48 protein-coding genes, 1 tRNA gene and 1 pseudogene (1 of these 50 only partly in view) are annotated in these 57671 nt (G+C 67.7%); 23 read left to right on the top strand and 27 right to left on the bottom strand.

Annotated features, from left to right (window positions below):
* Window positions 1-80 precede the first annotated feature (80 nt).
* The 9 genes from D1369_RS20360 to dnaA form a co-directional block, all read right to left on the bottom strand.
* A tRNA-Ile gene (locus D1369_RS20360) sits at window positions 81-157 on the bottom strand.
* Between the two features lie 111 nt (window positions 158-268).
* Window positions 269-1099 carry a DUF3566 domain-containing protein gene (locus D1369_RS20365; RefSeq protein WP_082319424.1) on the bottom strand — a complete coding sequence of 277 codons (831 nt, stop codon included), beginning with the start codon at window positions 1097-1099 and terminating at the stop codon, window positions 269-271.
* An 18-nt stretch (window positions 1100-1117) separates the two neighbouring features.
* Window positions 1118-3715, bottom strand: coding sequence for a DNA gyrase subunit A (gene gyrA / locus D1369_RS20370; protein WP_007383291.1), 2598 nt, complete (start codon window positions 3713-3715; stop codon window positions 1118-1120).
* Window positions 3716-3757: 42 nt separating this feature from the next.
* Complete coding sequence (gyrB, locus tag D1369_RS20375) at window positions 3758-5806, bottom strand: DNA topoisomerase (ATP-hydrolyzing) subunit B (protein WP_205574482.1); 2049 nt, start codon at window positions 5804-5806, stop codon at window positions 3758-3760.
* A gap of 396 nt (window positions 5807-6202) precedes the next feature.
* A complete protein-coding gene (locus D1369_RS20380) occupies window positions 6203-6754 on the bottom strand; it encodes a DciA family protein (RefSeq protein WP_007383289.1) in 552 nt (183 codons plus the stop codon).
* Complete coding sequence (recF, locus tag D1369_RS20385; RefSeq protein WP_007383288.1) at window positions 6751-7872, bottom strand: DNA replication/repair protein RecF; 1122 nt, start codon at window positions 7870-7872, stop codon at window positions 6751-6753. The genes D1369_RS20380 and recF overlap by 4 nt, the downstream gene beginning before the upstream one ends.
* A gap of 53 nt (window positions 7873-7925) precedes the next feature.
* A complete protein-coding gene (gene gnd, locus D1369_RS20390; RefSeq protein ID WP_007383287.1) occupies window positions 7926-8801 on the bottom strand; it encodes a phosphogluconate dehydrogenase (NAD(+)-dependent, decarboxylating) in 876 nt (291 codons plus the stop codon).
* A gap of 135 nt (window positions 8802-8936) precedes the next feature.
* The gene (gene dnaN, locus D1369_RS20395) at window positions 8937-10067 is read right to left on the bottom strand and encodes a DNA polymerase III subunit beta (RefSeq protein ID WP_007383286.1); all 1131 of its coding nucleotides are present in this window, start codon (window positions 10065-10067) and stop codon (window positions 8937-8939) included.
* An 869-nt stretch (window positions 10068-10936) separates the two neighbouring features.
* The gene (dnaA, locus tag D1369_RS20405) at window positions 10937-12919 is read right to left on the bottom strand and encodes a chromosomal replication initiator protein DnaA (RefSeq protein WP_118082558.1); all 1983 of its coding nucleotides are present in this window, start codon (window positions 12917-12919) and stop codon (window positions 10937-10939) included.
* A gap of 383 nt (window positions 12920-13302) precedes the next feature.
* Here dnaA and rpmH point away from each other — a divergent pair, with 383 nt between their 5' ends.
* The 9 genes from rpmH (at window position 13303) to D1369_RS20450 (ending at window position 20209) form a co-directional block, all read left to right on the top strand.
* Window positions 13303-13440, top strand: a complete 138-nt coding sequence (gene rpmH, locus D1369_RS20410) for a 50S ribosomal protein L34 (protein ID WP_005482975.1) — start codon at window positions 13303-13305, stop codon at window positions 13438-13440.
* A gap of 21 nt (window positions 13441-13461) precedes the next feature.
* Entirely contained in the window at window positions 13462-13833 is a 372-nt protein-coding gene (rnpA, locus tag D1369_RS20415; protein WP_007383283.1) for a ribonuclease P protein component, read from the top strand.
* Window positions 13830-14180: a membrane protein insertion efficiency factor YidD gene (gene yidD, locus D1369_RS20420; RefSeq protein ID WP_007383282.1), complete on the top strand. Its 351-nt coding sequence runs from the start codon at window positions 13830-13832 to the stop codon at window positions 14178-14180. Before rnpA ends, yidD begins: the two co-directional genes overlap by 4 nt.
* Window positions 14181-14183: 3 nt before the next feature.
* Window positions 14184-15470 carry a membrane protein insertase YidC gene (gene yidC / locus D1369_RS20425; protein WP_007383281.1) on the top strand — a complete coding sequence of 429 codons (1287 nt, stop codon included), beginning with the start codon at window positions 14184-14186 and terminating at the stop codon, window positions 15468-15470.
* A 15-nt stretch (window positions 15471-15485) separates the two neighbouring features.
* Window positions 15486-15998 (top strand): R3H domain-containing nucleic acid-binding protein, encoded by a 513-nt coding sequence (locus tag D1369_RS20430; protein WP_007383280.1) that lies wholly within the window; start codon window positions 15486-15488, stop codon window positions 15996-15998.
* A gap of 118 nt (window positions 15999-16116) precedes the next feature.
* Entirely contained in the window at window positions 16117-16833 is a 717-nt protein-coding gene (gene rsmG, locus D1369_RS20435) for a 16S rRNA (guanine(527)-N(7))-methyltransferase RsmG (RefSeq protein ID WP_007383279.1), read from the top strand.
* Window positions 16834-17098: 265 nt separating this feature from the next.
* Complete coding sequence (locus tag D1369_RS20440; RefSeq protein ID WP_007383278.1) at window positions 17099-18172, top strand: ParA family protein; 1074 nt, start codon at window positions 17099-17101, stop codon at window positions 18170-18172.
* Window positions 18169-19269: a ParB/RepB/Spo0J family partition protein gene (locus D1369_RS20445; protein WP_007383277.1), complete on the top strand. Its 1101-nt coding sequence runs from the start codon at window positions 18169-18171 to the stop codon at window positions 19267-19269. The genes D1369_RS20440 and D1369_RS20445 overlap by 4 nt, the downstream gene beginning before the upstream one ends.
* Before the next feature lie 322 nt (window positions 19270-19591).
* Window positions 19592-20209, top strand: a complete 618-nt coding sequence (locus D1369_RS20450; protein ID WP_007383276.1) for a GNAT family N-acetyltransferase — start codon at window positions 19592-19594, stop codon at window positions 20207-20209.
* A 52-nt stretch (window positions 20210-20261) separates the two neighbouring features.
* Here D1369_RS20450 and trxA read toward each other — a convergent pair whose 3' ends face one another.
* The 7 genes from trxA to D1369_RS20485 form a co-directional block, all read right to left on the bottom strand.
* On the bottom strand, window positions 20262-20594 hold the full coding sequence (gene trxA / locus D1369_RS20455; RefSeq protein ID WP_007383275.1) for a thioredoxin: 333 nt from the start codon (window positions 20592-20594) through the stop codon (window positions 20262-20264).
* Between the two features lie 50 nt (window positions 20595-20644).
* Window positions 20645-21613, bottom strand: coding sequence for a thioredoxin-disulfide reductase (gene trxB / locus D1369_RS20460; RefSeq protein WP_007383274.1), 969 nt, complete (start codon window positions 21611-21613; stop codon window positions 20645-20647).
* 168 nt (window positions 21614-21781) lie between these two features.
* On the bottom strand, window positions 21782-22693 hold the full coding sequence (locus tag D1369_RS20465; RefSeq protein WP_007383273.1) for a hypothetical protein: 912 nt from the start codon (window positions 22691-22693) through the stop codon (window positions 21782-21784).
* Window positions 22690-23415 (bottom strand): RNA polymerase sigma factor SigM, encoded by a 726-nt coding sequence (gene sigM, locus D1369_RS20470; RefSeq protein ID WP_007383272.1) that lies wholly within the window; start codon window positions 23413-23415, stop codon window positions 22690-22692. The genes D1369_RS20465 and sigM overlap by 4 nt, the downstream gene beginning before the upstream one ends.
* A gap of 31 nt (window positions 23416-23446) precedes the next feature.
* A complete protein-coding gene (locus tag D1369_RS20475; protein ID WP_007383271.1) occupies window positions 23447-25162 on the bottom strand; it encodes a protein kinase family protein in 1716 nt (571 codons plus the stop codon).
* Window positions 25163-25281: 119 nt separating this feature from the next.
* Window positions 25282-27546, bottom strand: coding sequence for a murein biosynthesis integral membrane protein MurJ (gene murJ, locus D1369_RS20480; protein ID WP_007383270.1), 2265 nt, complete (start codon window positions 27544-27546; stop codon window positions 25282-25284).
* 44 nt (window positions 27547-27590) lie between these two features.
* On the bottom strand, window positions 27591-29960 hold the full coding sequence (locus D1369_RS20485) for a DUF6049 family protein (protein ID WP_007383269.1): 2370 nt from the start codon (window positions 29958-29960) through the stop codon (window positions 27591-27593).
* 257 nt (window positions 29961-30217) lie between these two features.
* On the opposite strand from D1369_RS20485, the gene D1369_RS20490 reads away from it, so the two are divergent.
* Complete coding sequence (locus D1369_RS20490; protein ID WP_007383268.1) at window positions 30218-31660, top strand: CCA tRNA nucleotidyltransferase; 1443 nt, start codon at window positions 30218-30220, stop codon at window positions 31658-31660.
* An 82-nt stretch (window positions 31661-31742) separates the two neighbouring features.
* Here D1369_RS20490 and D1369_RS20495 read toward each other — a convergent pair whose 3' ends face one another.
* The 3 genes from D1369_RS20495 to D1369_RS20505 form a co-directional block, all read right to left on the bottom strand.
* Window positions 31743-33017, bottom strand: coding sequence for an MFS transporter (locus D1369_RS20495; protein WP_007383267.1), 1275 nt, complete (start codon window positions 33015-33017; stop codon window positions 31743-31745).
* An 88-nt stretch (window positions 33018-33105) separates the two neighbouring features.
* Window positions 33106-34188 (bottom strand): inositol-3-phosphate synthase, encoded by a 1083-nt coding sequence (locus D1369_RS20500; protein WP_007383266.1) that lies wholly within the window; start codon window positions 34186-34188, stop codon window positions 33106-33108.
* Window positions 34189-34232: 44 nt separating this feature from the next.
* Window positions 34233-34913, bottom strand: a complete 681-nt coding sequence (locus D1369_RS20505) for a PadR family transcriptional regulator (RefSeq protein ID WP_007383265.1) — start codon at window positions 34911-34913, stop codon at window positions 34233-34235.
* Between the two features lie 351 nt (window positions 34914-35264).
* Here D1369_RS20505 and D1369_RS20510 point away from each other — a divergent pair, with 351 nt between their 5' ends.
* Window positions 35265-37952 (top strand): transglycosylase domain-containing protein, encoded by a 2688-nt coding sequence (locus tag D1369_RS20510; protein WP_082319422.1) that lies wholly within the window; start codon window positions 35265-35267, stop codon window positions 37950-37952.
* Between the two features lie 129 nt (window positions 37953-38081).
* Window positions 38082-39328: pseudogene (locus tag D1369_RS20515) on the top strand (transposase).
* A 294-nt stretch (window positions 39329-39622) separates the two neighbouring features.
* Here D1369_RS20515 and D1369_RS20520 read toward each other — a convergent pair.
* Window positions 39623-40030 carry a hypothetical protein gene (locus D1369_RS20520; RefSeq protein WP_007383263.1) on the bottom strand — a complete coding sequence of 136 codons (408 nt, stop codon included), beginning with the start codon at window positions 40028-40030 and terminating at the stop codon, window positions 39623-39625.
* Between the two features lie 443 nt (window positions 40031-40473).
* On the opposite strand from D1369_RS20520, the gene D1369_RS20525 reads away from it, so the two are divergent.
* Window positions 40474-41973: a glycosyltransferase 87 family protein gene (locus D1369_RS20525; RefSeq protein ID WP_037900755.1), complete on the top strand. Its 1500-nt coding sequence runs from the start codon at window positions 40474-40476 to the stop codon at window positions 41971-41973.
* A 114-nt stretch (window positions 41974-42087) separates the two neighbouring features.
* On the opposite strand, the gene D1369_RS20530 is transcribed toward D1369_RS20525, so the two are convergent.
* The 3 genes from D1369_RS20530 to D1369_RS20540 form a co-directional block, all read right to left on the bottom strand.
* Window positions 42088-43119, bottom strand: a complete 1032-nt coding sequence (locus D1369_RS20530) for an alanine racemase (protein WP_007383261.1) — start codon at window positions 43117-43119, stop codon at window positions 42088-42090.
* Between the two features lie 74 nt (window positions 43120-43193).
* Complete coding sequence (gene femX / locus D1369_RS20535) at window positions 43194-44312, bottom strand: peptidoglycan bridge formation glycyltransferase FemX (protein ID WP_007383260.1); 1119 nt, start codon at window positions 44310-44312, stop codon at window positions 43194-43196.
* A gap of 180 nt (window positions 44313-44492) precedes the next feature.
* The gene (locus D1369_RS20540) at window positions 44493-44807 is read right to left on the bottom strand and encodes a hypothetical protein (protein ID WP_007383259.1); all 315 of its coding nucleotides are present in this window, start codon (window positions 44805-44807) and stop codon (window positions 44493-44495) included.
* A gap of 263 nt (window positions 44808-45070) precedes the next feature.
* On the opposite strand from D1369_RS20540, the gene rpsF reads away from it, so the two are divergent.
* From rpsF to rplI, 4 genes are all read left to right on the top strand, one after another.
* Window positions 45071-45361 (top strand): 30S ribosomal protein S6, encoded by a 291-nt coding sequence (gene rpsF, locus D1369_RS20545; protein ID WP_007383258.1) that lies wholly within the window; start codon window positions 45071-45073, stop codon window positions 45359-45361.
* A gap of 78 nt (window positions 45362-45439) precedes the next feature.
* Window positions 45440-46042, top strand: coding sequence for a single-stranded DNA-binding protein (locus D1369_RS20550; protein ID WP_007383257.1), 603 nt, complete (start codon window positions 45440-45442; stop codon window positions 46040-46042).
* 57 nt (window positions 46043-46099) lie between these two features.
* Complete coding sequence (gene rpsR / locus D1369_RS20555; protein ID WP_003949403.1) at window positions 46100-46336, top strand: 30S ribosomal protein S18; 237 nt, start codon at window positions 46100-46102, stop codon at window positions 46334-46336.
* Window positions 46337-46354: 18 nt separating this feature from the next.
* Window positions 46355-46801 carry a 50S ribosomal protein L9 gene (gene rplI, locus D1369_RS20560; protein WP_007383256.1) on the top strand — a complete coding sequence of 149 codons (447 nt, stop codon included), beginning with the start codon at window positions 46355-46357 and terminating at the stop codon, window positions 46799-46801.
* Between the two features lie 135 nt (window positions 46802-46936).
* On the opposite strand, the gene D1369_RS20565 is transcribed toward rplI, so the two are convergent.
* Window positions 46937-48274 carry an MATE family efflux transporter gene (locus D1369_RS20565; protein WP_086023210.1) on the bottom strand — a complete coding sequence of 446 codons (1338 nt, stop codon included), beginning with the start codon at window positions 48272-48274 and terminating at the stop codon, window positions 46937-46939.
* A 459-nt stretch (window positions 48275-48733) separates the two neighbouring features.
* On the opposite strand from D1369_RS20565, the gene dnaB reads away from it, so the two are divergent.
* From dnaB to D1369_RS20590, 4 genes are all read left to right on the top strand, one after another.
* Window positions 48734-50212 carry a replicative DNA helicase gene (dnaB, locus tag D1369_RS20570; RefSeq protein ID WP_007383254.1) on the top strand — a complete coding sequence of 493 codons (1479 nt, stop codon included), beginning with the start codon at window positions 48734-48736 and terminating at the stop codon, window positions 50210-50212.
* Window positions 50213-50748: 536 nt separating this feature from the next.
* Entirely contained in the window at window positions 50749-51342 is a 594-nt protein-coding gene (locus tag D1369_RS20580; protein WP_037900752.1) for a TetR/AcrR family transcriptional regulator, read from the top strand.
* Window positions 51339-52181 (top strand): alpha/beta hydrolase, encoded by an 843-nt coding sequence (locus D1369_RS20585; RefSeq protein WP_007383252.1) that lies wholly within the window; start codon window positions 51339-51341, stop codon window positions 52179-52181. The genes D1369_RS20580 and D1369_RS20585 overlap by 4 nt, the downstream gene beginning before the upstream one ends.
* Window positions 52182-52467: 286 nt before the next feature.
* Window positions 52468-53853: a serine hydrolase domain-containing protein gene (locus D1369_RS20590; RefSeq protein ID WP_007383251.1), complete on the top strand. Its 1386-nt coding sequence runs from the start codon at window positions 52468-52470 to the stop codon at window positions 53851-53853.
* Window positions 53854-53941: 88 nt separating this feature from the next.
* Here the strand turns inward: D1369_RS20590 and D1369_RS20595 are convergent, their stop codons facing one another.
* The gene (locus D1369_RS20595) at window positions 53942-54394 is read right to left on the bottom strand and encodes a GNAT family N-acetyltransferase (RefSeq protein WP_007383250.1); all 453 of its coding nucleotides are present in this window, start codon (window positions 54392-54394) and stop codon (window positions 53942-53944) included.
* A 9-nt stretch (window positions 54395-54403) separates the two neighbouring features.
* Complete coding sequence (locus D1369_RS20600; protein WP_007383249.1) at window positions 54404-54835, bottom strand: hypothetical protein; 432 nt, start codon at window positions 54833-54835, stop codon at window positions 54404-54406.
* A 145-nt stretch (window positions 54836-54980) separates the two neighbouring features.
* On the opposite strand from D1369_RS20600, the gene D1369_RS20605 reads away from it, so the two are divergent.
* The gene (locus D1369_RS20605; RefSeq protein WP_007383248.1) at window positions 54981-56189 is read left to right on the top strand and encodes an MFS transporter; all 1209 of its coding nucleotides are present in this window, start codon (window positions 54981-54983) and stop codon (window positions 56187-56189) included.
* A 97-nt stretch (window positions 56190-56286) separates the two neighbouring features.
* Here the strand turns inward: D1369_RS20605 and D1369_RS20610 are convergent, their stop codons facing one another.
* On the bottom strand, window positions 56287-57153 hold the full coding sequence (locus D1369_RS20610; protein ID WP_007383247.1) for a GNAT family N-acetyltransferase: 867 nt from the start codon (window positions 57151-57153) through the stop codon (window positions 56287-56289).
* Between the two features lie 208 nt (window positions 57154-57361).
* On the opposite strand from D1369_RS20610, the gene D1369_RS20615 reads away from it, so the two are divergent.
* Window positions 57362-57671: the 5' end (the start) of an HAD-IB family phosphatase gene (locus tag D1369_RS20615; RefSeq protein ID WP_007383246.1), read on the top strand. 323 nt of this gene lie beyond the right edge of the window; the window shows 310 of its 633 coding nt (coding positions 1-310); its start codon is at window positions 57362-57364; its stop codon lies off the right edge, out of view.

Here is a 57671-nt window from a genome sequence, read left to right on the forward strand (position 1 = left end):
GCAACATCGCACAGCCATGTGTCGGCCGCAGATGACAGATGACAAAAACCCCCAACCATGCCGGTTGAGGGTCTTCGTGCTGGTGGGGCTAACAGGATTTGAACCTGTGGCCTCATCCTTATCAGGGATGCGCTCTAACCAACTGAGCTATAGCCCCGCCGCGCTCTGCGGAGTGTGTCCCGCGCGCTGACTCCTGAAGATTAGCGCACGACGTGGGCAGTCCCAAAATCGGTTCCCCGAGGACCGCCCCCGCACGTTTGAGGCAGGGTTACTCGTCCTCGGCCAGCGTCAGCTCGACGCCGCCGACGAAGCCCGCGGAGAGGTTGTAGATGAACGCGCCGAGGGTCGCGAGCGCCGTCGCGAGGACGACGTCGATGACCGCGATGATCGACGTGAACATCAGGACGTTCGGCAGGGAGAGGAACGCCTGGAGGTCGAAGCCGTTCGACTCGTTCGAGCCGGTCGCCTCGGAGATCGTCCCGCCGACCGTCGCGAAGACGCCCATCGCGTCCATGACCATCCACAGCACGGCGGCCGCGACGATCGTGCAGATGCCGAGCGCGATGGAGAGCAGGAAGCTGACCTTCATGACGGACCACGGGTCGGCCTTGGCCACCCGCAGACGTGCCTTGCGGGTACGGGGCATGGTGCGCGCGCCGGTGCGCGGGCGGCGTACGGCACCGGCCTGGGCGGCCTGTGTCGGGTAGGCCTGCGGCGGGTGGTATGGGCCGGCCTGCTGCTGCGGCTGCCGTTCCCCCGGCAGCGGGGAGGGCGCAGGCTGGGGCTGCACCGCAGCCTGCGGCGGTGCGGCGGGCGCCGTCGGCTGGGCCGGCGGCTGGGTGTCCGTCACAGGTCCCCCCTGGGGTCCACGAGTCTCGGGCGAGCGCGACTCCGTCGCGGGCGGCTTGATCGCCTTGAGTTGAGTCGTGTGCGTATCTGTCGGATGCGGTTCCGTGGCCCGCGCCTCCGGAGCACGCGCGTCTGCCGCCCGCGCGTCTGTCGCACGCGCGGCGGAGCCACGGCCGCCGCCGTCTGCCTCCGTGCCGGGGGTGGGTCCCCTAGAGGTTCCGGTCGATCCGGCGCCCGTGGCTCCGCTCACGATGACTCACTCCTCGTGCTACTCGGCCGAGGGTGCCTCACCCTCGTCCGTGCCGATGGTCTCGGCGGCACCCTCGACGGTCTCGTCGTCGGCCACATCGCCTTCGACCTCCTCCGCCTCACGTCCCGCCTCGGCGTTACGTGCGATGCCGACCACGGCATCGCGCTTGCCCAGGTTGATCAGTTGGACGCCCATGGTGTCACGGCCCGTCTCCCTGACTCCGTTGACTCGCGTACGAATCACACCGCCGGACAGCGTGATGGCGAGGATCTCGTCGGTCTCCTCGACCACCAGCGCACCGACGAGCGATCCGCGGTCCTCCACGATCTTGGCAGCCTTGATACCGAGGCCGCCGCGACCCTGGACGCGGTACTCGTCGACGGGGGTCCGCTTCGCGTACCCGCCGTCCGTAGCAGTGAACACGAACGTACCGGGTCGAACAACATTCATCGAGAGCAGCTCGTCTCCCTCACGGAAGCTCATGCCCTTGACACCCGAGGTGGCCCGGCCCATGGGACGCAGGGTGTCGTCCGAGGCGGTGAACCTGATCGACTGCGCCTTCTTGCTGATCAGAAGCAGATCACTGTCGGCCGAGACGAGTTCGGCGCCGATCAGTTCGTCGTCCGAACCGTCCTCGCGCTCCCGCAGATTGATGGCGATGACACCACCTGAACGCGGAGAGTCGTAATCCTTCAGTGACGTCTTCTTGACCAGACCCGCCTTTGTGGCGAGCACCAGGTACGGCGCCGCGTCGTAGTCGCGGATCGCGAGGATCTCGGCGATCGCCTCGTCCGGCTGGAAGGCCAGCAGGTTGGCGACGTGCTGTCCGCGCGCGTCCCGCCCGGCGTCCGGCAGTTCGTACGCCTTGGCCCGGTAGACGCGGCCCTTGTTGGTGAAGAACAGCAGCCAGTGGTGCGTGGTGGAGACGAAGAAGTGGTCGACGATGTCGTCTTCCTTGAGCTTCGTCCCGCGCACGCCCTTGCCGCCGCGCTTCTGGGCGCGGTAGTCGACGGCCTTGGTGCGCTTGACGTAACCGCCGCGCGACACCGTGACGACGATGTCCTCCTCGGCGATGAGGTCCTCGATGGACATGTCACCGTCGTAGGGCACCAGCATGGTCTTGCGGTCGTCGCCGTACTTCTCGACGATCGCGGCGAGTTCGGCACTGACGATGCCGCGCTGGCGGACCGGCGAGGCGAGGATCTCGTTGTACTCGGTGATCTTCGCCTGGAGTTCGTCGTGCTCCTGAACGATCTTCTGGCGCTCCAGGGCGGCGAGTCGGCGCAGCTGCATCTCGAGGATGGCGTTCGCCTGGATCTCGTCGATCTCCAGGAGCTCCATCAGGCCCGTGCGCGCGATGTCGACGGTGTCGCTGCGCCGGATCAGCGCGATGACCTCGTCGATGGCGTCCAGGGCCTTCAGCAGACCGCGCAGGATGTGCGCCCGCTCCTCGGCCTTGCGCAGCCGGAACTTCGTACGGCGGACGATGACCTCGATCTGGTGCGCCACCCAGTGCCGGATGAACGCGTCCAGGGACAGCGTGCGCGGAACCCCGTCGACGAGCGCCAGCATGTTGGCGCCGAAGTTCGACTGCAGGTCCGTGTGCTTGTAGAGGTTGTTCAGGACGACCTTGGCGACCGCGTCCCGCTTGAGGACGATCACGAGCCGCTGCCCCGTACGCGACGACGTCTCGTCCCGGACGTCCGCGATGCCGCCGACCTTGCCGTCCTTCACCAGGTCGGCGATCTTCTGCGCGAGGTTGTCGGGGTTGGTCTGGTACGGCAGTTCCGTGACCACCAGGCACTGGCGGTTCTGGATCTCCTCGACCTCGACGACCGCGCGCATGGTGATGGAGCCGCGACCGGTGCGGTACGCCTCCTCGATGCCCTTGCGGCCGACGACGAGGGCGCCGGTCGGGAAGTCGGGGCCCTTGATGCGCTCCATGAGCGCGTCCAGCAGTTCCTCGTGCGAGGCCTCGGGGTTCTCCAGGTACCACTGGGCGCCGGCCGCGACCTCGCGCAGGTTGTGCGGCGGGATGTTGGTGGCCATGCCGACCGCGATACCGGCCGAGCCGTTGATCAGCAGGTTCGGGAAGCGGGCCGGCAGGACGGTCGGCTCCTGAGAGCGGCCGTCGTAGTTGTCCGTGAAGTCGACGGTCTCCTCGTCGATGTCGCGGACCATCTCCATGGACAGCGGCGCCATCTTGCACTCGGTGTAGCGCATGGCCGCCGCCGGGTCGTTGCCCGGGGAGCCGAAGTTGCCGTTGGAGTCGACAAGCGGCATCCGCATCGACCACGGCTGGGCGAGGCGCACCAGGGCGTCGTAGATCGAGGAGTCGCCATGCGGGTGGTAGTTGCCCATGACGTCGCCGACCACGCGCGCGCACTTGTAGAAGCCGCGCTCGGGGCGGTAACCGCCGTCATACATGGCGTACAGGACGCGGCGGTGGACGGGCTTGAGGCCGTCCCGGACGTCCGGCAGCGCGCGGGACACGATGACGGACATCGCGTAGTCCAGGTACGAACGCTGCATCTCGGTCTCGAGCCCGACGGGCTCGACACGCTGGGCGATGATGCCGCCTGCTTCGGGGGTGGCAGGGGTGATGTCGTCGGCCATTGCGGGTGAAGATCCTTCCTGGTGCGGTCAGCTGAGACCGACTCAGATGTCGAGGAAGCGGACGTCCTTGGCGTTGCGCTGGATGAACTGGCGACGGGCCTCGACGTCCTCGCCCATCAGGACGGAGAACAGGTCGTCCGCCTGGGCGGCGTCGTCGAGGGTGACCTGGCCGAGGACGCGGTGCTCCTGGTCCATGGTGGTCACGCGCAGTTCCTCGGCGTTCATCTCGCCGAGACCCTTGAAGCGCTGGATGGAGTCCTCGCGGATGCGCTTGCCACGCTGGCGGCCCATCTCGATCAGCGCGTCGCGCTCGCGGTCGGAGTAGGCGTACTCGATGTCGTCCCGGCCCCACTTGATCTTGTACAGGGGAGGACGGGAGAGGTACACGTGCCCGGCCTCGACCAGCGGCCGCATGAAGCGGAACAGGAAGGTCAGCAGCAGGGTGGAGATGTGCTGGCCGTCGACGTCGGCGTCCGCCATCAGGATGATCTTGTGATAGCGCAGCTTCTCGATGTCGAAGTCCTCGTGGACTCCGGTGCCGAAGGCGGAGATCAGTGCCTGGATCTCCTGGTTCTGCAGGATCTTGTCGATCCGCGCCTTCTCGACGTTCAGGATCTTGCCGCGGATCGGGAGGATGGCCTGGTACTCCGGGTTCCGGCCGGACTTGGCGGAGCCGCCGGCGGAGTCACCCTCGACGATGAAGATCTCGCACTTGGTGGGGTCGTTCGACTGGCAGTCGGAGAGCTTGCCCGGCAGGGACGCGGTCTCCAGCAGGCCCTTGCGGCGGGTCAGGTCGCGGGCCTTGCGGGCCGCCACGCGCGCGGTGGCCGCCTGGATGGACTTGCGGATGATGTCCGCGGCCTCGACGGGGTTGCGGTCCAGCCAGTCGGTGAGGTGCTCGTAGACGACCTTCTGGACGAAGGTCTTCACCTCGGTGTTGCCCAGCTTGGTCTTGGTCTGGCCCTCGAACTGCGGCTCGCTCAGCTTCACCGAGATGATCGCGGTCAGGCCCTCGCGGATGTCGTCACCCGTGAGGTTGTCGTCCTTCTCGCGCAGCAGCTTCTTGTCGCGCGCGTACTTGTTGATCAGCGAGGTCAGCGCCGCCCGGAAGCCCTCCTCGTGCGTGCCGCCCTCGTGCGTGTGGATGATGTTGGCGAAGGAGTACACACCCTCGCTGTAACCGCCGTTCCACTGCATCGCGAGCTCGAGGGAGAGGCTCTTGTCCTTGTCCTCGGCCTCGAGGTCGATCACGGTGGGGTGGACGACCTCTCCCTTGCGGGAGTTGAGGTACTTCACGAAGTCGACGATGCCGCCCTCGTAGTGGTACGAGACGGTCTTGACCTCGTGCTTCTCGTCCTCGCCCGCCTCGTCCGCGCCGGCCGTGGCCTTCGCCGACTCGCGCTCGTCGGTGAGGTTGATGCGCAGGCCCTTGTTGAGGAACGCCATCTCCTGAAAGCGCCGGGAGAGCGTCTCGAAGGAGTACTCGGTGGTCTCGAAGATGTCCGGGTCGGCCCAGAAGGTGACCGTGGTGCCGTGCTCGTCCGTGGCCTCGTGCTGGGCCAGCGGGGCCGTCGGCACGCCCAGCTTGTAGTCCTGTGTCCAGCGGTAGCCGTCGGTCTTGATCTCGACGGACACCTTGGTCGACAGGGCGTTCACGACGGAGACACCCACGCCGTGCAGACCGCCGGAGACCGCGTAGCCGCCGCCACCGAACTTGCCGCCCGCGTGCAGCACGGTCAGCACGACCTCGACGGCCGGCTTGCCCTCGGAGGGGACGATGCCCACCGGGATACCGCGGCCGTTGTCGATGACGCGCACGCCGCCGTCGGCGAGGATCGTCACGTCGATGGTGTCCGCGTGGCCGGCCAGCGCCTCGTCCACGGAGTTGTCGACGACCTCCTGCACCAGGTGGTGCAGGCCGCGCTCGCCGGTCGAGCCGATGTACATACCGGGTCGCTTGCGGACCGCGTCCAGACCCTCGAGGACGGTGATGGCGCTGGCGTCGTACGAGGCGGTTACCTCGCCGTTCGACGAGGTCGCCTCGACGTCGGTGGACGGAATGTTCTCGTTGGGGTTGCCGGAATCGGCCACGAAGCGCCCTTTCTGGCACAGCACGAGCCGGGCTCGTCGGCGGGTTGCCGGAGCGGCTGCGGCATGTTGCGTTGGTAAGCCTTGATCAGCGTTGCTCAGCTTCTCCCGGGCGGTCCCCACGGTCGGGGCGGGATTGGCTTCCAGTCTACCGGTAGCGCCGACACTGATGGGGGTTTGCGGGTACCTGAGTCCGCATGTGCCGCCCTGAACCGGCGTCTTCCGGGTCCCCATATACGGAGCGGGGCTCCAAGAGGCTCACGGAGGCTTTCAGCGCTTCTGGCTGTCACGCCTTGGCTACTTGGGAGTCAGGTCCCAATTCGCGACCGCGTGCCGTGCCACGACGAAGGCGTCGGCGGCGCCCCGAAGGCACCGCCGACGCCCTTGATGTGATGTCTGTCACCCGTAGGTGTCGCCGGGTCCCGTGCTGCCGGGGGCGCGCAGCGGACCGTAGCGACGAGGGGGTCCGCCGGGGCCGTTCACCTTGATCAACTTCACGGCGCCGTGCCCGAGATCCTCGTTCAGACGGGCCACCAACTGCGGCGCGAGCAGCCGCAGGTTCGTCGCCCAGGCCGTCGAGTCGCAGCGCACCACCAGGACCCGCTCGTCCTCGTCGTACTTCTCCGGCTCGCAGTGCTTGGCCACGTCCTCGCCCACGATCTCCGGCCAGCGCCCCATCACCCCGCCCACCGCGGCCGGCGCCTCCCAGCCGCGCTCGGTGATCAGGCGGTTGATGGCGGCGCCGAACGCCATCGGGTCGCGTCCGTCGGCGCGCGCGCCGGAGCGCAGACCGCCACCGCGCCGCGCCTGCCGCTTCTGCTGCGCCGCGTCCCCACGCGCGCGTGCCTGTTCCTTCGCGGCCCTGAGCGCCACGCGCGCGAGATCGACACCGGAGGGCTCGGCGGGCTTGGGGTTCTCGGCGTTCTCGGCGGGGCCTGGTCCGTCGCTCATACGCGCTCCACCGCCCCCTCGGACACGGCGTACCGCGTCCCCGCCAGCACATGCGGCACGTCGTCGTCGACCGCCGCCGTCACCAGGACCTGCTCACCGGGCGCGACCAGCTCGGCCAGCCGCTCACGGCGACGGGTGTCCAGCTCGGCGAACACGTCGTCGAGGATCAGCACGGGCTCGTTGCCCTCGGCCCGGAGCAGGTCGTACGACGCGAGGCGCAACGCCAGCGCGTACGACCAGGACTCGCCGTGCGAGGCGTATCCCTTGGCGGGCAGCTGACCGAGTTTGAGATTCAGATCGTCCCGGTGCGGGCCTACGAGGGTCACGCCCCGCTCGATCTCCTGCTTGCGCGCCTCCGCGAGCGCCGCCATCAACTGCTCGTGGAGAGCCTCGCGCGTGTGCGCCTCGCCGGGCGCGGACGGCTTGTACTCCAGGGCGATTGGGCCGCCGCCCGGGGCCAGTTGTTCGTACGCCTTGTCGGTCAGGGGCTGCAGCGCGGCGATCAGGTCGAGCCGCTGGGCGAGCAACTCGGCGCCCACGCGCGCGAGGTGCTGGTCCCACACGTCGAGGGTGGACAGGTCCATCGAGCGGCCGCCGTGCCGCCTCGCGAGCGCGGCCGACTTCAGCAGGGTGTTGCGCTGCTTGAGGACCCGCTCGTAGTCGGAACGGACACCGGCCATGCGCGGCGAGCGCGCGGTGATCAGCTCGTCCAGGAAGCGGCGCCGCTCACCCGGGTCGCCCTTCACCAGCGCGAGATCCTCCGGCGCGAACAGCACCGTGCGCACGATCCCGAGCACATCACGCGGCCTGACCTGCGAGGACCTGTTGATGCGGGCCCGGTTCGCCTTGCCGGGGTTCAGCTCCAGCTCGACCAGCTGCTGTCGCTCGCCCTGTCTGACCTGCGCCCGGACGATCGCACGGTCGGCACCCATGCGGACCAGGGGAGCGTCGGAGGCGACCCGGTGGCTGCCGAGGGTGGCGAGGTAGCCGATCGCCTCGACCAGGTTCGTCTTGCCCTGTCCGTTGGGGCCCACGAACGCGGTGACGCCCGGGTCGAGCGGGACTTCGACCCGGGCGTACGAGCGGAAGTCGGCCAGCGACAGGTGCGTGACGTGCATGGTCGGTCGCCGACCTCCCCCAGCTTGTGGACTGTGGTGAACAGCCCTGTGGATTACTTCGTCTCGACCGCGTGGCCGCCGAACTGGTTGCGCAGCGCCGCGATCATCTTCATCTGCGGCGAGTCGTCCTGGCGGGACGCGAACCGCGCGAACAGGGAGGCGGTGATCGCCGGCAGCGGCACCGCGTGGTCGATGGCGGCCTCCACGGTCCACCGGCCCTCGCCGGAGTCCTGTGCGTAACCGCGCAGCTTGTCCAGGTGCTCGTCCTCGTCGAGGGCGTTGACCGCGAGGTCGAGGAGCCAGGAACGGATGACCGTGCCCTCCTGCCAGGAGCGGAAGACCTCCCGGACGTCGGTCACGGAGTCGACCTTCTCCAGGAGCTCCCAGCCCTCGGCATAGGCCTGCATCATCGCGTACTCGATGCCGTTGTGGACCATCTTCGCGAAGTGGCCCGCGCCGACCTTGCCCGCGTGCACCGCTCCGGCGTCGCCCTCGGGCTTGAGGGCGTCGAAGACCGGCTGCACCTTGGCGACGTTCTCCGCGTCGCCGCCGTACATCAGCGCGTAGCCGTTCTCCAGGCCCCACACGCCGCCGGAGACGCCGCAGTCGACGAAGCCGATGCCCTTGGCGGCGAGCTCCTCGGCGTGCTTCTCGTCGTCCGTCCAGCGGGAGTTCCCACCGTCCACCACGACGTCGCCGGGCTCCAGGAGCTCGGCCAGCTCGTCGATGGTCGCCTGGGTCGGCGCACCGGCCGGGACCATCACCCACACGACCCGCGGGCCCTGCAACGCGTCCACAAGCTCCTTGAGGCTGTGGACATCGGCGAGGTCCGGGTTGCGGTCGTATCCGATCACGGTGTGGCCTGCGCGGCGGATCCGCTCGCGCATGTTGCCGCCCATCTTGCCGAGGCCGACGAGACCGAGCTCCATCAGTTGTTCCTTAGGTTGCTGTGGCGTGTGAGGCACCTTCGTACCCACGTACGAGCCTAAACCCGGACGCTCACGCACACCTGTGGGCATACGCGCTCAAACGTATGCCCTCACCTGGGGCTTTGACTCAGCCGCTCAGCCGCTCAGCCGCACCGGCATGATCAGGTACTTGTAGGCCTCGTCCGCCTCGGCGTCCAGGGCCGGCTTGCCGCTCAGCAGCGCGGGCTTGGTGGACGTCGTGAAGGACAGCTGGGCCACCGGGGAGTCGATGGCGCTCAGGCCGTCCAGCAGGAAGGTCGGGTTGAAGGCGATCGAGACGTCGTCGCCCTCCAGGTGGGCGTCAACCCTTTCCACAGCCTGTGCGTCGTCGCTGGAACCGGCCTCCAGGATGAGCACGCCCTGCTCGAAGCTCAGCCGCACCGGGGTGTTGCGCTCGGCGACCAGGGCCACACGCTTGACGGCCTCCACGAAGGGGGCGGTCTCGATCACGGCCACGGAGTTGAACTCCGTCGGGAACAGCGAGCGGTACTTCGGCAGGTCGCCTTCGAGCAGACGCGTGGTGGTACGACGGCCCGCGCCCTCGAAGCCGATCAGGCCCTCGCCCGCGCCCGAACCGGACAGCGCCAGGATGACGCTGTCGCCGCTCGTGAGGGCCTTGGCGGTGTCCAGGAGCGTCTTGGCGGGCACCAGGGCCACCGCGGACGCCTCCGGGTTCTCCGGCTTCCACAGGAACTCGCGGACCGCGAAGCGGTAGCGGTCGGTGGACGCCAGCGTGACGGTGTCGCCCTCGATCTCGATGCGCACACCGGTCAGGACGGGAAGCGTGTCGTCTCGGCCCGCGGCGATGGCCACCTGGGCGGCGGCGGAGGCGAAGACCTCACCCGGGACGGTGCCCGTGGCGCTCGGCATCTGCGGCAGCGCCGGGTACTCCTCCACAGGCAGGGTGTGGAGGGTGAAGCGCGAGGAGCCGCAGACCACGGTCGCCCGTACACCGTCTGTGGAAATCTCCACCGGGCGGTTGGGCAGTGCACGGCAGATGTCGGCGAGCAGGCGGCCGGAGACGAGCACCGTGCCCTCCTCCTCGACCTCGGCCTCCACGGAGACCCGCGCGGAGACCTCGTAGTCGAAGCTGGACAGGCTCAGCTGGCCTTCCTCGGCCTTCAGGAGAAGGCCGGCGAGGACAGGCGCCGGCGGACGGGCCGGGAGGCTGCGCGCCGCCCAGGCCACTGCCTCCGCGAGTACGTCGCGTTCCACCCGGATCTTCACTGTTGCCGCCTCCTGCTGTTGCCGGCGCTGCTCGGCCTGCCTGGCTTCGTCGTCTGTCTCGGTGTCGTCGGCCCCTGTGCCGGGAAGGACACCGGGGAACAGTCTGACGCACCCCACTGACAGTAGGTGCCTCTCGGGGTCAAGTCGTGACGAGGGGCAGTCGGGAGCCGGACAGCGAGTTGTGCACAGGCCCCACTTCGAAACGGATTCCCAGCTCTCTCTAGTTGGGAGTAGTAGTAGGGGCTGTGGATACCGTGGATAACCCTGTTTTCCCAGCTCAGAGCGGGAATTTTGTCCACCGGCCCTGTGGGCGACGGCGGTGGACAACCAGGCGTATCTGTGGAGAACAGAAAGTTCTGCACACTCCGTGCACAGCCTGAGGCGACTTCTCCCCAGCGCCGTCCCCAGCTTTACCCGTCTTTCCCACAGCCCAACCCGGCACCTTCGTGTGACGCCTTTCACTCGACCCGGTGATCAGGCGCGTCGCGTTGCCGAACAGTGGACAGGCATGTGGAGAAGCTGGTGATCGCTGGGGACAACCGGCCCTGGCCTGTGGGTTGCCGGTGGACAACTTGGTGCACAGCCTGTGGATCTTCTCGCTGTCCACAGTCTGTGGAGATCCTTCGTCCACGAATCCACAACCACCTGACCTGGCCTGATGGTCTTTCACCAGGAAGCCTGTGGACCGCGATCTGGACAACTTCGCAGTCCCCAGGATGTGGACGGAAAAAAGTCACCGGATCTGTGGAGAGAGGCCGTAACCCGGCGGGGAATCGAACACCCGGCTACGGCGGCATGACGAAGGGCGCCCTCGGGATCTCGTCCCCAGGGCGCCCTTCGGTGTCGGAACCGTCGTGGCTCCGCCTCTGTCAGCCGTTCTTGATGCGGTTCGTCAGCTCGGTCACCTGGTTGTAGATGGAGCGTCGCTCGGCCATCAGATTGCGGATCTTGCGGTCCGCGTGCATCACGGTCGTGTGGTCGCGGCCGCCGAACAGGGCGCCGATCTTCGGCAGCGAGAGGTCCGTCAGCTCGCGGCACAGGTACATGGCGATCTGGCGGGCCGTGACGAGGGCGCGGCCGCGCGAGGTGCCGCACAGGTCCTCGACGGTCAGGCCGAAGTAGTCCGCCGTGGCGCTCATGATGGCCGTCGAGGTGATCTCGGGCGCCGAGTCCTCGCCGCCGGGGATCAGGTCCTTCAGCACGATCTCCGTCAGACCCAGATCCACTGGCTGCCGGTTGAGCGACGCGAACGCCGTCACCCGGATCAGCGCGCCCTCCAGCTCACGGATGTTGCGCGAGATGCGGGACGCGATGAACTCCAGCACCTCCGGCGGGGCGTTGAGCTGCTCCTGCACCGCCTTCTTGCGCAGGATCGCGATCCGTGTCTCCAGTTCGGGCGGCTGGACGTCGGTGATCAGACCCCACTCGAAACGGTTCCTCAGCCGGTCCTCCAGCGTTACCAGTTGCTTGGGCGGCCGGTCGCTGGACAGCACGATCTGCTTGTTGGCGTTGTGGAGCGTGTTGAAGGTGTGGAAGAACTCCTCCTGCGTCGACTCCTTGTCCGCGAGGAACTGGATGTCGTCGACGAGCAGGATGTCCATCTCGCGGTAGCGCTTGCGGAAGCTGTCGCCCTTGCCGTCGCGGATGGAGTTGATGAACTCGTTGGTGAACTCCTCCGAGCTCACGTACCGCACGCGCGTGCCGGGGTACAGGCTGCGCGCGTAGTGCCCGATCGCGTGCAGCAGGTGGGTCTTGCCGAGTCCCGACTCCCCGTAGATGAAGAGGGGGTTGTAGGCCTTGGCCGGGGCCTCGGCGACCGCCACCGCGGCCGCGTGGGCGAAGCGGTTGGAGGCGCCGATGACGAACGTGTCGAAGAGGTACTTCGGGTTCAGCCGCGCGGTGGGCTCCCCGGGGCCGGTCGCCGGCGCGGGCTGCGCGGCGAGTGGGCCGGGGGCGCCGGTGGTGGGCAGGTTGGAGCCGACCGGGCCACCGCGGTGCACACGGCCGGAGCCGGACGGCGGATCGGGCAGGTCCCGGCGGCTGTCGCGCTGGTCGTAGTCGGACCGGGGCTGGTCGTAGTCGGGACGCGGTTTGTCGTAGTCCGGCCGCTGGTTGTAGTCGGAGCGCGGGCCGTCGTAGGACGGGCGCTCCATCGACTGCGGGCGGTAGTCCTGGGACGAGGGGCCGTACGACTCCTGCGTGTACGGCTCCTGCTGGTACGGCTCCTGCGGATAGGGCTCCTGCGACGGTGACGCGTAGGGGTCGCGCTCCGGGAAGCCGAGCCGCTGCTGCTGCCAGCTGTACTCGTCCTGCGCCGGCCGCGGCCAGGCGCCGGGTTCGGGGCGCTGGTACTCCGAGGGGTAGGCGGGGCGCGCGGTCGGGAGCTGGTCCGGGCGGGGCGCGCGGTCGCCCTGGTGCGCGGGGCGCTGTTCGCCGCGGCTCTGGTGGGAGTCGTCGGCGCGGTGACGGCCGTAGCCCTCGTACTGGTTGTCGTACTGGCCGGAGGGAAGCTCCGGCTCCTCGTAGCGAGACTGGGGCCGGGGGGCCGGAGGCGAGGGCGGTGGCGAGGGCTCGCCCGCGGAGTCGTCGACGGTGATCGCGATACGGATCGGGCGTCCGCACTCGCGGCTCAGCGTCTCGCTGACGGCCGGGGCCAACCGGCCCTCCAGTACGCCTTTCGCAAATTCGTTCGGTACGGCGAGCAGAGCGGTGTCGGCGACCAGCGCGAGCGGCTGGCAGCGCCGGATCCAGTGCTCGTCCTTCGCCTCCACACCCTGGACGCGGCCCTCACCGAGAAGCTGCTCGAGTACGCGTGGCCACACTGCGGCAAGATCGGCAGGTACGTCAGCCACAGGGCACGCTCTCTCACGGGTCCCACGAACGTGTGGTTGTGGGACGAGTCGGGATTCAAATGGGGTGGAGCCGAAAGACAGGGGTCAACGGAACGAATCGGAGTTCAGCCACGGTAGTCAGGGCGACGGGTGCGGTTCAAGTTGTTGTCCCCAGCCTGTGGATAGTGTCTCCCGGTGACCACTGGTTTGACCGGATGGCGTAGCCGCGCGTACCGTAACCAGGTCGAGTTGTCGATGGCTGCTGCCGCCTGCCTCCGATGGGCACAGATCGCGTCAGGTGATCGGGAAGCGGTGCACACGGGCGTAACTGCGAGCTACTCGTGGGCGCACGGTGACAGCCAGGACGGCACCCGCCACCACCGATTGATTTCTGGAGCCCCCGAGTGAGCAAGCGCACCTTCCAGCCGAACAACCGTCGTCGTGCCAAGACCCACGGCTTCCGTCTGCGGATGCGTACCCGTGCCGGCCGCGCGATTCTGGCGAACCGCCGCAGCAAGGGTCGCGCCAGCCTGTCCGCCTGATCCCGGTCAGGTCATGCCGTCGTGCTGCCCACCGAGAACCGGCTGAGGCGGCGCGAGGACTTCGCGACCGCGGTACGACGAGGGCGCCGGGCCGGCCGCCCGTCCCTCGTCGTCCATTTTCGTAGCGGTGCCACGGACCCGCACGCGCCTGGGGAGAGCGCTCCCCCGACGCGTGCGGGTTTCGTCGTGAGCAAGGCCGTGGGCGGTGCCGTGGTGCGCAACAAGGTGAAGCGCAGGCTTCGCCATCTGATGCGCGACAGGGTCCTCCTGTTTCCCCCCGGTAGCCTGGTAGTCGTACGAGCGCTGCCCGAGGCGGGCGACGCCGATCACGAACAGCTGGCCCGAGACCTGGATGCCGCCGTTCAGCGGCTGCTGGGAGGGGGCGCACGATGAAGTACCCGCTGCTGGCGCTGATCAAGCTGTACCAGTGGACCATCAGCCCGCTGCTGGGGCCGGTGTGCAAGTACTACCCGTCGTGCTCCCACTACGGCTACCAGGCCATCGACCGGCACGGTGCGATCAAGGGAACGGCACTCACCGCCTGGCGCATCCTGCGGTGCAATCCGTGGTCGCTGGGCGGTGTGGACCATGTCCCGCCGCGCAGGCGTCCGCGGTGGCACGAAATGCTGCGTAACGCCTGGCGTGCACGTAGGGGCGGGCCCTCCGCCGCCTCGGCCACCGAGGGGCAGAATCCTTCGAGCCCGGCCGCAGAGACTCCGTCCCATGCCCAAGGAGCATGATTAGTGGACACGATTGCCAGTCTTTTCAGCTTCATCACGACACCCGTCTCCTGGGTCATCGTCCAGTTCCACACGGTGTACGGCAAGATCTTCGGCCCTGACACCGGCTGGGCCTGGGGCCTGTCGATCGTGTCCCTCGTGATCCTGATCCGTATCTGCCTGATCCCGCTCTTCGTGAAGCAGATCAAGTCGACGCGGGCCATGCAGACGCTCCAGCCCGAGATGAAGAAGATCCAGGAGCGCTACAAGAACGACAAGCAGCGTCAGTCCGAAGAGATGATGAAGCTGTACAAGGAGACGGGCACCAACCCGCTCTCCTCGTGCCTTCCCATCCTGGCGCAGTCCCCGTTCTTCTTCGCCCTGTATCACGTGCTCAACGGCATCGCGACGGGCGACACCATCGGTGTCATCAACGAATCGCTGCTGGCCAGTGCCCGTAAGGCGCACATCTTTGGTGCCCCGCTCGCCGCGAAGTTCAAGGACGGCTCCGCCACCGTCCAGGCGCTGGGTGCCACGGTCACGGATGTGCGAGTCGTCACCGCGGTCATGATCGTCATGATGTCGGCGTCGCAGTTCTACACGCAGCGCCAGCTGATGACGAAGAACGTCGACACCACCGTCAAGACGCCGTTCATGCAGCAGCAGAAGATGCTGATGTACGTCTTCCCGGTCATGTTCGCCGTCTTCGGCATCAACTTCCCGGTCGGTGTCCTCGTCTACTGGCTGACCACCAACGTGTGGACCATGGGCCAGCAGATGTACGTCATCCACAACAACCCGACCCCGGGTTCCAAGGCCCAGGCCGCCTACCTGGAGCGCCTCACCAAGCACGTCACGAGCCACGGCAAGGCCCGCAAGCGCAGCGAGCGCACGATCATCAAGGCGATCGTCGCCAAGGGCCGCGACCGCAATGAGTTCGAGCGCAAGTTCATCAACGGTCTGAACAAGGCGGGCCTCGCGGCCCAGGCCGACGGCTCGGTCATCCAGAGCGAGTCCCAGGCCGCGGTCCAGACCGAGGACGGTTCGACCGCGAGCGCGGCGGCTCCCAAGCGTCAGCAGCCCAAGCGGCAGAGCAAGTCCCAGCGTCAGTCGGGTGCGGCTGCGGCCGGCTCGAAGGCCGCCGATGGCGCCCCGTCGTCGGAGCCGACCTCGCTGACCAAGTCCGACGAGCCTGAGGACGCCAAGCCCGCCGCTCCCGCCAAGAAGCCGGCTGGCGGCGGTACCCGCAGCAAGGCCCAGTCCGGACAGCGCAAGGGTCCGCAGCGGCCCAAGTCCCCGTCCAAGAAGTAAGAAGGAGTCCATCCCGTGACGGAAGGCACCACCTCCGCCGCTGCCGAGGGTGCAGACACCCTGACCCGCCTGGAGCAGGAAGGCGAGATCGCGGCGGACTACCTCGAGGGTCTGCTCGACATCGCCGATCTCGACGGCGATATCGACATGGACGTCGAGGCCGACCGCGCCGCTGTCTCGATCATCAGCGACGCGGGCGGTCGCGACCTGCAGAAGCTGGTCGGTCGGGACGGCGAGGTGCTGGAAGCCCTGCAGGAGCTCACTCGCCTGGCTGTGCACCGGGAGACCGGCGACCGCAGCCGACTGATGCTGGACATCGGCGGATACCGGGCCAAGAAGCGTGCGGAACTCTCCGAGCTGGGCGCCAAGGCCGCCGCCGAGGTGAAGAGCACGGGCGAGTCCGTGAAGCTCCAGCCGATGACACCGTTCGAGCGCAAGGTCGTGCACGACGCGATCAAGGCCGCCGGGCTGCGCAGTGAGTCCGAGGGCGAGGAGCCACAGCGCTTCGTCGTCGTGCTTCCCGCCTGATCGGTCCGTACGTTCCTCCGGCCCCGTCTGTAGAGCAGGCGGGGCCGAACTTTGTCAGCCTGATAGTTCTGATGATCGGCGCCCAGTGCGCTGATGCGGTACGGAAGGACGGTTCCCCGTGACGGAGGCAGCGGAGCTTCCCCCCGCGCCGGAGCAGGCGCGCGAGGTGTTCGGCGATCGCTACGAGGACGCGGTGCGGTACGCCGAGCTGCTCGCTGAGGCGGGTGTGCAGCGCGGTCTCATCGGTCCCCGTGAAGTGCCCCGGTTGTGGGAGCGGCATCTGCTCAACTGCGCGGTCCTCTCGGAGGTCGTTCCCGAGGGCGTGACGGTGTGCGATGTCGGCTCTGGTGCCGGTCTGCCCGGCATTCCTCTGGCCCTCGTCCGCGAGGACCTGAAGATCACGCTGCTGGAGCCGCTGCTGAGGCGTACGACCTTCCTGACGGAGGTCGTGGAGTTGCTGGGGCTGGACCATGTAACGGTCGTGCGGGGCCGTGCCGAGGAGGTCATGGGCAAGCTGACTCCTGTGCATGTGGTGACGGCGCGGGCGGTGGCCCCGCTGGACCGGCTGGCGACGTGGGGTGTCCCGCTGTTGCGTCCCTACGGCGAGATGCTGGCGCTCAAGGGGGACACCGCGGAGGAGGAGCTCAAGGCGGCAGGTACGGCCCTGAGCAAGCTCGGTGCTGTGGGGACCTCCATCCTGCATGTGGGTGAGGGCGTGGTCGACCCGTTGTCCACGGTCGTGAGGGTCGAAGTCGGGGAAAGCCCCGGCGGTGTGCGTTTCGCGGCCAAGCGTGCCAAGGCGGCCCGCACCGGCCGTACGCGGCGGCGTCGCTGATCCGCCCTGACGACGAGACTTACTCCACACAAGCTGTCAAACCTATGCATGCCGGAGTGTCGCGGCAGAACGGGCACGGCTGCCCTGCATCGTGTTTCACGTGAAACGTCGCTCACTGCTGCACGGCATCATCAGCCGGGGCCGCGCCGCGGCCGAACCCCGTGACCGAAAGCCTCTCGGGTCACTCGGAGAGGTAACGGAGTTGTCCACAGAGGTGGATTTCTCCACAGAACAACAGGCCTCACTGGTTCACGACCCCGAAGACATGGGAGGCTCTGTTCATTGCGAGCCTGAAGTCGAGGAGAGTGAATCCTTGCGGTCCGACGCCAACATCGCGGGACCGATGACCGATCCGGTCCCCGGTCCCCGAACCGAGTCGATGGGGGAGGATGTTTCACGTGAAACACCGCCCCCGATGGACGACACTCCGATCGGTCGTGCTGCCCAACTGGCGGTAGAGGCTCTTGGTCGCGCCGGCGAGGGCCTGCCACGGCCCGAGCAGACCCGGATCATGGTCGTTGCCAACCAGAAGGGCGGGGTGGGCAAGACGACGACGACCGTCAATCTTGCCGCCTCGCTGGCTCTGCACGGCGGCCGTGTCCTGGTGGTCGACCTCGACCCCCAGGGCAACGCGTCCACCGCCCTGGGCATCGACCACCACGCCGAAGTCCCGTCCATCTATGACGTCCTGGTCGACAGCAGGCCGCTGGCCGAGGTCGTCCAGCCGGTCCCGGACGTCGAAGGTCTCTTCTGCGCCCCCGCCACCATCGATCTCGCCGGTGCGGAGATCGAGCTGGTGTCCCTGGTGGCACGCGAGAGCCGACTGCAGCGCGCCATCCAGGCGTACGAGCAGCCCTTGGACTACATCCTCATCGACTGTCCACCCTCGCTCGGTCTGCTGACGGTCAACGCGCTCGTGGCCGGTGCGGAGGTCCTCATCCCGATCCAGTGCGAGTACTACGCGCTGGAGGGGCTGGGACAGCTGCTGCGCAACGTCGACCTGGTGCGGGGTCACCTCAACCCCACCTTGCACGTATCGACCATCCTGCTCACCATGTACGACGGCCGGACGCGCCTCGCGTCCCAGGTCGCGGACGAGGTGCGCACCCACTTCGGCGAGGAGGTGCTGCGGACGAGCATTCCCCGCTCGGTCCGTATCTCCGAGGCGCCGAGTTATGGACAGACGGTGCTGACCTACGATCCAGGATCAAGCGGCGCTCTGTCCTACCTTGAGGCGGCGCGAGAGATCGCGTTGAAGGGCGTCGGCGTCAGCTATGACCCGACGCAGGCGCACATCGGCGCACAGAGCAACCAGAGCATGGTGGAGGGGATCCAGTGAGCGAGCGACGGAGGGGTTTGGGTCGTGGTCTCGGCGCACTGATCCCCGCTGCCCCGACGGAGAAGACGCCGACCCCGGCGGCGATGGGGGGCACTGGTTCCGCATCTCCGGCGTCCGTTCCGGTGCTGACGACCGATCGTGGCGTGGCCGCGGCGAAGGTGGCCACGCTGCCGCCTGTTTCACATGAAACCGAGACGCCCTCGGTCAACGGTTATCCGGAGACGCCCGCGCCTCCCATGGGCGCTCACTTCGCGGAGCTCCCTCTCGACTCCATCACGCCGAACCCGCGCCAGCCGCGTGAGGTGTTCGACGAGGACGCGCTGCAGGAGCTGGTCACCTCCATCCAGGAGGTCGGGCTCCTCCAGCCGGTCGTCGTACGCCAGGTCGGTCCCGCCCGCTACGAGCTCATCATGGGCGAGCGGCGCTGGCGGGCCAGTCGTGAGGCCGGCCTGGACGCGATCCCCGCGATCGTACGGGCCACGGAGGACGACAAGCTCCTCCTGGACGCCCTCCTGGAGAACCTCCACCGTGCTCAGCTGAACCCGCTGGAAGAGGCAGCCGCCTACGACCAGTTGCTGAAGGACTTCAACTGCACGCACGACCAGCTGGCGGACCGTATCGGCCGGTCCCGTCCGCAGGTCTCCAACACCTTGCGTCTGCTGAAGCTGTCGCCGTCGGTACAGCGCCGGGTGGCCGCCGGAGTGCTCTCCGCCGGACACGCCCGTGCCCTGCTCTCCGTCGAGGACTCGGAAGAGCAGGACCGGCTGGCCCACCGGATCGTGGCCGAGGGCCTCTCGGTGCGTGCAGTCGAGGAGATCGTGACTCTCATGGGGTCGCGGCCGCAGACCGCTCAGCGCTCCAAGGGGCCGCGTGCCGGCGCTCGGGTCTCTCCTGCACTGAGCGAGCTCGCGACTCGTCTCTCGGATCGTTTCGAGACACGGGTGAAGGTCGATCTGGGGCAGAAGAAGGGCAAGATCACCGTCGAGTTCGCCTCGATGGAGGACCTCGAACGTATCCTCAGCTCCCTCGCCCCCGGTGAAGGACCGGTTCTGCAGAAGAGCCTGCTGGACGGCGAGGGCGAAGAGGCAGAGGACTGAGCCACGGTCGCCAGGGTGACGTCCAGGCGAAGACGGAGAGCGGGTCGTGTCCGGTGTGCCCGGGAACACGGCCCGCTCTTTGCTTTCAGGCGGTATCGATGGAATCACTGGGTGGATACGATGCGACTGGGTGCGGCACATCCGCCCGGCAGTACCTCTGAGGGGAGGCAGGGGCCATGCGAACGATGAGCCGAAGCGGACTGGTGAGCGCGGGCCTGGGACTGGGGGCGGTCGGCGGATTCGTCGGCAGCCTGCTCAGGGAACGGAGCGCTCTGACGGCCGCCCGCGATGCGGCGGGCGAAGGAAGCGAGGAACAGCCTTCATGGGGCGTCGGCTCGTACCGCTCACGCTGGACAACCTTCCGGACCTCCCCCAGCGTTGTCGCTCGTGCGTCTTCTGGGAGTTGGACCCCGTCAGCGGAGAAGCCGCGGTAAATGCGGGAACAGCCGCTCTGGAGAAGGAAGCCTGGATCTCTGCCGTCCTGCTGGACTGGGGATCGTGCGGCCGGCTCGTCTACGTGGACGACGTTCCGGTCGGCTTCGTCCTCTACGCCCCTCCCGCGTATGTTCCTCGCTCGACGGCGTTTCCCACGAGCCCTGTCTCTCCGGACGCCGTCCAGTTGATGACGTCGTTCATCATGCCGGGCTATCAGGGGCAGGGGCTGGGCCGCGTGATGGTGCAGACGGTCGCCAAGGATCTGCTGCGGCGGGGCTTCAAGGCCATCGAGGCCTTCGGTGATGCCCGCTGGAAAGAGCCCGCCTGTCTGCTTCCCGCTGACCATCTCCTCGCCGTGGGCTTCAAGACGGTCAGGCCCCACCCCACGTATCCGAGACTGAGGTTGGAGCTGCGCAGCACGCTCTCCTGGAAGGAAGACGTGGAGATGGCACTGGACCGGCTTCTGGGAGCGGTACAGAAGGAACCGGCGTTGCGTCCTCTGTAACGCGATGGGGCCGACCCTTTCGGGTCGGCCCCATCGCGTTTCACGTGAAACATCACTCGGCGATGAAGTCCTCAAGGTCGCGGACGATCGCGGCCTTCGGCTTGGCACCGACGATGGTCTTGGCGACCTCGCCACCCTGGTACACGTTCAGCGTCGGGATGGACATGACGCCGTACTTGGCGGCCGTACCCGGGTTCTCGTCGATGTTCAGCTTGACGATCTCGATCTTGTCGCCGTACTCGGCGGCGATCGCCTCAAGGGACGGAGCGATCTGACGGCACGGTCCGCACCAGGCGGCCCAGAAGTCCACCAGTACGGGCTTGTCGCTCTTCAGGACGTCCTGCTCGAAGGAATCGTCGGTCACATTCTTCAGGGTGCCGGCCACGGCGGGCTCCTTAACTGGGTTGGTGCGGTGCGGTGGGGCGGGGATGGGGGTCAGACAGCGGTCTTCTCGGGCTCGGCCTTCTCCTCGTCCGCGAGGGCGGCGAGGAAACGCTCGGCGTCGAGAGCAGCGGAGCAGCCGGTGCCGGCCGCGGTGATCGCCTGGCGGTACGTGTGGTCGACCACGTCACCGGCGCCGAAGACACCGGTCAGGTTGGTGCGGGTCGAAGGCGCTTCCACCTTCAGATAGCCCTCGCCGTCCAGTTCGAGCTGGCCCTTGAAGAGCTCGGTGCGCGGGTCGTGGCCGATCGCAATGAACAGGCCGGTGACCGCCAGGTCCGAGAGCTCGCCGGTCTTGAGGTTGCGCAGCTTCAGCCCCGAGAGCTTGGGGTCGCCCTGGATCTCGGCGACCTCGCTGTCCCACACGAACTTGATCTTCGGGTCGGCGAAGGCGCGCTCCTGCATCGCCTTGGAGGCGCGCAGGGTGTCACGGCGGTGGACGATCGTCACGGACTTGGCGAAGCGGGAGAGGAAGGTCGCCTCCTCCATCGCGGTGTCACCGCCGCCGATCACGGCGATGTCCTGGTCCTTGAAGAAGAACCCGTCACACGTGGCACACCACGAGACACCGCGCCCGGAGAGGGCGTCCTCGTTGGGCAGGCCGAGCTTGCGGTGCTGCGAACCGGTGGTGACGATCACGGCCTTCGCCCGGTGGACCGTGCCCGAGGTGTCGGTGACGGTTTTGATCTCGCCGGTCAGGTCGACGCTGACGATGTCGTCCGGGATGAGCTCGGCACCGAAGCGCTCCGCCTGGGCGCGCATGTTGTCCATGAGCTCGGGACCCATGATGCCGTCCTGGAAGCCGGGGAAGTTCTCCACCTCGGTGGTGTTCATCAGCGCGCCACCGGCGGTGACGGCGCCCTCGAACACCAGCGGCTTCAGCGACGCGCGCGCGGTGTAGAGCGCCGCCGTGTAGCCGGCGGGCCCGGAGCCGATGATGATCACGTTACGGACGTCGCTCACGGCTTGGTTCCTCGTCTCTGGACTGCGTCGTCGGACCGGTGGAGCCCCTCGCAGAACTCTCACCCCACCCAACGGATCCTAAGGGGCGCGCATTCCCGGTGTGTCCGGGCACACGGAGAGGTCACACCGTACGCATTGCCACGCAGGACGAAGACGATGCGTGACCGTTCAGGAGTGCGCGTAGGACTGCTTCAGCAGAACCTTCGCGGTGCCCGTCGGTGCGTTCTTCATGCACGAGGCGTCCACGATGTAGGCGGTGATCCGGGTGCTGTCGGAGGGATCACGCAACACGACCAGTAGCGCGTCCGTGCCTTTGTAGACGCCGTCCTTGGTCGCGAGCGGCGAGTCGCTGGTGTGGATGCCCTTCTGGATGCACCGGGGAACCTCGGGCGTCTCCAGGATGCGGGGATCCTTCGAGCCCGGGATGCTCGCCGCGCCCATGCTGGTGTGCGGAGCCTGAGACCCGCCGCTCGCGGTCTTCTTGTCGGTGAGAAGGTCCGAGACCTGCTTCTCCAGTCCGCTCGCGGAGAAGGTGTCGGCGGGGCTGGTCGCCGCGTCGGTCGGCTTGTCGTCGTTCAACGCCGAGAACAGGAAGGAGCCGAATCCCAGTGCGGCGACGGTGAAGACGGCCCCGAGGACGGCAACCTTGCGACGTCCGTTCCTGTTGCGGTCCTTGCGGTCCTTGCGGTCCTTGCGGTCCTTGCGGCCCGGGCCGGTGGTGGACGTGCGGGCGTGTCCCGTCGGACGGTAGGCGGTGGTCGATGTTTCACGTGAAACATGCGCGCTCTCGACCGGCGCCGGTGTGTTCACGGCCTCGGGAGCAGTTGCCTGGAGGAGAGCCTCCGCGGCGAGGGCGGCGTCGATCCTGCCGGCGACATCGGCGGGCATGCGAGGCGGGCCCGGTACGGTGCCGAGCAGGCCACGGATCTCCTCCAGCGACGCGTGAACGTCCGCGCAGAGTTCGCACTCGTCCAGATGCCTTCGCACGTCCGCGGTCTTGGAGGGAGGCAGGACGCCTTCGGTGAGGTCGGAGATCTCCGCGACGTCCGGGTGCCCGGCTGTGTCTGTCGTGGAAGTCACGCTCGCCCACCTCCGCCCTTCACTGCAGCTGAATCGCTTGATCCCGAATCCGGCGGGCCCTGTGATGGAGGTCCCGCTGCGGGTGGGACGGATGTCCCCTGAGTCCGGTTCCGTCCAACGCCCCCTTCTCTGCCGTCTTCGGCGTTTTCCGGCCGCAGATGGGTGAGAAGGGGGAGCAGTCTGGCTCTGCCTCGGGCGCAGCGGCTCTTCACCGTCCCTGTCGGCACATCGAGGATGCGGGCGGCTTCGGCGACGGGGTAGCCCTGCATGTCCACGAGGACGAGGGCGGCGCGCTGGTCGTGCGGGAGCGTGCCGAGGGCCTCCAGGAGCTGGCGGTGGAGGTCGTTGCGCTCCGCGGGCGCCGAGGCGGACTCGTGCGGCTCCAGGAGCTGTTCCAGACGCTCGGTGTCGTCCACGGGAGACGTCTTGCGGGAGGCTGCCTTTCTGGCGCGGTCCAGGCAGGCGTTCACCGTGATCCGGTGCAGCCAGGTCGTGACCGCCGACTGGCCCCGGAAGGTGTGCGCGGCCCGGTAGGCGGACACCAGGGCGTCCTGTACGGCGTCAGCGGCTTCCTCGCGGTCCCCGAGGGTGCGGAGGGCGACGGCCCAGAGCCGATCCCGGTGCCGCCGCACGAGCTCACCGAAGGCGTCGGGGTCGCCCTCCACATGGCGGGCCAGGAGGTCCTGATCGCTGGTGTCGCCGTACGCGGTGTCATCTGCCATCGGACCCCCTCCCCTTGTCTGCGGTGAGCTCTCAGCCGGTGAACTTCACGTTGGTGATGGCCTGCTTGTAGCCGGGGTCGCTGTAATTCGCCGAGTCGGCGCCGGAGTAGGGCAGGGCGGTGAGCCACACCAGGACGTACCGCGATTTCATCGGCTTGCCGACCTTCACCGTGGCCGTGGTGCTTTTCGTGGTCGCCGAACCGATCTTGTCCAGTGAGTCCAGCGACGACGGCGTGAGTGAGTCGGCCGCGTACAGCTCGACCGTGGTGTGGTCGCCGCCGTATCGGAGGGACAGCGTCGCGGCCGACACCTCCTGGGCCGAACCGAGGTCGTAGACGATCCCGACGCCGGGCTTGATCAGTATCTTCGGACCGTCCTTGTAACTGCTGGTCCGCCAGCCCGTCGTCATGCTGCTGTCGTAGGTCAGCTTCACATCACCCGGATGCTGAGCGTCGCCCTCGGCCACGTACTCCGCGGCGCCGTCGATGCTGAGCGTCTTCGTCGGCTTCGGCGCGGTGCGGTTCTTGTCGCCGTCGTCCGTCGTCTGGTTCTGGTTCTCGCCCGATGTGCCGCCCCGGTCCATCAGCGCGTCCGCGAGCTGCCAACTGCCGAGGCCCAGCGCGGCGATGAGGAGGGCGGAGACCGCCCACTTCAGGGCCCGGCCCGTGCGGCTCTGCAGCGGCGGTGGCGGGGCCGGTACGGGCTGGGTGACACCGGGGTGGGGTGCCGGGCGGCCGTATGTGCCCTGTTGGTACGTCGTGCGCTGGTAGTCGGGCGGGGCCGTGAACGCCGGCTCCGGCGGGCGGATGCGGGGCATCTCGCCGATCGCCTTGACCAGTTCCTCGGGTGTCGTGCACGCGGACTCGTGCCGTGAGGCCGTCGCACCGTCGTTGGCGAGCGCCCGCATGGACAGCTCGGACAGCCCGCGGTGGACACCCGCCCGCACCTGGTCGGGTGCGATGAGACCGACGTCCTTGGGCAGGCCGGCCAGACCGTAGGCGTCGCTCTCGTACGGCCACCGCTGGGTGAGCGCCGCGTACAGGAGCGCGCCGATCGCCTCGGTGTCCGTACGCTGCGGAGACTCCGAACTGACGCCTCGCAGCGCGGCGTTCACGGCGAGGCCGCGGATGCGCCACTGCCCGCTCGACGTACGCAGGACCGCGTTGGGGTTCAGCCGCAGGTGCGCGAGCCCCTCGCGGTGGGCCGCGGCCATGGCGGAGGCGACCTGAGTGACCATCTGGTAGGCGTCGTACACCTCCAGCGGGCCCGGCGCGAGGAGGGTGGTCAGCTCGGTCGCGTCGGGCAGCCACTCGTGGACGACGTAGACGAGGTCGTTCTCCTCCACGGCGTCCAGGACCTGGACGAAGCGCGGGTCACCCAGCAGCGCGGAGGAACGGGCCGCGGCCAGGACGGAGCGCGCCCGCGCATGGTCCGCGGGCAGGATGTGCACGCCCACGGCCCGACGCAGTTTCTCGTCGACGGCACGCCAACTGCTGAACCCGTCCAGACGGGTGACGCACTCCTCGAGACGGTAGCGTCTGGCGAGTTTGTGGCCGCTGTGCAGCTCCGGCGGTGACGCCTTGCCAGGACTCTCGGTCCCGCCACTCCCCTGTGCCTCGACGTCTTCCGTGTCCCGCTCCCGGTTCTTGGCCACGCCGTCGGCCGTGGGCTGGTCCGCCTTGGCGGTCAGCGGTTTGTCACCGCTGGTGTCTGCCACGTCGACGGCAGCCGTGCTCCGTTCCGCCACCGTCGTTCCCTGCCTCCCCATTCGTTGCGCGCCATGCGACGCAGAATCCAATTGTGCCCACAGTCCGACGCTATGCACGACACACAGAGGCGGACGATGGTTGTGCGCGTACCCCTGCCTCAGCGCCCCAGACGCCCCCGGACCATGCCGACGAGCGAGTTCAGCTCCTCGATCCGCATCTTGCGCGCGGCGAGGAAGAAGATCCCGAGCAGAACCGCTCCACCCGCGATCAGCGCGGCGAAGGAACCGACGACTCCCTGGCCGATCGAGTGACCGATGGCGTAGCAGGCCGCGCCGCTGAGCAGCGCCGCCGGGACGGAGGCGATGCAGAGTCGGGCGTAGGTCCGCAGGACGCGGTTGCCGTCCAGGTCGCCGCCGAGGCGCTTGCGCAGCCGGTTCCAGGCGACGCCGACACCGATCGCGTAGGCGAGACCGTAGGAGGCGGCCATGCCCGCCACGGCCCAGCGGGGCGGCAGCACCACGTAACACAGGGCCGAGGCGCCCGCGTTGACCGCCGCCACGATGACCGTGTTGTAGAAGGGGGTGCGGGTGTCCTCGTAGGCGTAGAAGGCGCGCAGGACGACGTACTGCACGGAGTAGGGGATCAAGCCGAGGGCGAAGGCCATCAGCATGAAGCCCATGTTCGTGGCCTCGCTGATACCGGAGGAGCCGAAGATCAGCGTGCACATCGGGATGCCGAGGGCGACGAACCCGAAGGCGATCGGCACGATCGCGACGGCAGTGGTGCGCAGGCCCTGGGAGATGTCGTCACGGACTGCGCCGCCGTCCTCCTCGGCCGCCGAGCGGGCCAGGCGCGGCAGCAGAGCCGCCATCAGGGAGACGGTGATGATGGCCTGCGGCAGACCCCAGATGAGTTGGGCATTGGCGTAGGCGGAGAAGCCGGTGCCGTCGACCGGGGAGGCCTTGCCCGCCGCAGTGGACAGCTGCGAGACGACGATCGCGCCGGCCTGGTTGGCCAGGACGAACAGCACGGTCCACTTGGCGAGTGTCACGGCCTTGCCGAGGCCGTGGCCCCGCCAGTCGAAGCGCAGCCGCATCCGGAAGCCGGTCTCGCGCAGGTACGGGATCATCGCCAGCGCCTGGACGACGAGGCCGAGCAGGACGCCGATGCCGAGGAGGCGCTGCCCCTCCGGCGGGATGTTCGAGACCTTCATGCCGGAGTCGGCCGCGGTGCCGTAGACCCACATGAACATGCCGAGCGTCACGATGATGACGATGTTGTTCAGGACCGGGGTCCACATCATCGCGCCGAACTTCCCACGCGCGTTGAGGATCTGCCCCATCACCACGTGGATGCCCATGAAGAAGATGGAGGGCAGGAAGTAGCGGACGAAGGTGATGCCCACCTCGTTGGCCGCCGGGTCGCTGGCCACCGAGTCGGACAGCAGACGGATCAGGAACGGAGCGCCGAGGACCGCGATCCCGGTGAGCACGCCCAGCGCCACCATCACCAGGGTCAGCAGCCGGTTGGCGTACGCCTCGCCGCCGTCCTCGTCCTCCTTCATGGCACGCACGAGCTGCGGTACGAACACGGAGTTGAGGCCGCCACCGACGGTCAGGATGTAGATCATCGTCGGGAGCTGGTAGGCGACCTGGAAGGTGTCACCCAGCAGACCGACACCCAGCGCCGACACGATCAGGGCCGAACGGACGAAGCCGGTCAGGCGCGAGACCATCGTGCCGGCCGCCATCACGGCGCTCGACTTGAGCAAACCTGTGGCCTTTCCGCCCTGCTTCGCGGGGGCCGCGGGAGTTGCGGGCGCCGCCGCAGCCGTCGCAGTACCGAGATTCATGGTCTCGTCGGCCGAAGGCGCAGCCGCCGCGGGAGCCTGGAACTGCGGTGTGGGCGGCGGTCCGCCCGGTCCCGGTACCGACGGGGGATCCGTCGGGCGGCCGCCGCGCTGCTGCTGGTCGCGGAAGAGGTGGGCGAAGGCGTCCGGCTCGTGGCGTTCCTCGCCGGCCTGGCTCACCAGATCGTCGACGCCCACGAACTGGGTGGTGCGAGGGTCGTCGCCGTACGGCAGGTACTGCGTCGGGCCCTCCGGCTCGGGCGCCGGGGTCTGCGCCCACACGTGCGGGTCCGGGGCGTACGGGGACTGGGGCGGCTGGGAGTACAGCGGCTGTTGCGGCTGATGGGTGCCGGGGGGCGGCGGGGGATGCGCGGCACGGTCGTAGAGGGCCTCGGTGACCGGGTCCTGGGCATGGAGGTCCTGAGCCCGGTAGGGGTCCTGGTCGTAGGCGTCCTGGAGGTACATGTCCGCGGGAGCCTGTGGCGGCACCTGGCCATGCTCGGGCGGCGGCCCCTCGGGGCGATCCGAGTTGCCCGCGCCCTGACCGCGATCACCGTCGTACGGCGCGTTCATGGTTACCCCACCTCATCGTCCCGGGCCCACCGGCCACGACATCCTCAACGGTCCACTCTCTCACCCGTGCCGGACGGGTCGGCGCTTTCCGCTGCGGTGTCCGCTGTCAGGTCACTCGGCTGCTCCGGGTCTTCTGCCCCGGTCCCCGTGGCGGCCTCCTCATGGAGACGGTCCTGCGGGCCTTCCGGGTTCTCCGGACCGTCCGCGGCTTCGCCCGCTTCGTCGTCGGGCCCGCTCTGCTCGGCCTCACGGGCGGCCGCGCGCTTGCGCTGGGTGTACATCCGGAATCCTGCCAGCACCAGCAGCAGGACACCGCCTCCGATGACCAGCATCACCGTGGCCGTGAACTCGGTGACCTTCACGTCGAACCTGACGGCCTCGCCGTACGGCTGACCGTCCTCCGTGTACAGCTGGGCGATCACCGAGGCCTTGCCGTTGGCGTTGGCCGTCGTGGTGAACTTCACCGTCTGGCTGTGTCCGCCCGAGACCTCGACCGCCTGCTCGTCGTAGGAGGAGCCACCGATCTCGAGCCGGTTGGGGCTCAGCGAGGTCAGCCGCAGCCTCAGGTGCTCCACTCCCTGCACCAGGTTGTTCTGCACCGTCACGGGGATGGTGGCGCTGCGGCCGGAGAGCTTGGTCTCCGACTTGTCGATCAGGCTGACCTGAGAGATCAGGTCGTCGATATAGGCCTCGACGTCAATGCGGAAGCTGGTCGCCTCGGCTGCGCTGCCCCGCCACGACGTGGACATCCCGCGGTTCATGGCCAGTCCGAAGGGGGTGACGACCCGGGACTGGTCGAAGAGGATCACCTTGAAGTTGTCGAGCTTGTTCTGTGTGCTCGCGATCTGCTGGAAGGCCCACTTCGGCAGCTCCTGCCTGCGCAGCGAGACGGGGTAGGCGGATGCGGCGGGCACCTTGGTGGTGGCCTCGGGGTCGGGCTTGGCCGCGGCCGCCGCCGAGAGCTTCTGGGGCTGTGACCAGTTCCCGCCCTGCAGCGCGGTGATCGCTTCGGCCATGGCGGCGGCCTGACTCGCCGTCGGCATGCGCTGCGGGGCGACGACGATGCTGCGCTGCTTGTCCGTCTGGAGGTCGAGAGCGAGGCTCTGGGCGAGGAACCGCTGGACGGCGAGCGAGGCGGAGGAGGCCCTCGTCAGATCGCCCTGGAAGGCCGTCGACAGCCGTGCGTCGGCGACGACCGCTGTGGTGCCGCCGCCGATGGGACGGGCCGCGGAAGGCGTGTACGACAGTCCGGCGGTCTCCTGGAGGCTGTCGCTGCGGGCGATCAGCTTGTCGGCGCCGGCGGAGGTGGCGACCTTCACGATCGACGGGTCCACCGCGCCGTTCACGGGCCAGGCGAAGTCGGTGCTCGGCGTGACGTGGAGCACGGTCCGTACGGTGGTCGCCGCGACGTCGGTGGCCTCGTCGAGGTGGCTGAGCGAGCCGGTGACGCTCGTGCCGTTGTGGGCCAGGGAAGCGAGGTCGGGATCGGCGAAGGGAAGCGCGACGACCTCCTTGTCCTCCACCGCCTTCTGCAGCTTGGCCAGCCACTGCTTGGCGAGTGCCTGGTGGGTGCCCGGGGTGGTGGTGTCGCCCTCACCCTGGATCCGGTAACTGCGGGTCATCGCGTCGACGGACGCCAGCAGGTCCGGGTCGATCACCCACGTGACGTCCAGGTTCTCGCCCAGCGACAGCATCTGGTCCAGTCGGCCGCCCGCCGAGATCTCCTCGGCGAGGTCGTCGTTGAGGAAGACCGGCGTCTGCTGGGCGTTCGAGCCCGTCTCGGCCGTCATGTGCACGGAGGAGATCAGTGGCCACAGGAACGTCGTCTTCGTCTTCGTGTCCGCCTCGTCGGACTGCCACGGCAGGAAGGTCCGCTGGATGCCCAGCGGCTGATCCCACGACTGTGCGGGAGTCTTGCCCGAGAGGGAGACGGCGAGCTGGTAGACGCCGGCGTCACCGAGGTCCAACTCGTCGACCGGCACGGAGAGGGAGAAGGGCTGGGCCACCCCGGGGGTCAGTTTCGCGAACTTCGCCTCGTACTTGCCGCCGACCTCGGACCCCGTGGCGCCTTGGAGGGAGTCCCTGTCGTTGCTGACGGTGTCGATCGACGAGCGCGTGTTCAGCTCGGGACCCACCTGCAGTCCGACATGAGCGGCGGTGACAACCTGCTTGCCGTTGTTGGTCACCGTCCCCGACACGGTGAGCGTGTCACCGTCCGTAGGCGCACTGGGGCTGAGTGTGTCGATCGCGACGGACACCGACCCGGAGGTGTCGGCGGCCTGAGCGGGTGCCGCGGCGGGAAGCTGGCACAGGCCGGCCACCAGGGGGACCCCTGCGAGCAGGGCCCCTGTGCGCCGCAGCCAGCGGCGGGCAGGTGAGGGACTCGTCCCCTGGAAGTCTGCCGCCTCGGCCACGCGCTCGCCCGTCCCTCGTCGTCGTCAGTGGTCGTCGGAATGTGCGTCCACGCATGGTAACGATGCGCGCTGAGGGGAAGTGCCGCGGACTGCTCCACAAGATCGGGGGACGCCGCCGCACTGTCCCGAATGTGCACGTATAAAGGGGAGCGTGCCCGTGAGCCTCCGGGGCAGACCTTGTGCAGGTTCCGATGGCGAGTCTGTGCACGTTTAATGGAGGCGCCCGTGGAGGTCCGGGCCACGTACCCTCTTCTGTTGTGCCGAACGCCAACGAAGACAACCTCAGTGCCCCGCATCAGGTGCAGGACCGCGCGGTGAACGAACTGCTTGTGGTCGCTCCTGTCGCCGACGACCTCGCCCGCCGCTTCCAGGAGGCCGGGTTCTCACTCGCCCTGGTCGGCGGTTCGGTCCGGGACGCACTGCTCGGCCGGCTCGGCAACGACCTGGACTTCACGACTGACGCCCGTCCCCAGGACGTTCTGAAGATCGTTCGGCCGTGGGCGGACGCCGTGTGGGAGGTCGGGATCGCCTTCGGCACCGTGGGGGCGCAGAAGGACGGCTACCTCATCGAAGTGACCACCTACCGGTCCGAGGCGTACGACCGCACCTCACGCAAGCCCGAGGTGTCGTACGGCGACTCCATCGAGGAGGACCTCGTCCGGCGTGACTTCACCGTGAACGCGATGGCCGTCGCTCTCCCGGAGAAGAAGTTCATCGACCCGCACGGCGGTCTCGACGACCTCGCGGCGCGTGTGCTGCGGACGCCTGGCACTCCGGAGGCGTCCTTCTCGGACGACCCGCTGCGGATGATGCGGGCCGCGCGTTTCGCGGCGCAGCTCGACTTCGAGGTGGCGCCCGAGGTGGTCACCGCGATGACGGAGATGTCCGGACGTCTGGAGATCGTCTCCGCGGAACGGGTGAGGGACGAGCTGAACAAGCTCATCCTGTCCGCCCATCCGCGCAAGGGACTGACGCTGCTGGTCGACACGGGACTCGCTGAGCATGTGCTGCCGGAGCTTCCGGCCCTGCGGTTGGAGAGCGATGAGCACCACCGGCACAAGGATGTCTACGAGCACACGCTGATCGTCCTGGAGCAGGCCATCGCGCTGGAGAAGGAAGGGCCGGACCTCACCCTCCGGCTGTCCGCTCTGCTCCACGACATCGGCAAGCCGCGCACCCGCCGCTTCGAGAAGGACGGCCGGGTCTCGTTCCACCACCACGAAGTGGTCGGAGCGAAGATGACCAAGAAGCGGATGACGGCGCTCAAGTACTCCAACGACCTGGTGAAGGACGTCTCGCGGCTCGTCGAGCTTCATCTGCGTTTCCACGGATACGGCACCGGGGAGTGGACGGACTCGGCGGTTCGCCGCTATGTGCGGGACGCGGGCCCGCTGCTCGACCGACTCCACAAGCTGACCCGTTCGGACTGCACGACCAGGAACAAGCGCAAGGCCGCCGCGCTGTCTCGCGCCTACGACGGTCTGGAGGAGCGGATCTCTCAGCTTCAGGAGCAGGAGGAGCTGGATTCGATCAGGCCCGACCTCGACGGCAACCAGATCATGGAGATCCTCGGCGTGGGACCCGGTCCTGCCGTGGGCCGCGCGTACAAGCACATGCTGGAGCTTCGCCTGGAGAACGGGCCGATGGGGTACGACGAAGCAGTGGCCGCGCTCAAGGAGTGGTGGGCCGCGCAGGACTGAGGCCGTGAAACGGGGTCATGTTTCACGTGAAACATGACCCCGAACGCTTCGTGGGCGGTGTTTCACGTGAAACATCGCCCCTTCATCGTTCCGGCGCCAGCTGCCGTTCCCTCGTCATCGTCACAGCGATCGCTGCGTAAAGCACGGCGACACCGACCACCAGGGGCGCCGAGCGGCCGTCCGGCGGCAGGAGCAGGGCGGCCACGGCTGCGGCTCCGACGAAAGCGATGTTGAACAGGACGTCGTACACGGAGAAGATCCGGCCCCGGAAGCCGTCGTCGACGGACGACTGAACGATCGTGTCCGTTGCGATCTTCGCGCCCTGGGTGATCAGACCCAGCACAAACGCCGCGATGAGCATGGGGGCTGTAGCGAAGGGGAGCCCGAGGACGGGCTCCAGTACCGCGGCGGTTGCCGCGCACACGACGATCCAGCGCTTCGGTCCGAGTTTCCCGGCTGCCCATGGGGTGAGGACCGCGGCGACGAAGAAGCCGGCGCCGGAGATTCCCAGTGCCAGCCCCAGCAGGGCGAGTCCGTCGTCCGGATCAGACGTCAGGGCGTACCGGCAGAGCATCAACACCGTGACGAGCAGAGCGCCGTAACAGAACCGCATGACCGACATCGCGCCGAGTGCCCGGGCGGCTGATCGACGTGCGGGTGCGGTCAGGTGCCGTACACCGGCGGCCAGGTCGCGGGCCGTTCCGGCGAGGGCAGCGTCCAGGCGGGGCTGGATCAACTCACGGTCGGGGCCCAGCAGTTCCGGTGGTATGCGCAGTGCGGCGAGCGCGGCGCACAGATACAGCCCCGCTCCCAGCAGCACCACGGCAGCGTCGGAGTCGGCGACCAGTAGCCGTACGACGAAAGCGAGTCCACCGCCCGCGATCGCAGCGAGCGTTCCGGCGGTCGGGGAAAGGGAGTTGGCGATCACGAGCCGTTCCTCGTCCACGACACGGGGCAGTGCGGCCGAGAGGCCGGACAGGACGAAGCGGTTGACGGCGGTGACGCACAGGGCGGAGACGTAGAACAGCCAGTCCGGGACGTTGCTCAGTATCAGGACGGCCGTCGCGGATGCCAGCAGGGCGCGTACGAGATTGCCGTAGAGGAAGACCTGACGGCGGCGCCAGCGGTCCAGGAGGACGCCGGCGAAAGGGCCCACCAAGGAGTAAGGCAGCAGCAGGACCGCCATCGCGGAGGCGATCGCGGTGGCTGAGGTCTGCTTCTCCGGGGAGAACACGACGTAGGCGGCGAGCGCGATCTGGTACACGCCGTCCGCGCCCTGGGAGAGCAGGCGCACGGAGAGCAGACGCCGGAAGTCCCGGAAGCGGAGAAGGACACGCAGATCGCGGACGACGGACATGGGACACAGCCTCACACACAGCGAGGGTCCCCGGGCGATACAGCCCGGGGACCCTCTGTAGCCCTGGCAGGAGCGTTTTGAGTGAGCCTTAGCGCTCGACTTCACCCTTGATGAACTTCTCGACGTTCTCGCGGGCCTCGTCGTCGAAGTACTGGACCGGCGGGGACTTCATGAAGTAGCTGGAGGCCGACAGGATCGGGCCGCCCACACCGCGGTCCTTGGCGATCTTCGCGGCGCGAACGGCGTCGATGATGACACCGGCGGAGTTCGGGGAGTCCCAGACCTCGAGCTTGTACTCCAGGTTCAGCGGGACGTCACCGAAAGCACGGCCCTCGAGGCGGACGTACGCCCACTTGCGGTCGTCGAGCCAGGCCACGTAGTCCGACGGGCCGATGTGGACGTTCTTCGCGCCCATGTCCCGGTCGGGGATCTGCGAGGTGACGGCCTGCGTCTTGGAGATCTTCTTGGACTCCAGGCGCTCGCGCTCGAGCATGTTCTTGAAGTCCATGTTGCCGCCGACGTTCAGCTGCATGGTGCGGTCCAGGACGACACCGCGGTCCTCGAACAGCTTCGCCATGACGCGGTGCGTGATGGTGGCGCCGACCTGGGACTTGATGTCGTCACCGACGATCGGGACGCCCGCCTCGGTGAACTTGTCCGCCCACTCCTTGGTGCCGGCGATGAAGACCGGGAGGGCGTTGACGAAGGCGACCTTGGCGTCGATGGCGCACTGGGCGTAGAACTTCGCCGCGTCCTCGGAGCCGACGGGCAGGTAGCAGACCAGGACGTCGACCTGCTTGTCCTTGAGGACCTGGACGACGTCGACCGGAGCCTCGGCGGACTCCTCGATCGTCTCGCGGTAGTACTTGCCGAGACCGTCGAGGGTGTGGCCGCGCTGGACGGTGACACCGGTGCTGGGCACGTCGCAGATCTTGATGGTGTTGTTCTCGGACGCTCCGATGGCGTCCGAGAGGTCGAGGCCGACCTTCTTGGCGTCCACGTCGAACGCGGCGACGAACTCGACGTCACTGACGTGGTACTCGCCGAACTGGACGTGCATCAGTCCGGGGACCTTGGCCGCCGGATCGGCGTCCTTGTAGTACTCGACGCCCTGAACCAGCGACGCGGCGCAGTTGCCCACGCCGACGACGGCTACGCGAACCGAACCCATTCCGGTTGCTCCCTGTGTGTACGAGTGAGGCCCTGGCAGGGACCTCACGTGGCGGTGTCGCCGGGCGTATCCGGCCCGGGGGTGTCCCCGGGCCGGGGCAGGACGCCCGGCGCTCCCTCTGTGGTGTCGCGAGTGGGTTCTCCATCGCCGGGGCCCTTCAGGTCCCGGCCGGCCCGCTCGCTCTCGATGAGCTCGTTCAGCCAGCGCACTTCGCGCTCCACGGACTCCATCCCGTGGCGCTGGAGCTCAAGCGTGTAGTCGTCGAGTCGCTCCCGGGTGCGTGCCAACGAGGCACTCATCTTCTCCAGGCGCTCCTCCAGCCGGCTGCGGCGGCCTTCGAGGACTCGCATGCGGACGTCGCGCGAGGTCTGCCCGAAGAAGGCGAAACGAGCGGCGAAGTGCTCGTCCTCGTACGCGTCGGGACCCGTCTGCGAGAGCAGTTCCTCGAAGTGCTCCTTACCTTCCGCCGTCAACCGGTAGACGATCTTGGCGCGACGCCCTGCGAGTGGTGCGGCGAGGGCGTCCTCGGTGGTGTGCCCCGGTTCCTCGATCAACCAGCCGTTGGTGACCAGCGTCTTGAGGCAGGGGTAGAGCGTGCCGTAACTGAACGCACGGAACACGCCCAGTGACGTATTGAGGCGTTTGCGCAGCTCATAGCCGTGCATCGGGGACTCGCGGAGCAGGCCGAGTACGGCGAATTCGAGGATCCCGGAACGCCGGCTCATCGTCGCCTCCTCGTCTCTATCTCGCACCGATGTATCGACTCGATACATCAAGACGATAGAACGCCCTTCCGGAAGCGACAAGTGGGGGGACCGTGAACGGGATCACATCAAGGATTCATGCCGACCAAGTTGCCTGGTTTGGGGTGAACTTCGGAGCTCGGCGGGTTTTGACGGTGCGTAGTCTGTGCGGCATGCACACCACCGGGGACCGAGTGACGCCTGGGGGGCGTCGCTGTCCCGGTGCGGTACGGATGAATGCGGAACCGACCACATCCGTACTTCGGGGGGACCGGAAACCAGCCGCCGTTTCCAGGCGCGCAAAGGTGCGCCTGCCCGAGGAGTAGTCGTTCGATGAGCGAGCACCGTCGCAAACCGCCGCAGCCGCAGGGAGGCGGACGTGCCGCGGCCCGACGCGGCCAGTCCGGCTCGTCCTCCGGCCGCCGTGCGGCTCCGCGAGGCGCCACCGGGTCTCTTGCGGACTCCTATGGGACGAGCTCCCAGGAGTCGGCTTCGTATGGTCCGGGAGGCGAGGAACGTCCGTACGGCAGCCGCGCCGAAGCCCGCCGTGCGTCCCAGAGAAGCGCGGGCGGCGGTGGTCGCCGCAGAGGGGCGGAGCCGGGCCGCGGGAGCCGGCGCGGGGCGCCGACCGGCCGGGGTCGCGCAGCTGAGGCCGGCAAGAAGCGGTATATCGACTATCCGCGCGCGGGCAAGTACGGCGTGGCGCGCTGGGTACCGTCCTGGAAGCTGGTGACGGGCCTGTTCATCGGCTTCATCGGAAGCCTGGTCGCGGTCGCCGGTGTCGGTTACGCGCTCGTGAGCGTTCCCAACATCGCCGAGACCGCGACGTCGCAGAACAACGTCTACTACTGGTCCGACGACACCGAGATGGTCTCCACCGGTGGTGAGACCAACCGCCAGATCGTCAATCTCGCACAGATCCCGAAGGCGATGCAGTACGCCGTCGTGTCGCAGGAGAACAAGACCTTCTACACCGACAGCGGCATCGACCCCAAGGGCATCGCCCGCGCCGTGTTCAACATGGCCAGGGGCGGCAACACGCAGGGTGGCTCCACCATCACCCAGCAGTACGTCAAGAACGCGCTCCTGAACGACCAGTCCCAGACGGTCACGCGCAAGTTCAAGGAGATCTTCATCTCCATCAAGGTGGGCGCCACGGTCAACAAAGACCAGATCATGGCGGAGTACCTGAACTCCGCGTACTACGGACGCAACGCCTACGGCATCCAGGCAGCCGCGCGCGCGTACTTCAACAAGGACGCCAAGGACCTGAACCCGGGCGAATGCGCCTTCCTTTCCGCCATGCTCAAGGGCGCCACGTACTACGACCCGGCGGGCGCGACCTCCATCGACCCGGCCAATGCCAGGCCCCAGGACAACGCCAGGCGGGCCCTGCGGCAGATGCAGGACACCCTGGACAAGATGGTCGAGTACGACCACCTCAGCGCGACCGAGCGGGCGAAGTACACCACGCTCCCCGCCTGGCAGAACCCCCGGTCGAACACGCAGCTCAAGGGACAGATCGGTTACCTGGTCGACCTCGCCAAGGCGTACCTGATCAACAACAAAATCATCAGCGCCGACCAGCTTCAGCAGGGCGGCTACTCGATCTACACGACCTTCGACAAGAAGAAGGTCGGCGAGCTCGAGGCAGCGGTCAAGAAGGTCCGCAAGGAGAACATCGACCCCAAGAAGCGCCCGGACAAGGACACCTATGTCCAGTTCGGCGGGGCGTCGGTGGAACCGGCCACAGGGGCGATCCGGGCCTGCTACGGCGGCGAGGACGCGACCACCCACTTCACCAACAACTGCGACTCGACCGGTGCCCAGGTCGGCTCCACGTTCAAGGCGTTCGTGCTCGCCGCAGCGATGAAGTGGGGAGTGCGCGATCCGGATCTGGGTGAGAGCCAGGCGCAGGACGAGCGCACGGTCGTCAACGCCAAGAGTTTGTTCAGCGGCAAGAACGACCTCAAGATCAGGAACTACGACGGTTCGATCTGGAAGAACGAGAAGGGCAAGGAGTGGAACCAGGAGAACGACGGCAAGCAGTCCTACGGCTCTCCGCCCAAGTACCAGATCGATCTTCGTGAGGCGATGAGGGAGTCGGTGAACTCCGCCTTCGTGCAGCTCGGCATGGACGTCGGTCTGGACAAGGTGAAGGAATCTGCCATGGACGCCGGTCTCAAGGAGGACAGCCTGGCCGGTACGAGCTTCCCGTCCTTCTCCATCGGCATCTCCGACCCCAGCGCGATCCGCATGGCGGGCGCCTACGCCACCTTCGCGGCCAGCGGCAAGCAGAACGAGCCGTACTCCGTCCAGAGGGTCACGAGCAAGGACGGGGACGTCTTCATCCACAAGGCGAAGCCCAAGCAGGCCTTCGAGAAGAAGGTCGCCGACAACGTCACCGACGTCCTCAAGACCGTGGTCGAGGACGGTACGGGTACCAACGCCCAGCTGACCGGCCGTGACGTGGCGGGCAAGACCGGTACCACCGACGGCAACAAGTCCGCCTGGTTCGTCGGGTACACCCCGCAGCTGTCCACGTCGATCACCATGTTCCGGCTGGACGACGACGAGACCAAGAAGAACCGCACGTTCCTGCAGATGTACGGCACGGGTGGCCAGGAGAAGATCCACGGTGCCTCGTTCCCGTCCGAGATCTGGCACGACTACATGGAGCAGGCGCTGAAGGGCGAGGAGTCGATCGACTTCCCGACGCCGCAGCCCATCGGTGAGATCGTCAACGAGGAGCCCAGCCCGACGCCCACTCCGACGCCCAGTGAAACCGAGTCGGCCACCCCGACTCCGACCCCGACGCCCACCCCGACGCTCACCACACCGACGCCCACAGCGACCGAGACCTGCCGGTTCGACTGGCAGTGCGACGACTCGGGCGGTACGGACAACGGTGGCACCGACGGAGGTGTGACCCCGACGCCTACGGCCACATCGACGGAGGGGAACGGCGGCAATACCAACGGCAATGGCAATGGGGGTCTCTTCGGCGGCTCGACCAGGTAGTCATTAGCCTCGCGCTTTCACGAGGCGGGCCGTCCGGCTAGTGATCAAGAAATCGGAAAGTGCCTCTGACCGGCGAGAATTGGGATCGCTGAGATCCTTGTTCCTGCCACGGCCGGAGGCACTTTCCAGGTGAAGAAGCGTATCGGGTCCTACCTGCGTGTCCGCGTCGAAGGCGGCGGCCGCGGCGTCGTCTCGCAGGCCGGGGCTGTGCTGGTGTCGAGACGATCCGCAAGGCCGGCTTGGATACGGCGATATCGGCGGCGCTCGTGCCGTGGCATGAACCGAGGGCGGTGCAGAGCCGGTGGATGTAGCGCTCGCCGCAACGCTGGGCGGGGACTGACTGGCCGATGTGGGCCTGCTGCGAGCTGGGTCGGCCGTGTTCCGGTGGCCTTCAAGCCACGTTCTCCCGACTTATCAGCAAGCCGGCGCCGGGTGGACCGCGGGGCAGGTGATCGTGGACATCGACGGGTTCCTTGTCCTGGCCCACTCCGAGAGGCAGGACGCCGCCGCGACCACCCGCTGATGGGGTTCGTCGACCACGGCCGCGGAGGGTCCGGAGAGCCGGTCGTGGTCCTGGTGCGGCCCGGCTACGCGGGCTCCAACACTGCCGCCGACCACATCGGGGCCACCAGGTTGGCCCTGGACCAGATGCTGAAGCGGTTGCGGCGCGGCCAGCAGACGCTGATCCGCGCCGACCCCGGCGGCGGCACCCGCGAGTTCGTCGCCCGGCTCGCCCAGCGCGGCAGGTGGCTGTCGTACTCGGTCGGGATGACCATCACTGACGCCATCACCAGGCCGTCCTCAAGGTTCCGGCCTCGGCCTGGACCCCGGCCGTGGAACCCGACGGCGACATCCGCGACGGCGCATGCGTGGCCGACCTTGCCAGCGACTGCCGGACGGCTGGCCGAAGGGACTGCGCCTGATCGTGCGCAAGAAACGGCCGCACCCCGGCGCCCAGTTGCGCTTCACTGACGCTGACGGCATGCGCTTGACCTGCCTTCGCCACCAACACGACCAGGAAGGCGATCGCCACCCTCGAACTACAACACCGCCAGCGGGCCCGGGCCGAGGACCGCATCCGCGCTGCCCGCCACGGGGCTGCGCAACCTCCCCCTCCACGACGCCGCACAGAGCCAGATCTGGCTGGAGATCATCCGGATCGCCCTGGACCTGCTGGCCTGGAGGCCCCTGCTCGCGTTGACCGGCTAAGCCCCGCCTGTGGGAGCCCCGCCGCCTGCGGCTTCGGCTGTTCTCCACCGCCGCCCAACTCATCACCACCGGCCGAGCGCTACCTCCGCCTGGCCAAGCACTGGCCCTGGACCGACGGGATCAGCGATGCCCTGGATCGGCTCCACACTCTCCCGAACCCCGGCTGACCAGCACGATCCCCGTCCCTGCGAGCAGCACCAGCCCGACCGGAGCCGTGGAACCCGGCGCACCCTCGACGCGACAACCGGGCCATCAGCCTGCCCAGACTTCGAAAACCCCACCAAAAATCACCGTCAAAGGGGGTCGAGGGTAGCGGCTTTTTTGAATGTAGCCGGTTGCCCAGCCCACCATCAGGGTTGCAACTGGCGGTGTTCCCCGCAATCAAGCAAATAGGGGTCGTCAGCAAGCCGACGACCCCTCACGAAGTGTCCAGCTAGTCGCCCAGGTGGACCATCTGGCGACTATTCGTTGAACTCGCCACTATCGTTGCACGGTTCACCCATGGTGGGGTCCATGAATGCACTAGTCGGGTACTTTCCCCAGCAGATGACGAACGTATAGCTGCCAGAATTACCGATGTTGTAACCCTTGCTGCCGCATCCGCTGTCGCCGCCGTCGGAGACCGTCATGACTCTTTCGTAGCCGGAGGTGGTGAAATACGAATTATAAAAAACCGCACCATACACCCCCTTGCCATCCGCCTGGGTGTCGCAGATCTTGAAGACGTCTCCGTCGTCAATGAAGGTCATGTAGCCATGGCCTATGTCTACGGTCTTGTTTGCGGCAAAGGCCGGACTCGCTGTCGCGACAATCATCGCGGCGGCGCCTGCGGCTCCCGCCGCCATGCGCGTGAGCTTGGAATTAAACATTGCCCCCCCATTTATTGTCCGGTCTATTTGTGAACCGGATCGCGTTGTCGGTTTATGTATGGGACAAGTCTGCCATGAACTCGTCAAAACTTCAATGCAGCCAGGACGGATTCGTGCTCCCGTGTCGGAGCGGCCGTTGGGAATGGGCAACGATTGCTATGTCCCGCAGTTGACCCTGCGCGCCTGAGCGCAATCGCTGTTCGGCGGTATGCCTCACCGGCGAGGCCACCGTCTCCGGGCGCGACATGACAGCTCGGGATCAAACGCCGATTCCAGGTTGAAACAACAGGGGAAGCGACCTCTAATGCAGACTGGAGGCGTTTACCTGGCGTATGCGGAGGGCGCGTGGGGTGACGGCTGATTCCGCCCGTCCACGGGGCCGCCGCACTGACGGTGCGGTGGCCCTCGGCGTACTCCTAGCCTCGTACGGCAGGATGGGCCGCATGCCCAGTGCTGAATCGACGCCAGCGAGCGTGCACGACTCGGACCCAGTGCGTCCGACCAAGGACGACGAGGTCTCCAGGAACGGCAGCGAGTTCATCGGCGGCCCTCTCGGGCGGCGTGCCCTTCTGGGGACCTCTTGGTGGACGCCCGTCCGGGTCATCGCGCTCGTGGCCATCGGCGTGTTCGCGCTCGGCCTGGTCCAGAAGGCGCCCTGCTACAACGGCGGCTGGTTCTTCGGCGCCAGCTCCCAGTACACCCACGCGTGCTACTCGGACATCCCGCACCTCTATCAGGGACGCGGCTTCGCCGACGGACTCGTCCCGTACTTCGACAAGCTTCCCGGTGACATGCAGTATCTCGAATACCCGGTGCTGACCGGTGTGTTCATGGAGGTCGCCGCCTGGCTCACGCCCGGAAGCGGCAGCATTCAGCACCAGGAGCAGTGGTACTGGATGGTCAACGCCGGGATGCTGATGGTCTGCGCGGCCGTCATCGTCGTCTGCGTGAGCCGTACCCACGCCCGCCGCCCCTGGGACGGTCTGCTGGTCGCCCTGGCGCCTGCCTTCGCGCTGACCGCCACCATCAACTGGGACCTGCTGGCGGTCGCTCTGACCGCCTCCGCGATGCTGATGTGGGCGCGGAGCCGCTCGCTCGCCTTCGGAGTCCTCCTGGGGCTCGCCACGGCCGCGAAGCTCTACCCGGTCTTCCTGCTCGGGCCGCTGTTCGTGCTGTGCTGGCGGGCGGGCAAGTGGCGGGACTTCGGCAAGGCCCTGGCCGGCACGGTCGTCTCCTGGCTCGTGGTGAACCTGCCGGTGATGTACTTCGCCTCCGACGGGTGGTCGAAGTTCTACACGTTCAGCAAGGAGCGGGGCGTGGACTTCGGCTCCTTCTGGCTGATCATGGCCCAGAACTCGACGGACCCGCTGAGCACCGAAACCGTCAACGTCCTCGCCACGCTGCTCGTGCTGCTGTGCTGCGTGGGCATCGCGGCGCTGGCCCTCACCGCCCCGCGCCGACCGCGTTTCGCCCAGCTCGCCTTCCTGATCGTCGCTGCGTTCATCCTCACCAACAAGGTCTACTCACCGCAGTACGTCCTGTGGTTGGTGCCGCTGGCCGTGCTGGCCCGGCCGAAGTGGCGGGACTTCCTCATCTGGCAGGCGTGCGAGGTCGCGTACTTCCTGGGTATCTGGATGTACCTCGCGTACACGACCAGCGGCAACGCCCACAAGGGTCTGCCGACCGACGGCTACCACTGGGCCATCGGGCTGCATCTGATGGGCACCGCGTACCTGTGCGCGATGGTCCTGCGCGACATCCTCATGCCAGAACGGGACGTGGTGCGCAGGGCTGGCGACGACGATCCCTCGGGGGGTGTGCTCGACGGAGCCGAGGACGTCTTCGTGCTGGGTCCCGCGGCCCATCCGCCGCGGCACGCGGCCCACTTCGACGGACCGGTGGAGTGGGGCAGCGACAGGGAAGGCACCGACGGTTCGCTCTGAGCGAACAGCACCTGTGTGGCGTACGCCAGTTGGGCCACTCGTGTGAAGGCCGTACACGGAAACCCGTGTACGGCCTTTTCGCGAGCGGTTGTCGAAGCGATCAGCGATCAGCGATCAGCGGTCGACGATCCGGTCGAACTGCGTGGTGGTGTGCCGCAGATGGGCCACCAGCTCCTCGCCGACCTTCGGCTCCGGGGCGTCCGAGGGCACGAACAGGATGGAGACCTGCATGTGCGGCGGTTCGGCGAACCAACGCTGCTTGCCGCCCCAGACGAACGGAGAAAGGTTCCGGTTGACCGTGGCCAGGCCGGCCCGGGCGACCCCCTTGGCGCGTGGCATGACGCCGTGCAGGGCCTTCGGGGCCTCCAGACCCACACCATGTGACGTACCGCCCGCCACGACGACCAGGAAGCCGTCAGAAGCCGCCTTCTGCTGCCGGTAGCCGAAGCGGTCCCCCTTGGAGACGCGGGTGACGTCCAGGACGGCGCCGCGGTACTCCGTGGAGTCGTGGTCCCCGAGCCACAGCCGGGTTCCGATGCGGGCCCGGAAGCGGGTCTGCGGGAACTGCTGCTGCAGCCGGGCGAGGTCCTCGGCCTTGAGGTGGCTGACGAACATGGTGTGCAGCGGCAGCCGGGCCGCGCGCAGCCGGTCCATCCAGCCGATGACCTCCTCGACGGCGTCCGAGCCGTCGGTGCGGTCCAGCGGCAGGTGGATCGCGAATCCTTCGAGGCGCACGTTCTCTATGGCGGCGTGCAACTGCGGCAGTTCCTGCTCACTGATGCCGTGCCGCTTCATCGAGGACATCACCTCGATGACCACGCGGGCGCCCACCAGGCCGTAGACCCCGTCGATGGACGACACCGAGCGGATCACCCGGTCGGGCAGGGGCACGGGTTCCTCGCCCCGTCGGTACGGCGTCAGCACCAGCAGGTCACCGCCGAACCAGTCCTTGATCCGAGCGGCCTCATAGGTCGTGCCGACGGCGAGGACGTCCGAGCCCAGCCGGGTGGCCTCCTCCGCCAGCCGCTCGTGCCCGAAGCCGTAGCCGTTGCCCTTGCAGACCGGGACGAGCCCCGGGAACTGCTCCTGCACGTGCTTGTGGTGCGCACGCCAGCGCGCGGTGTCGACGTAGAGCGTGAGCGCCATGGCCGGACCCGGAACCTTTCTGGTGGCTGCGGTGTATCAGAGGTATGCGAGCTATTGAAGCGAAGAGGGCGACGTCAGCGGCGCGACATGTAGATGTCGAGGGCCTTGTGGAGCAGCTTGTTGAGCGGGAAGTCCCACTCGCCGAGGTACTCGGCGGCCTGGCCGCCCGTGCCCACCTTGAACTGGATCAGACCGAAGAGGTGGTCGGTCTCGTCCAGCGAGTCGGAGATGCCCCGCAGGTCGTAGACGGTCGCGCCGAGCGCGTAGGCGTCACGCAGCATCCGCCACTGCATCGCGTTCGAGGGCCGGACCTCACGGCCGATGTTGTCGGAGGCGCCGTAGGAGTACCAGACGTGGCCGCCGACGATCAGCATCGTCGCCGCCGACAGGTTCACGCCCTCGTGCCGGGCGAAGTACAGCCGCATCCGGTTGGGGTCCTCGCTGTTGAGGGCCGTCCACATGCGCTGGAAGTACGACAGCGGGCGGGGCCGGAAGTGGTCGCGCACCGCCGTGATCTCGTACAACCGCTGCCATTCCTCAAGGTCCTCGTAACCGCCCTGGACGACCTCGACGCCGGCCTTCTCGGCCTTCTTGATGTTGCGGCGCCACAGCTGGTTGAAGTTCTTGTGGACCTCTTCCAGGGAGCGGTTCGCGAGCGGCACCTGGTAGACGTAGCGCGGCTGCACATCACCGAAACCGGCTCCCCCGTCCTCGCCCTGCTGCCAGCCCATGCGGCGCAGCTTGTCGGCGACCTCGAAGGCGCGCGGTTCGATGAAGTCGGCCTCGATGTCGCGCAGGCGCTTCACGTCCGGGTTCTGGATGCCCGCCTTGATGGAGGTGGCCTCCCAGCGCCGGATGATCACCGGCGGACCCATCTTCACGGAGAAGGCACCCTGGTGCTTGAGGTGCGCGAGCATCGGTTCCAGCCACTCGGTCAGATTCGGCGCGAACCAGTTGATGACCGGGCCTTCGGGCAGATAGGCGAGGTAGCGCTTGATCTTGGGCAGCTGCCGGTAGAGGACGAGACCCGCGCCGACGAGTTCGCCGGTCTTGTCGAACCAGCCGAGGCTCTCGGAGCGCCACTCCGCCTTGACGTCTGCCCAGGCCGGAACCTGCATGTGGCTCGCCGACGGCAGGCTCTGGATGTACGCCAGATGCTGCTCGCGACTGATCGTCCTCAGGGTCAGGCTCATTTCGGGGCGCTCCTCGGGCTGGTGTGTCCCCATGGGTACAGGGGCTCCGGCTCTCGCGCCGAAGCCTACTGCGCCTTGAGAGCGCCCTGACTGGGCGTACGGGACCTGCGCCCCGGCTCGTGGGCCGCCGCGGCGTTCCGTGGTGCTTTGGGTGGTGTCGAGCGGACAGTGCCCGTGGCGTCAGCTGATGACTCCACCGAAGAGGCCGCCGTGCGCCATGCCGAGGAAGAAACCGACCGCTGCGGCGCCGAGACCGAGGATCAGTCCGAAGCGCTCTCGGGTCGTCTCCGAGATCCACTGGCCGTACGCACCGGTGAGGATGCCCACCAGACCGGTCCAGGAGCTGAGCAGGTGCAGGTTGTGGAACATCGCCGAGACGAAAGCTGTGATGCCCAGCACCAGGGTCACCGCGAGCAGCGTGTCCTGGAGGGGGTGGGGCTTGCCGTCCGTGGCGAAAAGGCCTCCGGCGGTGTTGGGTCGCATTGCCTGTGCCATAGGGCACCTCCTGCGGAAGACGGCGCACGGTAGCGCCATACACACCCGATGTGTACAGAGTGACCGCCTCCAGGGCCGGATTTCAACCGGAAGCCGGTGTGCGGGTAGTCTGTACCGTCTGCACGGTGTCTGCCCATGTCACGACCGGGACTACCGCGAGGAAGCCCCGATTGTCAGTGGCGGCCGATACCGTTGCGTACGCATCACAACCCTCCTGCCACGGAACGACCGTGGCCGTTGAGTCCAAAGGAGGTGGGTTCCACATGCGTCACTACGAGGTGATGGTCATCCTCGACCCCGATCTGGAGGAGCGCGCTGTCGCCCCCCTGATCGAGAACTTCCTCTCCGTCGTCCGTGAGGGCAACGGAAAGGTCGAGAAGGTCGACACCTGGGGCCGTCGTCGGCTCTCGTACGAGATCAAGAAGAAGCCCGAGGGCATCTACTCGGTCATCGACCTGCAGGCCGAGCCTGCGGTCGTCAAGGAGCTCGACCGCCAGCTGAACCTGAACGAGTCGGTCCTCCGGACCAAGGTCCTCCGCCCCGAGACCCACTGAGCTTCCGCTCAGCTGATCCCGGGATTCGAGTAGCAGCAACCAAGCAGCCAGAGCAGCAAACCCGCCGAGAGGTTCCCCATGGCAGGCGAGACCGTCATCACGGTCGTCGGCAATCTTGTCGATGACCCCGAGCTGCGCTTCACCCCTTCCGGTGCGGCGGTCGCGAAGTTCCGTGTCGCGTCCACCCCCCGCACCTTCGACCGTCAGACGAACGAGTGGAAGGACGGCGAGAGCCTGTTCCTGACCTGCTCGGTCTGGCGTCAGGCGGCGGAGAACGTCGCCGAGTCGCTTCAGCGAGGCATGCGCGTCATCGTGCAGGGCCGGCTGAAGCAGCGGTCCTACGAGGACCGTGAGGGCGTCAAGCGCACGGTCTACGAGCTGGACGTCGAGGAAGTCGGCGCCAGCCTGCGCAGTGCCACGGCCAAGGTCACCAAGACTGCCGGCGGTGCCGGACGTGGTGGCCAGGGCGGTTACAGCGGCGGTGGCGGTGGCGGCCAGGGTGGCGGCGGCTGGGGCGGTGGCCCCGGCGGCGGTCAGCAGGGCGGCGGCGCTCCGGCCGACGACCCCTGGGCGACCGGTGCTCCCGCCGGTGGCAGCCCGGCCGGCGGCCAGGGTGGCGGTGGCTGGGGTGGAAACTCCGGCGGCGGTGGCGGCGGCTACTCGGACGAGCCCCCCTTCTAGGCCTTGGGCCGAGGGGTGGGTCGTACCCACACTTCTTGATCACACAGGAGAAACACCATGGCGAAGCCGCCTGTGCGCAAGCCTAAGAAGAAGGTCTGCGCTTTCTGCAAGGACAAGGTCACGTACGTGGACTACAAGGACACGAACATGCTGCGGAAGTTCATTTCCGACCGCGGCAAGATCCGTGCCCGCCGCGTGACCGGCAACTGCACGCAGCACCAGCGTGACGTCGCCACGGCTGTCAAGAACAGCCGTGAGATGGCGCTGCTGCCCTACACCTCCACCGCGCGATAAGGGAAGGGTGACCGACTAATGAAGATCATCCTCACCCACGAGGTCTCTGGCCTCGGTGCCGCGGGCGACGTCGTCGACGTCAAGGACGGTTACGCTCGCAACTACCTGATCCCGCGGAACTTTGCGATCCGCTGGACCAAGGGCGGCGAGAAGGACGTCGAGCAGATTCGTCGTGCTCGCAAGATCCACGAGATCCAGACCATCGAGCAGGCCAACCAGGTGAAGGCCCAGCTCGAGGGCGTCAAGGTTCGTCTGGCCGTCCGCTCCGGCGACGCCGGTCGTCTCTTCGGTTCTGTCACCCCTGCCGACGTCGCTTCCGCGATCAAGGCTTCCGGTGGCCCCGAGGTCGACAAGCGCCGCATCGAGCTGGGTTCGCCCATCAAGACCCTGGGCTCCCACGAGACGTCTGTGCGTCTGCACCCCGAGGTTGCCGCCAAGGTCAACATCGAGGTCGTCGCGGCCTGACCGCTGCGGTTGTCGTGAGTATTGTGAGAGGGGCCGTGCCTATCAGGTACGGCCCCTCTTGCATGTCCGACCGGTTGTGGAACGCGTGGTGTTTCACGTGAAACGTGACCGCTCACGTTGTTTCACGTGAAACGGTCAGCGGGTCGCGCCGGTGACGATCCAGCGGCCTGATCGGGTGCGCAGCCAGAGCGTCAGCATGCGGATCACCATCATCAGTGTCATCGCTCCCCACAGTGCGGTGAGACCGCCATCCAGTGCCGGGACGAGCAACGCTGCCGGAGCGAAGACAGCCAGGGTGATCAGCATGGCCCAGGCGAGATAGGGTCCGTCGCCCGCTCCCATCAGTACGCCGTCCAGGACGAAGACGACACCGCAGATCGGCTCGGAGAGAGCCACGATCACCAATGCGGGCAGAGCAGTGTCCCTGACCACGGAGTCACTCGTGAACAGGGGAAGGAACAGCGGTCGGGAGAGAACGACCAGCACGCCGAGAGCGACTCCGACCGCGATGCCCCACTCCACCATCCGACGGCATGCCTGGCGGGCGGCTTCGGTGTCGCCGGCGCCCAGATAGCGCCCGATGATGGCCTGCCCGGCGATGGCGATGGCGTCCAGCGCGAAGGCGAGCAGACTCCACAAGGACAGGATGATCTGGTGGGCGGCGATGTCGGCGTCACCGAGGCGAGCTGCGACAGCTGTCGCGATCATCAGGATCGCCCTCAGGGAAAGCGTGCGGACGAGCAGAGGGACACCGGCTTGGGCGGAGGCCCTGACCCCTGCGGCGTCGGGGCGCAAGGAGGCGCCGTGCCTGCGGGCTCCTCGAACGACGACCACGAGATAGGCGGCGGCCATGCCCCACTGGGCGATGACTGTGCCCCAGGCGGAGCCGGCGATGCCGAGGTCGGCGCCATAGACGAGGCCTGCGTTGAGGGCGGCGTTGGCTACAAAGCCGGCGATGGCGACATAGAGCGGAGTCTTGGTGTCCTGCAGTCCGCGGAGTACCCCGGTCGAAGCGAGCACCACCAGCATGGCCGGGATGCCGAGGGCCGAGATCCGTAGATAGGTGGTCGCGTAGGGAGCAGCGGTGTCAGAAGCACCGAAGAGCTCCACGATCGACGGCGCGGTGGGCAGGACGGTGGCGATGACGGCGGCACCGAGCAGCAATGCCAGCCAGATGCCGTCCATACCCTGGCGGATGGCAGCCTGGAGATCACCCGCTCCTACACGTCGGGCGACGGCGGCCGTGGTGGCGTAGGCCAGGAAGACGAAGACGCTGACGGCTGTCGTGAGCAGGGCCGAGGCGATGCCGAGACCGGCGAGTTGGGCGGTGCCCAGATGGCCGACGATCGCGCTGTCGGCCATGACGAAGAGGGGCTCGGCGACGAGCGCGCCGAAGGCCGGAACGGCGAGTGCGACAATCTCGCGGTCGTGTTGTCGCCGGGTGGCCTTGGGGGTCGCGGACGCCTGTGTCATGTGCACCAATCTAATCGTCCACAGGTAAGCGATGCAATGGATGTTAGACCCTTACCTGTGTTCGGGAAGCGCGTACCCGTGTGTACAGTTCGAACTGATCTTGCGCCGACCGGGAAAGTTTTTCTTCTGCACAGCCGGTGGACGGCGAAGGTGCAGGTCAGGGCATCTGTTTGCGGATGGGGTCGAGCTTGTTCACAGGGCTGTCCACCGGGTCGTGCACAGGTTTTGCGGAGTTCTCCACAGCATCCGGGCCGTCGTCCACATGGCCTGTGGATAACCAGATTGGCTGACGGTGCCGACGGGCCTACGGTGGTCCGGCGCCCGCTCCGTCCGTCGGCTTGCAAACCATCACAAAACCGACGCGCCAGAACCGGAGTTGGGCGTCTCATTTGTCAGTGCCGTGCCGTAGAACTGAGAAGCACGGCGAGGTCCGCTCGGCGGACGGGAGGAGGTGGCTCGGTGAGTATTTCCGAGCCCTTGGACGACCCGTGGGCCGACAGCGGTCCCAGTGATCGTCTGCCCTCCTCGCGTCGCCGCGGCGACGGGGGCCGGGGGCGCGACGAGCAGCACGACCGCGGCAGGGACACCGACACCTGGGACGGCGGGGGCACGGCCTTCGAGCGGGTCCCGCCTCAGGACCTGGACGCCGAGCAGTCGGTCCTCGGCGGCATGCTTCTGTCCAAGGACGCCATCGCGGACGTCGTCGAGGTCATCAAGGGCCACGACTTCTACAAGCCCGCCCACGAGACGATCTTCCAGGCGATCCTGGACGTCTACGCCAAGGGCGAGCCGGCCGACCCCATCACGATCGCCGCCGAGCTCACCAAGCGCGGCGAGATCAACAAGGTCGGCGGCGCATCGTATCTGCACACCCTCGTCCAGACCGTTCCGACGGCGGCGAACGCCGAGTACTACGCGGAGATCGTCCACGAGCGGGCGGTCCTGCGGCGCCTGGTCGAGGCAGGGACGCGCATCACCCAGATGGGATATGCGGCCGACGACGACGTCGACGAGATCGTCAACCGCGCCCAGGCCGAGATCTACGCGGTCACCGAGCAGCGCACCAGCGAGGACTATCTGCCGCTCGGCGACATCATGGAAGGTGCGCTCGACGAGATCGAGGCGATCGGCTCGCGCAGTGGCGAGATGACCGGCGTGCCCACCGGCTTCACCGACCTCGACTCGCTCACCAACGGTTTGCACCCGGGCCAGATGATCGTCATCGCGGCCCGTCCCGCCATGGGCAAGTCCACCCTCGCGCTGGACTTCGCCCGCGCGGCCTCGATCAAGCACAACCTGGCCAGCGTCATCTTCTCCCTGGAAATGGGGCGCAACGAGATCGCGATGCGTCTCCTGTCGGCCGAGGCGCGGGTGGCCCTGCACCACATGCGTTCGGGCACCATGACGGACGAGGACTGGACCCGGCTGGCGCGCAGGATGCCCGAGGTGTCCTCAGCGCCGCTCTACATCGACGACTCCCCGAACCTGTCGATGATGGAGATCCGGGCGAAGTGCCGGCGGCTGAAGCAGCGCAACGACATCAAGCTCGTGATCATCGACTATCTGCAGCTGATGCAGGCCGGTGGTTCCAAGCGCTCCGAGAGCCGTCAGCAGGAGGTCTCGGACATGTCCCGTAACCTCAAACTCCTCGCCAAGGAGCTGGAGGTGCCGGTGATCGCGCTCTCGCAGCTCAACCGTGGTCCCGAGCAGCGCACCGACAAGAAGCCCATGGTGTCCGACCTGCGTGAGTCCGGCTCCATCGAGCAGGACGCCGACATGGTGATCCTGCTGCACCGTGAGGACGCCTACGAGAAGGAGTCTCCCCGCGCGGGCGAGGCGGACATCATCGTGGGCAAGCACCGTAACGGCCCGACGGCGACGATCACCGTCGCCTTCCAGGGCCACTACTCGCGCTTCGTGGACATGGCCCAGACCTGATGTCCGCGCTGTAGGGTCTCAGGTTTCGCTGCACAGTCTCACGCTCCGCTTCATATCGGCTGCACTTATGAAGCAGTCGTGAGACAAGCAGATCGCCGCCCTTACCGGCTTCTCCCGCAGAGTACTGACCGACCTCGCCAAGGAGTACGGCATCCCGCTCCGCGACGGCCCGCAGGACTACAAGCCCCTCGGAACCATCGACCGCGACTGGCTCATCGAACAGTACGTTCACCGCCGCCGGACCCTGCCCGATCTCGCCCAGGAGAAGGGCATGAGCACCGCGAACATGGCGAGATGGGCCCCACACCCACAAGAGATCCCCCTCCGAGCCCGCGGCGGAGCCTCCCACGACGCTGCCCTCCGGGCGGGAGACCGCGCCGGCACGAACAACGGGCTTACCGCGTGATGCCCTGATGAGCCCACCAACCGGGACAGGCAGTCCGTGATCCCGCGGACGCCCTTGTTGCTTGCACCCCCGATTGCTTTCCTAGGACCCCTAGGCTAAAACTAGGAGCTCAAGGATCTTAGGAGGGTGCATGGTGCGGGCCGGGCTGACAGCGGAGCGGGTGACAGTCGCGGGCGCAGAGCTGGCGGACGACGTCGGGCTCGACCAGGTGACCATGTCGCAGGTGGCGCGGCGACTGGGCGTGAAGGACGCGAGCCTCTATACGCACGTCCGCAGCTTGGAGGATCTGCGCGGTCGGATCGCCCTGCTGGCGGCGGACGAGAAGACCATCCGCATTGCGGAGGCGACCGCTGGGCGAGCAGGCAAAGACGCGCTCGTCGCCTTCGCGAATGCCTGGCGGGAGTACGCCCACCAGCATCCGGGCCGCTACATGGCAACGCAGACCCCGATCCAGATCGACCCCGAGCTGGCCGCAAAGGCGCCCGGACCACGGCGGGCGGTCGAGCTGACCTACGGCATGCTGCGCGGCTACGGACTGGCCGAGCCGGACCTGACCGACGCGGTCCGGTTGCTGCGCAGCACGTTCCACGGGTTCGTCGCCCTGGAAGCGGCGGGCGGCTTCGCGCACAAGCGTTCGCCGCAGCAGTCCTGGATCCGTGCCCTCGACGCCCTGCACGCCCTCCTGGAGCACTGGCCCCCGTCCCGAGAAGGAGAATCCTCATGACCGACCCGATCATCGGCAGCCTGCGTGTGAACGGCGCGACCTTGCACTACGAAGTGCGAGGCCAGGGCCCGTTCCTGCTGCTGATCCCCGGAGGGACGGGTGGCGCGGCATCCTTCGACGGCATCGCCGAAGACCTGGCCGCCGAATACTCAGTCGCGACCTACGACCCTCGCGGCATGTCCCGCAGCACGCTGGACGACCCCGACGCCGAGCAGCATGTGGCCGAGCACGCCGATGACGCGTTCCGGATGCTGGAACTGCTGTCGCCCGGTGAGCCCGCCCTAGTATTCGGCGCCAGTTCAGGCGCGATCGCCGCCCTGCACCTGCTCACCACCCACCCCGAACGCATCGCACGCGTTGTGGCGCACGAGCCGCCAGTAGTAGAGGTCCTGCCGGACGCGGCTGAACACCGCGCACTCATCGCACACGTGCAGGACACGTTCCGCACCCAAGGGCTCATGCCGGCCATGGCCGTGTTCGCTGCGGGCCTGAAGAAGGACAGCGACACCACCGAGCCGAAGGCCGAGCTCAAACTTCCGCCCCGAGCAGCGGCGCGGGCCGAGCAGACGATGGCCAACCTGCCGTACTTCGTCGGGCGGATCGTGCCCAGCTTCATGTCCTACGCGCCGGACATCCGCCGGCTGGAGGGGCTGTCGGACCGGCTCGTGATCGCCGGTGGCCAGGACTCACGCGGTGAGCTGCCCTACCGCTCGGCCGCTTTCCTGGCCGAGCGTCTCGGCACGGAGCTCCAGCACTTCCCCGGCGGGCACATTGGACTGACCACGCACCCCGCAGAGTTCGGCGAGCTCCTGCGGAAGGCCCTCCGAGCCTCGATCTGAATCGCGCATGACCTGGTCAACTCCGTCGGAGGCGGTCGAAGGAAGTGACACGATCCTGAGACTCAACTCATCCGTCACTGCCTGAGACAGGAGGGAGAACAGCAGGTCACAGCATCGCGCCATATGACAGCGGACCGGAGAACCTACACGCGCCTCGTCGGGTCCGTGCTCGCCGGCGCTCCAGGAGCCGACAGGAGCTCAGCCGGCAGCCGTCGGTCGGCCGTCCACAATCTCCCCGGGGCCAAAGAAGTCGACGTGCGTGTCCCCCACGGGATGGACTGGGGGGATGACGACATCTCAGGAAGAGCTGCTTCCCGGCACGCGCCGGGCGCTGCTGCACCGGATCGCCGTGGCCCAGGCGGAGGGCAGGGCACCCTCACTGGTCGCGGCGGTCGTACGGGACGGGCGGACCGTCTGGCACGGCACGCGCACCTCGGTGGACGGGCACGGCCCGGACGAGAACGTGCAGTACCGCATCGGCTCGATCACCAAGACCTTCACCGCCGTCCTCGTCCTGCGACTGCGTGACGAGGGACTGCTCGACCTCGGCGACCCGCTGGAGAAGTACGTACCGGGCACGGGAGCGGGGGAGGCCACCGTCGCCGAACTCCTCGCCCACACCGGTGGACTGGCTGCCGAGTCCCCGGCGCCCTGGTGGGAACGCACCTCAGGGGCCCTGCGTCCGGAACTCGCCGACGTACTGGGCGAGAATCCCTTCCTGCATCCGGCGGGACGCCTCTTCCACTACTCGAACCCCGGCTACACCCTGCTGGGAGCACTCGTTGAGAAGCTCCGCAGGGCTCCGTGGGAGGAGGTGCTCCGGCGTGAAGTACTTACACCGCTGGGTCTCGACCGTACGAGTGGCCGTCCGGAGGCGCCGCACGCGGGCGGCTGGGCGGTCCATCCCTGGGCCGATGTGATGCTGCCCGAGCCCTCCGAGGATCTCGGACGAATGGCTCCGGCCGGGCAACTCTGGTCCACCACAGCGGACTTGGCGCGCTTCGCTGTCTTCCTGGCGCACGGGGACGACCGGGTGCTGCGCGCGGAGACCGTGCGTGAGATGCGCACGCCCGCCGCGCCGTCCGGGACGGGGGATCTCGCCGACGGTGCCACGTACGGGCTCGGGTTGCAGATCCAGCACCGTGACGGACGGCTGCTTGTGGGCCATTCGGGCTCGCTGCCGGGCTTCCTCGCGAATCTCACGATCAGCGTGGCGGACGATGTCGCCGCGGTGGTACTGGCCAACTGCACCTCTGGCCCGCTGCTGTCCGTCGTAGGGGCCGATCTCGTACGGATCGTCGCGGAGGCCGAGCCCAGGATCCCCGAGCCGTGGCGCCCGATGCGGGAAGCCGATGCGCCCGCACTGGAGTTGGCGGGTCAGTGGTACTGGGGAACGAACGGATTCGCCCTACGGCTGACGGCGGATGGACTCGTCTCGCTGGAGCCTCTGTCGGGCGCAGGCCGGCGCTCACGGTTCCGGGCCAATGCCGACGGCACCTGGACCGGTCTGGAGGGCTATTTCCAAGGGGAGGTCCTCAAGGCCGTACGGCGGCCTGACGGATCCGTGGACCATCTCGACCTCGGCTCGTTCGTGTTCACCCGCCAGCCGTATGACGAGGGGTCTTCCGTGCCGGGTGGAGTGGATTCAGAGGGGTGGCGAGGCATCGGCTAGGTGCCCCTGGCCGGTTGACCGAAGGGCGCCCTGTTTCACGTGAAACAGGGCGCCTTGCCGTGCAGTGAGGAAGCGGCCAGGGCGAGGATCAGAGAGTCAGCTTGAAGCCCACGTGTGAGGCTGTGAAACCGAGGCGTTCGTAGAAGCGATGGGCGTCCGTGCGGGTGTTGTCGGACGTCAGCTGTACCAACTGGCAGTTCTGACGGCGGGATTCCTCGATGGCCCACTCGATGAGCCGGGACCCGAGCCCACTGCCACGCTCGTCGGCGTGGATGCGCACCCCTTCGATGATCGATCTGGTGGCACCGCGCCGCGACAGCCCCGGGACCACGGTGAGCTGCAGCGTGCCGACCACACGATCCCTCCGCGTGGCGACGACCAGATGCTGGTTCGGGTCGGCGGAAAGGCGCTCCAGCGCGGCCAGATAGGGGGCCAGGTCGTCCGGGGACTCACGCTGGGCGCCCAAGGGGTCGTCGGCGAGCATGCCGACGATCGCGGAGACGTCGTCCGTCGTGGCGGGCCGAATGTCGAGTTCTCCCATGTCCGAACCCTATGCGGGGCATTCCTGTGCGGGCACCACAGGTGGGCCGAGGGTCTCCAGGGCTCGTGCGAGGGGGGTGAGTTCGGGGTGGGTGGCGGCTTGGTCGAGGGCTTCTCGGAGAGCCTTCTCGTTGGTGGGGCGGGCTAGTTCGAGGAGGATGCGGCCGGTGTCGGTGACGTCGGTGTAGATGCCGCGGCGGTTGGTGGGGCAGAGGAAGCTCTGGCTGAGGACGGCGGCGTCGGCGACCTGTTTCATCTGCAGGTGTCCGCCCTCGCCGTCGTGCTGGCGGCCCAGGACGTCGAGCAGGGAGTACTCGCGCACGCTGAGGTCGTGGGCGGACTGCAGGGCCTTCTCGATGTGGGCCTCGATCCGTCCGTGCAGCAGGGAGAGCGCGCACCAGCCCTGGGCGACGGCGGTGAGCGAGGGGTCTGTGGCGGTCATGGGGCCTGCCTCCTCTGTCCTACGGCGCCTACCGGGGAGGCAGGAGCGAAACGAGATTACCGTCGCTTGCAAATATAAAGCGTCTGCAATTATTGTGGACGTGCGCAACATGCTCCTGCAATCGTCTGGGAAGGTGTCACCCCCCATGCCGCTCGCGCTTCTGGCCCTCGCGATCGGGGCTTTCGGAATCGGAACGACTGAGTTCGTGATCATGGGGCTGCTGCCCGAGGTCGCGGACGACTTCGGGGTCTCCATCCCCACCGCCGGCTTCCTGGTCACCGGCTACGCGCTCGGTGTCATGCTCGGCGCCCCGCTGATGACCGCCCTCGGCACCAAGATCTCGCGCAAGCGGATGCTGATGCTGCTGATGGGGCTGTTCATCGTCGGGAACCTGCTCTCCGCCCTCGCCCCGGCCTTCACCGTCATGCTGATCGGCCGCGTGGTCGCCTCCCTCGCCCACGGAGCCTTCTTCGGTATCGGCTCGGTCGTCGCCGCCGACCTGGTGGCCCCGGACAAGAAGGCCGGAGCCATCGCGATGATGTTCACCGGCCTGACCGTCGCCAATGTCGTAGGCGTCCCGCTGGGCACGCTGATCGGTCAGAGTGCAGGTTGGCGTCTCACCTTCGCGATCGTCGCGGCCCTCGGCGTCGTCGGCCTGGTCGGCATCGCCAAGCTCGTCCCCGAGATGCCCAGGCCGGAGGGGGTACGCCTGCGTCACGAACTGGCCGCCTTCAAGAACGCCCAGGTGCTGCTCGCCATGGCGATGACCGTCCTCGGCTTCGGCGGTGTCTTCGCCGCCATCACCTACATCGCGCCGATGATGACCCACGTGACCGGCTTCGCCGACGGCTCGGTGACCTGGCTGCTGGTCCTCTTCGGCCTCGGTATGGTCGGCGGCAACCTCGTGGGCGGCAAATACGCCGACCGGGCCCTGATGCCCATGCTGTACGTCTCCCTGGGCGCCCTGGCCGTCGTGCTCGCGCTCTTCACGCTCACCGCGCACCACAAGGTCCTGGCCGGCGTCACGATCGCACTCATCGGCGCCCTGGGCTTCGCGACCGTGCCGCCGCTCCAGAAGCGGGTCCTCGACCAGGCCCACGCGGCCCCCACGCTCGCCTCGGCCGTCAACATCGGCGCCTTCAACCTCGGCAACGCCCTCTCCGCCTGGCTGGGCGGCCTGGTCATCTCGGCCGGCTTCGGCTACACCGCCCCCAACTGGGTGGGCGCAGCCCTGGCCACGGGCGCTCTCCTCCTGGCGTTCCTCTCGGCCCTGCTGGAACGCCGGGACAGCGCTCCCAGCGCCGTGGTCGCAGGGGCGGCACCCGCGGAGCAGCGGACCGCGGTGCGCCACTGAAACACGGTGCACCACTGAAACCATGTGGCCCGCGGCCGGGTACGACGGCGCCGGTTCCCCGAAGCGCGGGGCGCCGGCGCCGTCGTACAGGCGGGCCTCAGAGCGCCGCCACCGTCAGGGGAGCGAACCGCCGACTCCAGTCGCCCGGCAGCTCCGGGATCCCGTACGTCATGACCGAGTTGAGGGCGACCGGCACCAGACCGTGGTCCCTGGCCCAGGCCCGCAGCTCTTCGTGCCGTACGTCGATGTCGGTGCGCAGGGGACGATCCGTACCGGCGGCGAGCGAGGCGAGGAGTGCCTGGGCCGTCTCGGTGTCACGGGCGATCAATGGGCCCACGACATGGGTGTTCATGTTGGGCCAGGCAGCCGCGTATCCGATGATCCGGCCGCTCTCCTCGGCGACGCGGAACTGGTCGGCGAAGGCGGGCAACCGGGTGATGAGGTGCGTGCGATCCGTACCGAGCACCTCCTCGTCGAGCCGGAGAATCGTGGCGAGGTCCTCGGCGGTCGCCGCGCGCGTGTTCACCGCCGAGGTCGGGCCGCCCGGCCTGAAGTGTCCGTGGAGCATCTCCGCCTGGCCGGTGACCTTGAAGCCCAGTTCCTCGTAGAGCGGGCGGCCGTAGGGCGTGGCGTGAAGGGTCAGCGGGGTGGTGCCCATCGCGGAAAGGATGTGCAGCATGAGCCGACGGCCGATGCCCTGTCGGGCGTGCCGTTCGGCGACCAGTACCATCCCGATCGCTCCCAGGTCGGGCTCGCTGTAGGGGCCGTACTCCGTGACCACGCAGGCGGTGACGAGGCCTCCGTCGGGGTCGTCGATGCCGTAGCCCTTTCCGGCCGCGAGGAGGAGGCCCCACTTGTACTCCTCGCGTGGCCACCCCCGGTCCTCGGACAAGTCCGCGCAGGCGTGGAGATCGCGAAGCGTCAGACGACGGATGGGGAGAGCGGCGAGAGAAGGAATCGGCACGCAGCTCAGGCTGTCCGACGGGTGCCCCCGGCGTCCACCTGTTTCCCGGGGTGCGTACGGGCTTTTGGCCATGTCGTGGTCAAGCGCACAGGGCGCGATCAGATACTGGGTGTTTCACGTGAAACATCGGAGAACGACGACCGTCCGGCGATCGGCCGGACGTACCCATGAGGCTTCTCCGGGCTTATGGACCATTAGCCTCACGAACATGGCGAGACTTCATCTCTTCGACCTCGACGGCACTTTGCTGCACGGGAGCAGCGCGCCCGTACAGATTTCCCGGCAACTCGGACTCGAGGCCGAGACGGTGGCACTCGATCAGGCGATCGGGGCCGGGCTGATAGGGCCGCCCGAATACGCGCAGCAGGTCTACGCGCTGTGGGCGTCCCTGACCGAGGCACACGTCGTCGCGGCCTTCGAAGGGGCTCCGTGGCTGGCCCGAATTCGGGAAGTCTGGGCGGAGATCAGGGGACAGGGCGACTATTGCGCGGTCGTATCCCTCTCCCCGTCCTTCTTTG

This window comes from Streptomyces sp. CC0208 (assembly GCF_003443735.1).
In the GTDB taxonomy this organism is placed as follows: Bacteria; Actinomycetota; Actinomycetes; order Streptomycetales; family Streptomycetaceae; genus Streptomyces; species Streptomyces sviceus.

Coding starts and splice junctions, on each gene's coding strand:
- D1369_RS20450 (WP_007383276.1), top strand. CDS start 19,592: ATGGGGCGTCGGCTCGTACCGCTCACGCTGGACAACCTTCCGGACCTC.
- rpsR (WP_003949403.1), top strand. CDS start 46,100: ATGGCGAAGCCGCCTGTGCGCAAGCCTAAGAAGAAGGTCTGCGCTTTC.
- gyrA (WP_007383291.1), bottom strand. CDS start 3,715: ATGGCCGACGACATCACCCCTGCCACCCCCGAAGCAGGCGGCATCATC.
- D1369_RS20525 (WP_037900755.1), top strand. CDS start 40,474: ATGCCCAGTGCTGAATCGACGCCAGCGAGCGTGCACGACTCGGACCCA.
- D1369_RS20500 (WP_007383266.1), bottom strand. CDS start 34,188: ATGGGTTCGGTTCGCGTAGCCGTCGTCGGCGTGGGCAACTGCGCCGCG.
- sigM (WP_007383272.1), bottom strand. CDS start 23,415: ATGGCAGATGACACCGCGTACGGCGACACCAGCGATCAGGACCTCCTG.
- D1369_RS20530 (WP_007383261.1), bottom strand. CDS start 43,119: ATGGCGCTCACGCTCTACGTCGACACCGCGCGCTGGCGTGCGCACCAC.
- D1369_RS20550 (WP_007383257.1), top strand. CDS start 45,440: ATGGCAGGCGAGACCGTCATCACGGTCGTCGGCAATCTTGTCGATGAC.
- D1369_RS20495 (WP_007383267.1), bottom strand. CDS start 33,017: ATGTCCGTCGTCCGCGATCTGCGTGTCCTTCTCCGCTTCCGGGACTTC.
- rplI (WP_007383256.1), top strand. CDS start 46,355: ATGAAGATCATCCTCACCCACGAGGTCTCTGGCCTCGGTGCCGCGGGC.
- D1369_RS20510 (WP_082319422.1), top strand. CDS start 35,265: ATGAGCGAGCACCGTCGCAAACCGCCGCAGCCGCAGGGAGGCGGACGT.
- D1369_RS20565 (WP_086023210.1), bottom strand. CDS start 48,274: ATGACACAGGCGTCCGCGACCCCCAAGGCCACCCGGCGACAACACGAC.
- D1369_RS20580 (WP_037900752.1), top strand. CDS start 50,749: ATGGTGCGGGCCGGGCTGACAGCGGAGCGGGTGACAGTCGCGGGCGCA.
- recF (WP_007383288.1), bottom strand. CDS start 7,872: ATGCACGTCACGCACCTGTCGCTGGCCGACTTCCGCTCGTACGCCCGG.
- D1369_RS20440 (WP_007383278.1), top strand. CDS start 17,099: ATGGGAGGCTCTGTTCATTGCGAGCCTGAAGTCGAGGAGAGTGAATCC.
- yidD (WP_007383282.1), top strand. CDS start 13,830: ATGAAGTACCCGCTGCTGGCGCTGATCAAGCTGTACCAGTGGACCATC.
- D1369_RS20540 (WP_007383259.1), bottom strand. CDS start 44,807: ATGGCACAGGCAATGCGACCCAACACCGCCGGAGGCCTTTTCGCCACG.
- femX (WP_007383260.1), bottom strand. CDS start 44,312: ATGAGCCTGACCCTGAGGACGATCAGTCGCGAGCAGCATCTGGCGTAC.
- murJ (WP_007383270.1), bottom strand. CDS start 27,546: ATGAACGCGCCGTACGACGGTGATCGCGGTCAGGGCGCGGGCAACTCG.
- D1369_RS20595 (WP_007383250.1), bottom strand. CDS start 54,394: ATGGGAGAACTCGACATTCGGCCCGCCACGACGGACGACGTCTCCGCG.
- gnd (WP_007383287.1), bottom strand. CDS start 8,801: ATGGAGCTCGGTCTCGTCGGCCTCGGCAAGATGGGCGGCAACATGCGC.
- D1369_RS20505 (WP_007383265.1), bottom strand. CDS start 34,913: ATGAGCCGGCGTTCCGGGATCCTCGAATTCGCCGTACTCGGCCTGCTC.
- D1369_RS20380 (WP_007383289.1), bottom strand. CDS start 6,754: ATGAGCGACGGACCAGGCCCCGCCGAGAACGCCGAGAACCCCAAGCCC.
- D1369_RS20520 (WP_007383263.1), bottom strand. CDS start 40,030: ATGTTTAATTCCAAGCTCACGCGCATGGCGGCGGGAGCCGCAGGCGCC.
- rpsF (WP_007383258.1), top strand. CDS start 45,071: ATGCGTCACTACGAGGTGATGGTCATCCTCGACCCCGATCTGGAGGAG.
- D1369_RS20600 (WP_007383249.1), bottom strand. CDS start 54,835: ATGACCGCCACAGACCCCTCGCTCACCGCCGTCGCCCAGGGCTGGTGC.
- D1369_RS20605 (WP_007383248.1), top strand. CDS start 54,981: ATGCCGCTCGCGCTTCTGGCCCTCGCGATCGGGGCTTTCGGAATCGGA.
- D1369_RS20590 (WP_007383251.1), top strand. CDS start 52,468: ATGACGACATCTCAGGAAGAGCTGCTTCCCGGCACGCGCCGGGCGCTG.
- D1369_RS20585 (WP_007383252.1), top strand. CDS start 51,339: ATGACCGACCCGATCATCGGCAGCCTGCGTGTGAACGGCGCGACCTTG.